Genomic DNA, 57,671 nt, shown 5'->3' with positions numbered 1-57,671 from the left:
CTTGGTTAATATTAGCCCATCTATTATAGAATCTTGTTAAGAAGTAAGGGCAAATAAGTTTAGTGTTATACTTGGTAGTCGCCTGCAGGTTAATGACTTATGGACTGTGCTGATCATAATGGCTATACTTTAAAAGCGATCAGTAGTTTAAAGAGCTCCTGTTGTTAGGTCAACCCCTAAATTATCATAATTTTTATCAATCTTTAAAAGGAAAGTGAGGAACTCTGCATTTCTCTTAAGATTTTTTAATTCAATTATTTCTGAAATAGCTAATTTTTTGGTCAATACGATCATCAACCATACAATTAACTAGTATACAGTCTTAAGCTTAGTTAAATTAGATATAAGAATTAATTATGAAAAAATAGAATTTTGGTAGCTTAGACGATCAGTTATGAATGTAGCGATATAAGGCTATGTGGTTAATAATATAGGTGTGTATTTTTACAGGGACTTTGACCAAGCGAGTACTTGGACTAAAAAATATAACGGCATTATATGACTTTTTTTCTGAGTAACAGAAATATTCAGGTATTAGCTCTGATTGGAGCCTGTTGTGGATGGATTTTACTCTTATTACTGAGTATTAGGGAGCAGTATGCCATATTTACTACCCCTAGCCCGGAAGCCTTACCCCTCTATGTAAAAGGACTAGCTCTGAACCTTTTTATTGGAGGCATATATGCATTTGGGTCTGTTGAGGTTCGAAGGCAGGAACTGGACTTTCAGAAAATGCTCTGGAAGCTTTTTGTGACAGCTTTTGTTTGTGCATTAGTCTCCATCTTGGTTAGTATTATCCTTGAGTATTTCCATGATGACCGTTTTGCACTCCACCCCTATTGGTACTCGACATTTTTCCATTTTGAGTTTGGAGCTCTAATCGTGGTACTTGTCATGGCATTTGTGACTTGGAAGCGTATGATTCTTTATGAAAAAGGGATTTTTGTGCAGCGAGCATGGACCTTATTTGAAGTGTTTCTAGGTCTGGCATTGATGAGTCACTTTTTTAGGATAGGTATTATTGATATATACTTCAATGTCCCTTATGCGCTTTTGGTTATTTGGATGTTGGTGTTAAGTGTCAATGTTAAATGGATTCCATTATTAAACTTCAACCAAAAGATTGCAGGGATTCTTCAAGTTGTATTTATCCTTCTGTGTTTGGCATACTTTGCCAACAGCTTACAATTCTATTTTGAGAAAGACTTCTTTTTAGCTGACGACCTTCTGAAAAACGTTTTTGCGACTGGACTATACACATTCATAGTGATATATGGCGTGATTACGGTTCTTTTCATGCTTTTCAACCTCCCGACATCATCTGTATATGATAAGCGAATAGAGGAAATTGCGGTATTCAGGCAGTTGAGTAGTACCGTAACAGAAAGAAAAAGTGAAAAGGAAATATATAAAGTGCTTTTTGATGCAGCTGTAAGTACAGTAAAAGCAGATGCGGCTTGGCTTGAAATGCATGATGGAAGCATTCTGATGATTGAAGGTATTTTACCAAAAGAGGCAGAGCTGTTAAGAAGAGAAACAGAACAGGCAGGTTTTGATGGGATGCAGCCTAAGAATATCTCATACAATCCATATTTCGGAAAAGGAAGAAGAAAGCAATACCATTCGGTTATGGTGATTCCGGTGCTTTCTGAGGACCGTTTCTTCGGAACTATTTATTTGCTTTGCCATATACATAATGCATTTGATAAGATGATGCTTCAAAGCATTACATCTTATGCTAACCAAGCAAGTATAGCCCTGTACAATTTGGAATTGATGTCGCAGATTGTTGAAGGTGAAGTATGGAAAAAGAATATTGAGATAGCCAAAACTGTACAAGAGAGGTTGATACCTAAAAGATGGGAAAGTGGTGATGAAATGGAAATGATCGTAATATCTGAGTCAGCCATTGAGGTAGGAGGAGATTATTACGATTACCATAAGTCTGAAGAAGGACTCTTTTCCATGATCATTGCAGATGTGGCAGGAAAAGGGATTAAGGCGGCTTTTAATATGGCCCAAATGAAAGGAATATTCCAGACGTTGGTGAGAATGCACTTGTCTCCAAGCGAGTTGATTTTTAGGGCAAATAATGCTTTGTCAGGGTGCTTGGAACGGTCCGCATTTATTACAGCTACTTATTATAATATAGATACACGACAAAAACTGATAAGCTTTGCAAGGGCTGGGCATTGTCCAACACTGTATTACCAGAAAAAAGAAGATAAGGCATTCTATTTTGAGGATAAAGGGCTAGGCCTAGGAATCCTTAGGGATGAAAGCTATAAGCAGTTTATCATGCCACAAGAATGGAGATATGAAGAAGGTGATGTTATGATTCTTTATACAGATGGTATTGTAGAGGCTCAAAGGGAGGACAGTAGGGAGCAGTTTGGATATGATAGACTAAGAGATTTTTTACAGCAAAACAACAGCTTGCCGGTAAAAGAGATATGTGATAAACTATTTGAAGAGATCTTTGATTTTTTAGGAGAAAGAAGACTACAGGATGATTTTACACTAATTGTAATACGATTCTAAAGGCTTATAGTACTGTCTGAGAAGCAGTTTGAAACTAATTTATAGAAACTTACGTAATATGTCACAAATGGAAGTAAATATAAAGGAAGAAGGAAACTATTACATAGTGAGTGTAAAGGGAGAGTTGGATGCAAGTTCTGCATTGATGTTGGATACCACTTTACAAGAGAGTGTTGACAACGGTAAGCACCATATCATAATGGATTGCAGTGAGTTGGATTACATTTCTTCACCAGGTATAGGTGTATTTACTTCCAGACTGGATGAGTTTAAACAGAACAATATCACACTAGTCTTTTTTGGAATGAATGAAAATGTACTAACTGTCTTCAAGATCTTGGGCTTAGACCAACTATTATATATAGTGGACTCTTTGAAAGACGCTAAAAAATTAACTGATGGTGTACAAAAAGACAGTAAACTGTAATACATCTAATTTGGGTATGTTACGGCACTTTGTCTCTGGAGTACTATATGAAAGACAAGTGCCGGCGAACCTTGTCAATATGATTGTCTTGGCGGTGGATGAGGTTTGTGCTAATCGTATGATTCATTCAAATCAGGAGAATCATGAGGAAGCTATTGAGGTTTCCATCAGGCCAGGACGAAATGAGAATGAAGTATTGATCGAGATTAAAGATCAAGGTGATTGTTTTGATATTGCTTCCTACTGTGTTCCGAATATGACAGAAGTTGTAAAGCAACGTAAGACAGGCGGCATGGGCTTAATTCTCGTTAAAAAGATAATTGACCATATTCAGGTTTATAAAGACGGAAATACAAATATCTGTCAACTTTATAAAAAACTTTGAAGGGCTTCAGCAAAATCATGAGAATATATCTCAGTTTGCAGAAGCCTTTGTGCTTCCCTCCTTTTGATAACTCCCCTCACTAAGTTACTTTTGTGCCGATTCAGTTTCTTTCGACATAATTTTCCAATATCATGAATGAAGTACTGCTCAAGGGGATTAAAGTTGTTAGTCCTAACACACCGTTTCATAACAAACAGGTGAATATTTTGATCAAGAATGGGGTCATTGAGCAAATTACTGAGCATGAGGCAGCGGAAGCTGCACATACTATAAATGCTGAAGGACTATCCGTATCTGCTGGTTGGTTTGACTTGAGAGCATCTTTGACGGAACCGGGCTTTGAGTTCAAGGATGACGTCAATTCGCTAAGTAGGTCGGCTGCTTTTGGTGGATTTACAGACCTTGCTGTTTTGCCAAATACTTACCCTGCATTAGAAACCAAAGAGTCTGTTGAGTTTGTAAAAGCAAGAAGCTTTTTCCAACCCGTTAATATGCATGTAATTGCAGCGATGACTAAAAGCTGTAAAGGGGAGGAAATGACAGAAATGACAGACTTGTATCATGCAGGTGCTGTAGCTTTTTCTGATGGTACACACTCATCTTGGAATTTAGGTGTATTGAAACGTGCACTGATGTATGTGCAGGCTTTTGATGGACTTATCATTGATTTGCCAGAAGAGCCTACTATGACAGAAGGTGGGCACATGCATGAAGGAATAACAAGTACCCTAATGGGAACAAGAGGAATTCCTTCAATTGCAGAAGAAATTGCCATTGAAAGGTCAGTTTCAATTCTTCGTTACACAGGTGGCCAAATGCACTTCTCAAATATATCAACAGCAAAAGCTGTGGATATTATCCGAAAAGCTAAAGAAGAAGGTTTGTCTGTTACATGTGATGTAAATGCACACCATTTATATTTTAAAGACACTGATCTGTCTGATTTCGATACAAACCTTAAGGTGAAGCCTCCGTTTAGAGGTGAGTCAGATGTACAAGCTCTTTGGAATGGCATTCAAGATGGGACAATCGATGCAATTACCTCAAGTCACTTGCCACAAGACCAAGAAAGCAAAGACCTGGAGTTTGACTTGTCAGACTTTGGTATGTTAGGGCTTGAAACTGCATTTGCAGCGTTGGTATCCAAAAAGCCAGACAGTGTATCAATTGATGTAATTATTGAAAAACTGACTGAGGGTCCAAGAAAGGTCTTGAAGCTTCAACAACCTGTTATTGAAGAAGGAGCAAAAGCTTGCCTGACAATCTTTGATGAGCATGCGGATTGGACTTTCACAGAAAAAGACATCAAGTCCAAATCAAAAAACACTCCTTTTATTGGTGTAAGCCTAAAAGGAAAAGCATTGGGTATTTTCAATAAGGATCAGGCAGTATTGCAGGATGAACTTAAAAACCGATAAGCAACTGGTTTATCGAAAAATAAAACTATGAATAAACAGCTTTTTACCACTGGTATTGTGGCCGGGATTCTTGCTGCCATAGCCTGTTTTTTATATATACTGGTACTTCACGGATTAGACCTAAATCCTTTTGGTAGGTACAAGTACATGTACTTGGGACTTTATGGTGTATTCTTCGCAGGAGGAATGTGGTATTACCGTGACAGGCAAAATAATTATAAACTGAGGGCACAAGGTGGTATTGTACTGGGTTTTACATTAAATATTGTTGCTTCTGTTGTTTATATGGCATTACTCTATGGTTTAATGCAATATGTTGATTCCAACCATGGGATCATCAGCATTTATAAGCAGGAGGCAATTACTGTAATCAATGATGTAAAGCAGATGATGCAAGAATCCTTAACACCTGAGAAGTTTAAGGAGCAATTTGAAGCATTTGAACAACAGTATAAAGCAGTACAGAATATAACGCCTAGTGAATTGGCACTGGACCAAAGTATGGGAATGTTTATGGCAGGGACATTTCTAACTTTTCTTTTTATGCTGATCATGAAGAAATCTTAATCAAAAAGGGCAACTTGAAACACTCAAGTTGCCCTTTTTGATTTTTCAACTCTCAATAATTTTAGAGTACACCTAAAGATCTCAGATTACTGATAACCTCTGGATGTACCTCCTTATTGGCAATTTTTTTCACTAATGCATCAATCTCAGGCTTTTCATTCAAAAGAGACAGTCCTTGATAAGCCCCTATTCTAGTGTGATAATTAATACTGTTTTCTGCATATTTGATTAATATCTCAGCGGCTCTCATTTGAACATCTTCCGGTTGCTGCATGGCATAAGTACCTAAGTAGTTAAATAGGTAAGCTTTCTCATGGTCACTAATCTTATTAAGCTTATTTCCAAACCACTCTACTTTCTCAGGGATTTTATGGTAAGCATAGTAGTCAGCTAGTACGATAATGATATTGAGGTTGTCAACATCCTCATATTTAGAGTAAAGCTCAGTTGGATTATTTCCACCCAATTCAATGTATTTGTACAAAGCTGTGGCTAGTACAGAATAAGAAGAGTCGCTCAAGGCTTCCTGAACCCTAAGTAAACTATTAGGCTCAATAGATGTATAGGTGTTTAAGGCTGCTACTCTGACCATTGACTTCGGGTCCTTAATTATCATATCCTTGATAGTAGGTCTTACTTTACTCATTAAAGAGCCTGTATACTTTTCAAAACTCTCAGCAGCTAATTCTCTAATAGCCCAACTATTGTCCTTTAGACTTCTATAGAAGATCTCTCCTACTTCCTCGTTTGTACTGATCAGATCAGTGAGGTTATTTAATGCATGAAGCCTGTGGATAATATTTTCAGCATATTTAGCTTGAAAAGCAAGTTCTTCGGTTGTCTTTTCGTGGTGTACAATTCCAGGGATTATACGTTCAGCGTCAAAAAGGACTAATTCAGGTGATTGAGAAACTGGAAATGAAAAGGACTCTTCAGCTTTTGTCAGTGTAATAGTTTCTCTGCGTTTATTTCCCCCTTCCCAAATATCTACAGTCAATGGTATTCTGTATACAGGAGTGTACTCTTGGTTTTGAGTTTGAGCTATCTGTAGGGTTACTTTACCATGATCGTAAGATTGAGAGACCGTGATTGTTGGGTGACCAGATGACATAAACCACTGATTGAAGAACCAGTTTAGGTCTTGACCAGTTACAGCTTCGAAAGAAAGACGGAGGTCATGAATTTCAGCGTCATCAAATTCCTTTTTCTCAAGATAATCGTGAATAGCAGCGAAAAAAGCATCATCCCCTACTGTCTTGCGAAGCATATGCATGATCACCCCTCCTTTTGCATAAGAGTGGCTGTCAAACATATCTTCCCTGTCTTTATAATGGTATCTGATAAGCGGCACTTGTTTGCTTGTGGCCTCATATAAGTACTGCATCAATTCCTGTTCCTTGTGCATTTCAGCTTCATCAGGACCATACTTATGTTCTATCCATAGATATTCGCCGTAATTAGCAAATGATTCATTAAGTGGAAGGTTTGCCCATGATTCACAAGTAACCAAATCGCCGAACCAGTGGTGAATCAGCTCATGAGCAATGATGAAATCCCAGCTTTGATCTAAAAGTGTTCTGTCATCTACTTGAAGACTTTCCATAAAAATAGAAGCTGAGGTATTTTCCATGGCACCTGAAACAAAGTCTCTTACAACAATCTGGTAGTATTTGTCCCAAGCAAAATCATAGTTAAACACTTTAGAGTAGAATGTCATCATCTCAGGTGTATTACCGAAGATATCTTTGGCATATTGCTCAAACTCAGACTCAACAACATAACCGACCTTTTTTCCATTCCAAGTATCTTCAACAATAGCAAATTCTCCTACAGCCATTGCAAATAGGTAAGGAGCGTGTGGTAGTTCTTGCTTCCAGTAATCTGTGCGGGAGCCATCTTTATTTTGCTGTTGACTGATAAGCTTTCCATTTGAAATAGTCTTGAAACGGTCTTCAACAGTGATATAAATTTCCTGCTTGGTTTTGACATTCGGCGCATCAAAAGTTGGGAACCAGCAAGAGCTGGCTTCTGTCTCACCTTGTGTCCAAATCTGTTGAGGTTTTCCTGTTTCCTTACCTAACGGGTTGATAAAGTATAAACCCTTATCAGAAGTGATGGCATCGCTGCCCATACTTTGAAGTTCATTAGGCTTGGCTATATAATCTATAATGATATCAATGGTCTCATTACGATTGTAAGTCTTGTCAAGAGAAATGGTCAACAGTAAACCATCATAATTATATTTCAAAGACTGGTTCCCATTAGAACTTTTCAGTTCAACAGCATTGATATCAAATCCTTTGGCATCCAAGATTATTTTTTCCTGTGGATAAAAATATGGCGCCATAGTTAAGGTAGCTTTTCCTATGACATATTGGTTTTCCCAGTCAAAGCGAATATCAAGTTTAGTGTTTTTTAGATCAAAAAACTTTGTCTGTTCTGGATGATACACCCCTTTTTCCTGAGCCCAAGCGGGTCTAGAAGCTGGTTGTTTCATTAATTCTTCTACAATAGAAGTCGAGTCATCTGTCTCTTCAATAACAATATTAGGTTCTGGAGGTGTGCCTGGTTGAGAAGTTTTACAGCCAAGAAACCCAATTATAATTATCAAGCTAGCGGATAACTGTCGGAATGGAATATTCATGAAAAGAAGGTTATTAAGTTGATCATAGTTCACAGTCTGTCTGAATAGAGACATATTATGAATAGTTACTGACACCTATAAATACAAGTAATGCACCATATTATTTGGTTTTGTAGGATTCTGATACGTGTCAACCTTATGTAATGTTAATAAAACTTTGGAATTAGTAGAGATAGAAAACCTAAATAAAACTTGATAGGGGTTTTAAATCTTCATTTCTTCTACTTAAAGAATGCCTAACGGTCATGATTATCCTAAATAGAAAGTGGATAAGCTGTCATTTTGACATGTAAACAACAAAAGGATTACTAATTGATAAAATGGTATCTAAGAGAATTATCTCAGCATCTAAAGATTTTATTTTCACATAAGAATATAAGCCAATGACAAAATTCAGATCTACAACCGTCTTAGCTGTTGTAAAAGATGGCAAGGTTGCAATAGGTGCCGACGGACAGGCAACATTTGGCAATACAGTAGCCAAAAGTAATGTTCGTAAAGTAAGAAAACTTCAGGATGGAAAAGTAGCTGTTGGTTTTGCGGGTTCTACAGCAGATGCCTTTACGCTTATGGAGCGTTTTGAAGAAAAGCTGAACGGTTATGGAGGCAATATGAAAAGAGCTGCAATCGAATTGGCGAAGGATTGGCGTACGGATAGGTTTCTCCGTAGGTTAGAAGCAATGATGATTGTAGCAAATAAAGAAGAAGTACTGATTATTTCGGGAACTGGAGATGTAATTGAGCCTGATAACCAGATTGCGGCGATCGGTTCTGGTAGTATGTATGCACAGGCGGCTGCATTTGCATTACAAAAACACGCGACTCATCTTTCAGCAGAAGAAATGGTTAGAGAGGGTTTGAATATAGCTGGTGATATCTGTATTTACACCAACCACAACCTTGTGATTGAAGTTTTAGAATAGTAAAGTGAAAGACATACACGAAGGAACTCCTTTGGAGCAGATACACGACCCCGTAATCGAAAGTTACGGGGTTGAGCTTTTTATTAAGCGAGATGACCTGATACATCCTGCAATTTCAGGTAACAAATGGAGAAAACTCAAATACAATATAGAGGAAGCCAAAAGGCAGAAGAAGAGAAAGCTACTTACTTTTGGCGGAGCTTACTCAAACCATATTTATGCAGTAGCGTATGCCGGGAAGCGTTTTGGTTTTGAGACGGTAGGGATCATCAGAGGAGAAGAGCATTTACCTCTAAATGCTACACTTACTTATGCAAAGAGTGTAGGAATGGAATTGCTTTATATGGATCGGGCTACGTTTCGAAAACATGACAATGAAGAAATTATAGAAGAGCTAAAACAACAGCTAGGTGATTTTTACTTGGTTCCGATGGGAGGAACAAACCGCTTTGCCATACCTGGCTGTATGGAAATCGTGAAAGAAGTAAATGCTGTCACAGAGGAGTACGATTATATTTGCAGTGCCTGTGGTACAGGAGGGACTTTAGCGGGAATCATTGTAGGTATGAACAACAACAAGAAAGTGATTGGTTTTCCAGCATTAAAAGGAGCAGACTTTCTTTCTGATGATATCAATACTTTACTGCACGAATCAGAAGTAGATAAGGCATTCAATAATTGGGAACTAAACCTTGATTATCATTTTGGCGGATACGCAAAGAAAAAGCCGGAATTAATGTCATTTATAAAAGGCTTTCAAGAGCGAACGGGTGTTGAGCTTGAGTTTATTTATACAGGCAAGATGATGTTTGGTATTTATGATTTGATTCAAAATGGCTTTTTTAAGAGAGGTGAAAAAGTGATAGCCGTACATACAGGAGGATTGCAAGTCAACCATTGATTGAACTTGTTTGAATATAAAAAAGCCTTGTTTCGAAATCACTTCAAAACAAGGCTAATTTTTTCAAACCCTTTGTGGTTATAGAGCTAACAACTGATCCTCTAATTTTTTCAGGATACGTTGTTTTGTCTTCAGTTTATTCACAAAGTTGTTTCTCTCTTGATACAAAGCGAAATCCTCAGGATTTTTACCTCCACTTGCAGCAAGAGATGATCCGTATTTCATGTTGAACTCATCCAGTTCCTGCTCATCCTGATTAATGGAATCTCTCAACAAGTCCAATTTGATTTTCAGTTGCTCAAAATCAGACTTACTGTACAGGTCTGGGTGAAGGTTTTTCGCCGTTCTTTCTAAGAAGTGGCTTTCGAAGATTTCATTACAGATAATACGGAATCTCAGGTTCAGTTCTTTATCCTCTTGTGAAGGTTGTTTACCTAGAGATTTCCATGAGTTCTGTAGCTGCTTAATATTTGCAATATTATATGGAGCTCCGTTGCTCAGGTAAATTTCAGCAGTTTCAAGTAACTCTTTCTTGACTTCCACGCCTGATTTTCTTCTAGCAGGAGGTGTAAATCTTGTGTTCTGCTTCAGTGAGTTGAAGAACTTGGTAGTTTCACGTTTGAAGTCACCACTGATCTTCATGAACTTGTTTCTTGGAACTTTACCAACGTCTCTCCACTCTTTTTGGATATCTTTTACTTCTTGCGAGAATTCAGCGCCACCACCGATGCGGTTGATTCGTCTGATCTGGTTCAACAAGCTGGTATACTTGGTCAGGCGGATCTTAAGGATGCGAGCTTGTTCTTTGTAGAAGAATGTTCTTCTTTCATAGAATTCCTCAAGTGCTTTATTGAATCTTTCAGAAAGAGTAGGTTCAATTTCTTTGTGTGCACTACCTGTTTTGATCCAGTTCATCTTAAGCTCTTTGAACTTGAATGAAGCTTTTTTCCAATCAGTGCTTCCTTTCCATTCTTCAGCTTCTTTCAGAAGAGCCTTTTTGATATTGTAGTTCTTCTCCCTGTTTTTCTCAATGTACTCGTTGATTTCATCCTCAAGCACATTGATAACCTCGAAAAGTTGGGTAAAATCTCCAAGGCCATTGTATTGAGCCAAATACGTACGCATATGGATCAACTTCATTAGATAAGAACCCTTGTTTTCTGCTTTTGCTACAGCTTCTTTCACATCCATCACCTTTTTGGTGACCATATCGAAGCGGTTCACAAAGTATTTAAGGGATTCTTCATCGCTTTCACGCACAACACCTATTTCACGATCTTTAAAGTGATAGTAGCCTCTTAGGTAAACTTTGCCGTCTTTGATGTAGCCATATTCGGTGATGTCCTTGTACTCTTTAATTGGGGTAGTTGACATTGTTTATCGCCTGTTTGGTTAATAGTTAATTGTCGAATAAATAAAGTTTGATGTAGATATATATGAATTTTGTAAGATCATAAACCTTACAAAATATACTTTTCAAAGTCAGAATTAATATTCAAAAAACTAGAATACTATTGTACTAGAATACGCAAGCTAAATTGTAAAATGCAAATAGCTAGTGAATTTGATCAATCTTCCCTGTGTTTTAACAATATTTTAGCTAATAACATTAAAAAAATGATGTTAGGTTCGCCTTTATATTGGCTTTTTGCAGCCTCCGTACAGTATAACTAATATTCTATTGACTGTTTACATTAACAAACAAAATTTAGAGGTAATCACCTTGTTTTGCAAACAGCTACCGCAATATTCATAAAAATCTTGGGGAAATTTCAACATAATCCCATTTATATTATCTTGCTTTAAGATATGGCTTAGCCGATAAGGTATAATAATAGGCTAAATCAAAGTATTTAAAGCATTTAGAAGCCATCTTCAATTCCATTTTTACAGGTAAAAAAATAAAAGCTTTGCCTGTCCGTCCAAGGTGTTAAATTTGCACCAAAAGGTCTTACCTTACTTTTGATTCGAACTATTTAATAAACTCATCAGATGAGTAACGAAACAATCATCTTTTCAATGGCTGGTGTAAGTAAAACTTACCCACCGAATAAGCAAGTACTTAAGAACATTTACCTGTCATTCTTTTATGGAGCCAAGATCGGTGTCCTAGGTCTGAATGGCTCAGGTAAGTCTTCCCTGCTGAAAATCATTGCAGGTCTTGATAAGAGCTCCAATGGAGAAGTTGTATTCTCCCCTGGCTACTCTGTAGGTTACCTTGAGCAGGAACCTCAGCTTGATCCGGAAAAGACCGTCAAGGAGGTAGTGCAAGAGGGTGTTCAAGAAGTTGTTGATTTGCTTCAGGAGTTTGAAGATATCAACATGAAATTTGCAGACCCTGCGGTATTGGATGATCCTGATGCCATGAACAAGCTGATAGAACGTCAGGGTGAGGTTCAGGAAAAACTAGATCATGTAAATGCGTGGGAACTTGACAGCAAGCTTGATAGGGCGATGGATGCATTGAGATGCCCTCCTGAAGATGCTAAAGTTGAAAACCTATCAGGTGGTGAAAAGCGTCGCGTAGCTCTTTGTCGTTTGTTATTGCAGCAACCAGATGTTCTCTTACTTGACGAACCTACCAACCACTTGGATGCAGAGTCTGTATTTTGGTTGGAGCAGCACTTACAACAATATCAAGGAACTGTTATAGCCGTTACCCACGACCGTTATTTCCTTGATAATGTTGCAGGTTGGATTCTTGAACTTGACAGAGGTGAAGGTATTCCTTGGAAAGGAAACTACTCTTCATGGTTGGAGCAAAAGCAAAAACGCTTGGCTGACGAAGAGAAGCAGGAGTCTAAACGCCAGAAGACACTCGAAAGAGAGCTTGACTGGATTAGAATGACTCCTAAGGGTAGACATGCCAAGCAGAAAGCTCGTCTGAATGCCTATGAGCAAATGCTTTCTGAAGAAGGCAGGGAGAAAGAAGCTAAACTGGAACTATACATCCCACCAGGGCCAAGATTGGGTAGCAAGGTGATTGAAGCCAATGGAGTAATGAAAGCCTTCGGAGACAAAATCCTTTACGAAGACCTGAACTTTACTTTGCCACAAAATGGTATTGTTGGGATTGTTGGTCCAAACGGTGCGGGTAAGACAACCTTATTTAAAATGATCACTGGTAAAGACACGCCAGATAAAGGTACATTTGAAGTAGGGGAAACCGTAGAGATTGCTTATGTGGATCAGGAGCATGATTACCTTGACCCTAACAAGACAGTTTGGGAGACAATTTCTGAAGGGAACGAGCTTATGCAATTGGGTGATCGCGAGATTAACTCAAGAGCTTATGTAAGTAAGTTTAACTTCCCAGGAGCTGACCAACAGAAGAAAGTTGGAGAGCTTTCAGGAGGTATGAGAAACCGAGTACACTTGGCGTTGGCGCTAAAATCACATGCAAACCTATTGTTGCTTGATGAGCCTACCAACGACCTTGATGTTAACACACTTCGTGCTTTGGAAGAAGGTTTAGAGAACTTTGCAGGTTGTGCGGTAGTAATTTCTCACGACCGTTGGTTCCTTGACCGTATTTGTACACACCTTCTGGTATTTGAAGGAGATTCAAGTGTAAGGTACTTTGAGGGGAACTTCTCAGAGTATGAAGAAAAACGCAGACAAGAAGTGGGAGATATTACTCCTAAGCGTTTGAAATACAAGAAACTGATGAAGTAATATCAAGCAGTATCTCAATATAGAAAACCCGTCTAATGACGGGTTTTTTTATGTTATCAGTAAGTCTTTTCAGGCGAGTAATGGAAAAATATTCTGCTGCTTATTTTCTTTATTTATCCCTTATTACTTACATAATAGATGGAAATCAACAAATTGTAAAAGTCAAAGATTGTTACATAATTTTTTTTGACTATAAAACCCATTATTTTTGCCAGTATAACTTACTGTTTTTCTTACGTTCAAAAGGTTTTTAGCGCTTTTGATAGAAAGTGTACCGGTACTTTTATCAAGAAGATATATATGCAAGATGTAATACGTCTCCTTCCTGAGTCATTAGCAAACCAGATAGCAGCTGGCGAAGTAGTACAGCGCCCTGCTTCAGTAGTGAAGGAGTTGCTCGAAAATTCTGTGGATGCTGGTAGCGCCAACATCACCCTGATTGTCAAGGATGCAGGTAAAACCTTGATTCAGGTGATTGATGATGGAAAGGGCATGTCTGAAACAGATGCTCGGATGAGTTTTGAGCGTCATGCGACTTCCAAGATTACTTCTACTGATGATTTGTTTGCTATACATACCTTTGGTTTCAGAGGAGAAGCATTGGCCTCAATTGCTGCGGTCTCACAAGTGGAGATGAAAACCCGCCGTGAGGATGATGAAATGGGAACCCTGATTGAAGTGGAAGGTGGAGAGCGTAAGGAGCAAGAGCCTGTATCAGTACCTGTTGGCACCTCAATAGCGGTAAAAAACCTCTTCTTTAATATTCCAGCCCGAAGAAAATTCCTCAAATCCAATCCAGTCGAGATGAAACACATCATAGATGAGTTTCAGCGTGTGGCGTTGGTGAATCCTGAAATTAGTATGACACTTTATCAGGATGATAATGAGGTGTATAACCTAAGAGCAGGAAAGATGGCCAAAAGGATTATTTCAATCTTTGGTAGGTCGCATCAAGAACAGCTATTTCCATGTCAGGAAGACTTGGAGGTAATGTCTGTCAACGGTTATATCGGTAAGCCAGAAAGTGCTAAGAAGACAAGAGGAGAACAGTTTTTCTTTGTCAATGGAAGATTTATCAAGCACTCATATTTGCATCACGCTGTAATGACGGCTTATGAAGGGTTGTTGCCAGACAGTACCTATCCTTTCTATATGCTGAACATTCAGGTCGATCCAAAAGATGTCGATGTGAATGTGCACCCAACCAAAACAGAAGTTAAGTTTACAGATGAGCGTACACTTTATGCGATTGTAAGTGCTGCTGTAAAGCAGGCATTGGCAAGTTATGGTGTAGCTCCATCCATTGACTTTGGTGTGGATGTAAACTTTGCTAATGAAAACAGTTCTGAAGAAGGAAGTCAGGAAAACAGCATGTTTGCGTCATCAGGAATCAATGTAGATTTCACTGAAGTCCCTATGACTTTCCCATCAAAAGCATCAGGCGGAGATCATTCATTCTCTTCTGATGATATGCCTTTTGACAATGATGATTCATCAAGGTTTGTAACCAAGGTATCTTCCCGTATCAACAACTGGGATGATAAGACATCATTGCCACAGCCTGCTTTCAAGACGGCTTGGCAACAGTATGATCCGATGGAGATGGAGTCTGATAATTTCCCTGACGGGCAACAGGCAATCATTCCTGAAGAAGAGCAAAGTTCTCCTGCTGCTATTACATTCAGTAGTAGAGCAAATGAGTTGGATGAGCATAAGCAGGACGAAGAGGATACAAAACTTGGAGATAAAATAGAGCCTATTCAGCTTAGAAATAGGTATATACTCTATCAGGTAAAGTCGGGAATTATGCTTCTAAACCAAGAAGCAGCACATGAGCGTATTTTGTACGAGCGTTTTCTACATGAAATTGAAAACCATTCGGGAGTGACACAGAAGCTGCTTTTCCCGAACACGCTTTCATTGAACCCTGCTGATTTTGTGCTTTTATCTGAGTTTACGAATGAGATCGCTTCATTAGGTTTCTCAATTCAGATCAAGAGTCAGAATACAGTAGTGGTTAATGGGGTACCTGCTATTATCAAAGATGCTAACGAACAGGATATACTAGAGGGAATTATTGAGCAGATTAAATACAACACATCTCACCTAAGTATATCACATGCGGAAAATATTGCAAGATCGTTGGCAAAACGTACTTGTATCAAGCAGGGACAAGTAATGGAAACGGCAGAAATGAGATCCATTATTGAGCAACTATTTGCTTGTTCAAACCCTAATTATTCTCCTGATGGACGAAAAACAATTGTATTGTTGAGAATGGATGAGATAGAAAAATTATTTCAGTAGAGTAACTGAGTAATAATCATTTTATATGAAAGAGGCGAAGAAAACATGATTTACTTCGCCTTTTTATATGTTAAGCAATTGTAGTATTTAGATGTTCATCAAGTAGTATATCTAAATCCTTATCAATTAATAGGTGTCCTTTATTGAGTTCATAAAGTCGGGCATTCTGTAAGCCATGTTGGAATTTTTTGACACCATCCAATAGTATCACTTCATCTCTGATTCCAAAATACATTTCTACTGGGATATTGTGTTTGTTCAATAAGGTTTGAACATCCTTTAGGTTAATTGTCGTATGCCTAAAAAAGTGAATACAGCTAAAGAAACGTTTTCTCTGCTTTCGTGTAGCCAAATGGTTATTTGTAAAATCGAATAGAAATTTTGAGACAAAGCCGAATCGGTAGGCAAAGTTGACCAATCCAAAGAGTACGGCAGGGATCATCACCAAGAGTTTTGCAGTTCTTACATACCATGTAGGCATTAAGGAGAAATTGTAGATCTTATGTGTTCGGATACCGTCTGACGCACACAAAAATACTTTATCCAGTTGTGTAGCAAAATGCTCCAAGAGGCAAAGCGTTACCCTCCCTCCCATGCTATATCCCATCAAACTAAAGCGATCTGCTCCTGTTTCTTTTTGAATAACTTCTACAATCTCGATAAAATCTCCAACACCAAAGTTACTTTCTTTCCAAGCGGTATTACCATGATAAGGAAGGCTAATAGCATAAACCGTATATCCTTGAGAAAGAGAAGGTGCAATGCTTTTGAATAATTCAGCATTGTCTCCAAAGCCATGAAAGCAAATCAGTAACTTATTTCCATTACCAAACCTGATAAATTCTACTTCTCCCCCCTGAACGCTAAGAAATGAGGATATATAGGTGATTGGGTTTTTGGTTGTCATGTTTTAAAGTGAATAAGTATTCAATTTTATATCCTCAAAGATATTCATTTTTGGGTTGATACGGCAATAAGTGCCAAACTGTCAGGACATGAAATAAGTTATTGCAATAGCAAAGTATCATATGCTATCTTGCATGCTAACGGAAACGAATATAGAAATAGAGAGATATGCTAACAGACCATTGGGTAATAGCCCAACTCCTTTCACAGCTATGTGCAACAATATTACTGTTTGGAGCATCGATATATGCAGTAATGATTATTAAAAATTGGGATGCATCTTCTGGGAGTGAAAAGCAGCTTCATCTTGAAAGGCGTACATACTTGGTATCATCTATTGTTCAGTTTGTCTTGATATTTCAGCTGGTGACACTGGTTACTTTTTTAGTTACGGCAAATAACCATTTACCCTCAGTTATTAAAGGTGCTATGTGTGCGCAAGGAGCACTTGATGTAAATGAGTATGGCTATCCTGTACTTTATATAAAGACTGTGAGTGTCTTCTTGTATATAGCCTATCTCGCTGTCAATTATTTGGATGATGCCGAGCCTGGATATCCACTTACACCGCTGAAATACTGGTTGGTACTTCCTGCGTTACTACTAGTGTCTACAGATTTGGTGTTTATGCTGATGTACTTTGCATCAATTGAACCTGATGTAATTGCAACCTGTTGTAGTGTGGCATTCTTGAGTTTGAGCAATAGCGAGTCCTTCCAGCTCGTAACTCCTCAAAATGTATCCTTTGCAATAGCAGTATTTGTAAGCTCATTTGTTTTGTTACAGCTCACTATTTGGTTTTTAGGAAGGCAACCTTGGTTATCATTGGTAATGGCCTGTATATTTTCGGCTAGTGGTATTATTTCCCTTAAATACTTTTTTGTCAAGTACATCTACGGTTTACCATCCCACTTATGTTTATTTGATATCTTTTTGTCTCAGTATTATGGTATTGGCTATATAATTTTTGGAGCTTATTTTATTATGGGGGCAAGTGTATTAATAAAATGTATTAACTACTATGCAAAAGGTAAATTACAAGTAGCGCATGCTCAGCTAAACAGACAGTTAAATATAGTAGCATCCATTGCTGGTTTTATAGCGTTTTGTATCCCTTTACTCTACTGGTTATTGTGGAATGGGCAATTATAATAATTGGACTTTCTTTATTTTCCTTAACAGATACAAGGAGATAAAACCAATTTTTAAGTATATTGTATAATGAGACCAAGAAAATAAAGGATTTTCGCGGTATTAATATTTGATAATGCAAATTCACACTTATTGGGTCTAGTTTTTAACATTATTAGCAAGAATGTGTATGACTAGGTTAGGGTAAGCACCTATCTTTGTGGTAGATGCAACTGTAATATTGATTGAATAACTTGACCTTGTAAGAAGATGATAACAAAATATTATATGGACTTCAGCTTTACAGATACCTTGTTTGAAGGAGACAAAAAAGGATACACAGAGTTTCTGGAAATCTCTATTGATGAATTTGAAATTGATTTCCCAAAGCTTAAGACTGCTTTAGAAACAAAGGACCCTGAATTGTTTAGTGCTGTCAAACACAAGTTCAGTACACGTCTGAATACTTTTCAGTTGACTTCATTGGAGGATTTTATGCAAGAAATCACCAATAACTATAAAAATGATGTACATAGTGTAGATGCAGCTATGGCAATCGCTGAACTGGAAAGACATCAGAGAGGTATCGTAGAAGCATTGAAAGAGAAATTGACTTCAGTTTCATAAGCATCAAGAAACTGTAGAGAAAAAGGCTTCAGTACATGTGGTACTGAAGCCTTTTTTATTCCAAAAACAACATTTGTTGCTCTTCCTCCAAGACTTTTTGAATGTCATCAGCAAATCGTTGAAACTTTTTCATTTTAGACAACTCTCCTTTTTCTTTATAAATTTCAACTAGGTTTTGACAGGCACCCAAGGCGACACTATTACTTTTAGTAAATAGTAAAGGGGCTATTTTTAAGATCTTTTGGTAATGGTCCAATGCCTTATCTTGACGTCCTTGTGCAAAATATATATTTGCGATAAGTAGATCACTACCTACTGATTTGATATAGTCAGGGTGAAAGTATGTCGTATAATAATCTTTTAACTTCGCAGCATAAGTAAGCGCTGTATCATATTGCTGATGCTCATAATAGACCATGGATAGGTTATTCAGAGCCATTGCTCTCCACCTGCTTTTATCAGCAGATACATGAGTTAAAGCCTTTTGATAGTAAGTTGAAGCCGAATCAAGGTTTCCATCCAGTTGAAATAAAGCTCCTGCATCAATAAGGCTTGCTGCAAATTGACCATTCTTATTAGCCTCCAGACTCTGTTGAATTAGTGTCATCTTTTTGTTGCAAGCCAAGGCTTGCTGAAAATCACCACTTGCTGCAAATATGCCTGAGAGGTCTCCTAAAACCTTTGCTGATTTTAAGTTGTCAGTACCATACAGATGATTATAGATTCCTAAAAGCTGATAATAAAAATCGATGGCAATCTTAAACTCTTTCTTAGTAGCAAATATATGTGCCGTTTGTGCATATAGCTTGGAAAGTTGTTCGATACGTTCAAGTTGCGTTTCAGATTCATGAATTCCATTTAGCAACCTTTGGAACCATTTTGCTGATGTGTCATACTTTGCCCCATCGAAAAAAGCTCTAGCAACCTGTTGTTGAAATAGGTTTGTCTCATTTTTAAGAACGGGGTACTGGAAATAAACTCTTAGGGCTTTTTCTCCATAAACAGATGCACTGTCATATGCGTGTTGTGATAATAATACAGAGGTCAGTTTACTATATGATTTACCAATTTCAAGGCTTTGATCTCCAAAAATCTCTTTGTTGATTCGGATGGCTGACTTGAGATAATTAACAGCAAGTTTATTGGAGCCGGTTTCGTTCAAGCAAGAGGCTATATGAGTATAGATGTCAGCAACATCTGCACGCACTTCAGAGTCTATTTCAGAAATATGTTGAGCAGCCTTTTTGTAATAATTGACGGCTTGTCCATAATTTTTTGCATCTCGATAAGTATTAGCAAAAAGCAGTTCAATGTTAATCATCTCCCGATAATAAGCTTTTCCATCACTTTTTGAGAAAGCCTCCAAAGCTTTTGTATAGTAATCCATAGCAATATCTGGAAGTTCATGATGCTGATAAACCTTTGCAATAAGTGCATTAAAATGTCCAATCAATGAGAAATCAGGAGATGGTTGTGCTTCAAGTAAGGTAAGACCTTTCAGGTAGTAATCAACTCCCTTGGTGGAGTATCCAGCATCAATTAGCATCCTAGCCACACCTTGATACACTTTTGAATTTTGAGGGTTGCCCTGACCATAAATTTCTTCATAATGTACCAATGCTGTATCAAAATGAGTTAGGGCAGAATCATAATAGTTGTTTTGGAGAAGGGAGTCAGCTGCTGATAAGTGCCTGTTGGCAATCCTACCCAATACTATATAGGTAGAGTCAACCCCATCTAAGAAGTGCTCTTGCGCATGGGTTAAGGAAATTGAAAAAAAGAAAAGTGTCAGTAACCAATACTTTCTCATTGCCTTTATAAAAAGTAACAACACAACTAAAAAACAACCTTAAGTACAAAAGGTTCTCAGTGGCAAAATAAGTAATAAATCTTTGGCAACTATTTAAATATACTTACTGACAGTAGTTCGCAGCTTTTCTTCGGACAGAGGTTTGTCAATGACGTCCGTTACGATATTGATTTCTTTGGCCTTTTTAATATGCTCATCAGAAATCCCTGAAGAGAGCATGAAAATTTTTAAAGGCTTTGAAATGGAGAGTTTTTGGTATTGAGTAAGAAATTCCCACCCACTTGTTGGAGGCATGTTTATATCCAAAAAGATCACCTGAGGGAAATCATTTGAGTTGTCCAATGATTGAAGTTGCTTCAAGGCTTCATTTGCATCTGTATAGCAGGTGACATTTTCTGAAAACCCTGACTTTTCAATCATTTTTTTGCAGATCATATTGTTGGTAGGGTCGTCATCTACTATAAAAACGGAGTGTACGTTTTTCATTGTCATATATACTAAAATCAAGTGGTATAAAGTAAGTGTGTTGTAATGTCTAAGTGCATTATGAAGTGAATGTAATAATTTTATCAATAAAAAAAGGTGGGCAATACCCACCTCTTTTTCAACCAATTCAATTATTTAAACTTCCATCGTATAAAATAAGAAGCATCTTTAGAAGACTTTATTATATCAAAGTCTCAATGTTTTTATATAAACAATAGGGCTTTATGCCTATTGGTCTTTACCTAGAATTGTAAATTAGAAGATAACAATCTAATATTACTTAAAATGATTCATTTTGTAAAGTAATTTATTGTGATTTTTGCAAAAACTTCAATTTTTTATTGATAAAATCAAAATTCGTATTCTCAAAATGATATTATTTCATGTCGCAAAGATATTCCTTTTGTGTATTATCTATATCCTTATACGTGATAAGGGGTATGAAAAGATGTTAATAATTGATAAACCAGATTGATGGGCAATTAATGAAAAAGCCTACTGTTGGAATACCTATTAACTCAACGAAAAAGTGAAGAATAAGATATAAATCCAGAGGGCAGTTTTATAGAGAGAAAAGATGACCAAGTTTCTACTGAAGGTTAGACTTTTGGAATGTACTCTATACTTAAATGTTTCACTGCATAAGAAAATACTCGCAGGTACTACCAAAGAAAGTTGTACTAGGTAAAGCCCTGAGAGCAGCATCATATAAATCATAGAAGAGTCCCATGAGTTGCCCATCTCAAATAATTGACGCAGGTAGCCAAAGTGAATGCAGACTGAAGCAATTGAGAGGGCTATACCAGCTCCACTGCTAATTTTAATTGGAAGTATTCGATCCTTTTGGGCAAAGAAATATACAATGGCAATACTTATGGTAAACAGGGCTGTAGTCCATAATGCCCAATGTGCATTCGCAGTGAGCAATTGTATAGATACAGCTGTAAGCTTTTGTTTGATTTGATAGGTTAGGTAAATGAATATGCTAGAACTGAACATGACATAGAGTATAAGCCCCGTCTCATATGTGGTGTTTATACGTTTTTTTTGTAGGATCCGCTGATGGATTCGCTCTCTAGTAAAGTGGTTCATGCCTGGTAAAAGATTAGGGAGTAAAGACTGAAAGAACGTTTGTAAGTACCTTAGGCTACAATATAAATGGAAAAGGTAAAAGAAGAGAGGAGTTGGGTAAAGCCTAAGTACTTAGTGATGGTAACAGGAAAAAGAGATTTAGCTAGTATGTACTACTCTGAGCTGTTTTATCTTTTTAGTGATAACCAAGATTATTATACAAAAAAATGCAGAGAACTCATACAGAGGGTAGTATGAAATAACCAAGGAAATATATAGAAAACTCCCTGTTTCATAGTGACTTATTGAGTCTTAACAGGGAGTTTAAAAAGTTAGATTTATGAATAGTTGCGAGCGCCAAAGATAGAGCTTCCTACACGTATCATGGTACTCCCCTCTTCTACTGCAATTTGATAGTCACCGCTCATTCCCATTGACACTTCTTGTAGGTCAAGGTTGTCTCCATTGTAATCTTTTTTCATTGTATCAAATATTTTGCGAAGACTAGCAAACTCTTTCCTGACTTGTTCATTGTTGTCAGTGTTGGTTGCCATCCCCATAACTCCTTTGATACAAATATTATTCATGGACTTGAACTCATCAGAGGTTAATAAAGCTTGAAGCTCTTGTTCATCCAACCCAAATTTACTTTCCTCCTCAGCGATATGAATTTGTAAAAGACAGTTGATCACGCGGTCATTTTGTGCTGCTCTTTTATCCACTTCCTGAAGTAACCTAATACTGTCAATAGAATGGATCAGGCTAACAAAAGGTGCAATGTATTTTACTTTGTTTCGCTGTAAGTGCCCAATCATATGCCACTCGATATCCTTAGGAAGTGCCTCATATTTAGTGGCCATTTCCTGAACCTTATTTTCTCCGAACACACGAACACCTAAATCATATGCTTCTTGAAGTAATTCAATAGGCTTGGTTTTACTGACAGCAATCAATTTGCAATTAGTGCCGTCTAGTATCTTATCAAAATATTGCAGGTTTTCTTTTAATGAACTCATATGTTACTGCAGTTGTCTTTTTATAATTCAAGAACACTTATGGACAAAGTTATCAAAAAGAAGACTGTGGCGAGAAAGTAAACAGGATAATTTGGTAATAAACTATAAATGAATTTAGAACAAAAAGATACAAGTCTTACATTTATACAAACCTTTGAAGATCATTACACTCATTATATGACAATCAAACAAAATCAAGTGAAACTGATGAGATTATTGACATCCTTTTTTTTTGCACTATTACTGTGTTCTTATGCACAGGCACAGGTCACTTCTAAAGATTCTCTATGGATACATCAAGGGAGTTTTGCGGCAAATTTCTCAAACGTTAGTTTACATAATTGGGCTGCAGGTGGACAGAACTCCTTATCGTTAGGGACTGTCGTGTCATTAAGTAGTTCAAGAGAATCAGAAACTACACTGTGGAATAATAAATTAGACTTTGCTTATGGTTTGATTCGGCAGGGAGAGTCGGCATTCAGAACACGCAAAACAGATGACCAGCTGATTTTGGCAAGTGACTATGGTTATAAAATCAATGATAGATGGAGTGTTCTGGCAGGTACACAGGTAAGAACGCAAATGGATGTAGGATATGAATACTTTAAGGAAGGAACTAGTGATGAAGAGCAAAGACGGAAAATATCTGCTTTTATGGCCCCTGGTTACGTTATGGTAAATCTTACAGCCCAATACAAATACAAGAACCTTCTTTCATTGGCTGTTTCTCCAGTATCTAACAGGATTACATTCGTTCTGGATGACGACTTGGCGGCAGCTGGAGCTTTTGGGGTAACACCAGGCGAAAAGTCACGTTATGAGCTGGGTGTTACTTTAAGAAAAACCTTGGAGTTTAAGGTGATGGAAAATACTACTTTCAAGTCTGATCTGAATATGTTTTCAAGTTATAAAACGTTGGATAAGTGGGTTGTCAATTGGGGAACGCTGCTAATGATGAAAGTTAATAAATACATCACTACTAACTTTGGAACACAATTGATTTATGATCCAGATGTAGATGTTCCTAAAGATGATGGAACTACTGGCAAAGGAGTTCAGTTTAAACATGTATTGAACCTTGGTTTAGCTTTAACATATTGATTTATAATTAAAATTTTGAATGCCGAAGGTCTCACAGCTTTCGGCATTATTGTTTTATCTTGCACCATATTTAGACAAGCAAAAAGAAGAAAAGACATATTCAGTATGAATAATAAGATAATGCCTCCTGTTGCAAAGAAAGTCCCTGTTGAATTGACACAACATGGTGATGTTCGAATTGATAACTATTATTGGATGAGGGATAGGGAGAACCCTGAGGTTATTGCTTATCTGGAAGCTGAGAATGCTTATACAGAACAGGTCATGACTCCTCACAAATCATTGGAGGATGAGTTGTTTGATGAGATTAAGGCAAGAATCAAAGAGGACGATGAGTCTGTGCCTTACAAGCTCAATGGCTATTATTATTATAGCAAACATGAAGAAGGTAAAGGCTATGCTATTCACTGTAGAAAGAAGGGTAGTTTAGATGCTGAGGAGGAGATTTTATTGGATGTCAATCAAGTAGCAGAAGGACATGATTTCTGCTCTGTTGGAGGACTGAAGGTAAGTGAGCAAAATGATATGTTAGCTTACGCTGTGGATAATGTTGGTAGACGTATTTATACCATTTGCTTCAAGAACTTGATATCAGGTGTTGAGATAGAAGAAAAACTGGAGCATACCACTGGAAATATTGCATGGGCAGCAGATAATAAGACCTTGTTCTATACAACTCAGGATGAGGAAACGCTTAGATCTAATAAAGTCTGGAAACACCGCCTTGGTACTTCTCAAGAAGAAGATGAATTAATCTTTGAAGAAACTGACGAGAAGTTTACGGTAGCGGTAATGAGAAGTAAATCGAGGGAATATATTTTTATTAACTCATCTTCTACCCTATCCTCTGAATGGAGATTTGTAGAATCAAATGACCCAGATAGTGGATTTAGACTTGTGCAGTCTCGTGAACACAAGCACGAATATGGTATTGATCATTACCAAGATAAGTTCTATGTCTTGACTAACTGGCAAGCCAAGAATTTCCGATTAATGGAAGCGCCAATTGATACACCTTCAAAGGAGTATTGGACAGAGCTGATACCACACAGGAGTGATGTACTGCTGGAAGGAATCGAAATATTTGCAAAGTTCATGGTGTTGGAAGAGCGCAGCGGAGGGTTGAGCCACCTGAGAGTGATGGAATGGGAAGGTGAAAACGAGCACTATATTGATTTTGGTGAAGAGACATATACAGCATGGACCGGAGCCAACTATGACTTTGATACGCCGATCTTGCGTTATGGATATAATTCACTAACGACACCTGCTTCTGTGTACGATTATAACATGGAAACTAGGGAGAAAATACTTCTAAAACAGCAAGAAGTATTAGGGGCCTTTAATTCTGAGGATTACCATGCTGAGCGTATTTATGCAATTGCACAGGATGGAGTTAAAGTACCAATTTCATTGGTATATAAGAAAGGCTTTGAACGTAATGGGGAAGCGCCACTTTATTTGACAGGTTATGGGGCGTATGGTTTTTCTTATGACCCATATTTCAGTTCTATTAGACTTAGCTTATTGGATAGAGGGTTTGTATTTGCCATCGCACATATTAGAGGTGGTGAAGATATGGGCAGGGCATGGTATGAAGATGGGAAAATGCTTAAGAAGAAAAATACCTTTTCAGATTTTATTGCCTGTGCAGAACACCTAATAGCTGAAAAGTATACGTCTTCTTCTAAGTTAGCAGCCAATGGAGGTAGTGCAGGAGGTCTATTGATGGGTGCTGTGATGAATATGAGACCAGAGCTGTTTAAGGTAATTGTAGCAGAAGTTCCTTTTGTGGATGTTGTCAGTACAATGCTAGACGAATCGATTCCATTAACTGTAGGAGAGTATGATGAGTGGGGCAATCCGAATGATCCTAAATATTATGAATACATTAAGTCGTATTCACCATATGACCAATTGGAAACGAAGGATTATCCACATACACTGGTTACTTCAGGGTTACACGATTCACAGGTACAGTATTGGGAACCAACGAAATGGGTGGCGAAGCTTCGTGAAATGAAAACGGATAACAATATGCTTTTGCTTAAGACAAATATGACGGCAGGGCATGGCGGTGCTTCTGGTAGGTATGAAATGTATAGAGAGGTCGCATTTGAGTATGCTTTTATTTTAAGTATCCTGACAAAGTAACCTTATAGACTAAAACTAAGGAGTGAACTTTGACCTTCACTCCTTTTTTATTAGCTGTTGACACAACGTTTCCATTAAGAAAGTCAAGACTTGAGTAGATCTTTTAAGAGAGGATTTGAATGTGAATAAATCAATAAAAATTTATTGCTGATATTCAGTTAGATGCACGTTAAGGGGTGTTTTTGAACGATTTTTTTTAAACCGAAGTTTGCAGAATAAAGAATCCATCGTACCTTTGCATCGCTTTCGGAATGAAAGAGAGCATTAAGCGAGAGTAGCTCAGCTGGTAGAGCACAACCTTGCCAAGGTTGGGGTCGCGGGTTCGAATCCCGTCTCCCGCTCAAATTGTCTCTAAGGCAAGCCGGGATGGTGGAATTGGTAGACACGCGAGACTTAAAATCTCGTGACCGCAAGGTCGTGCGGGTTCAAGTCCCGCTCCTGGTACAAGTCATATTAAATTAAGCGAGAGTAGCTCAGCTGGTAGAGCACAACCTTGCCAAGGTTGGGGTCGCGGGTTCGAATCCCGTCTCCCGCTCAAGTCGTAAAGCCTGATAGTAATATCAGGCTTTTTTTATACCCACCTTAGTGTTGTGATTCCCTCAATTATTGAATAAATATTGGTTTTATCCCTCAAATGCAGTCTTATTCAATTGTCATTTCCCGATTTATTTTGTGTTTATTTGTGAGTCAATAGTATTAATCATACATTTGTACACTTTGAAAACGACTGTACCTCTGCAATAAGAAGTCATATGTTCTTTTGAACCGAATTTATTTTTCTATTTTGCGGTGGAAATTTGTGAGGTCGCTTATTTATTGCTGTTTTCTAAGCTATAATCATAGTGCCCACAAACCCAACAGTGTTATATTTGAAGACTGGAAGATATAAAGCGGAAACTAACACAATCACAATTTTGTCATGGCAATTATTAATAAGATCAGACAAAAGTCGGGTATAGCTGTCGGCGTTATAGGCGTTGGCTTAGCCCTGTTCTTATTGGGAGGAGACCTGTTGTCACCTAATTCAAGAATCCTAGGAAGAAACAAGCAAGTAGTAGGGGAAATCGCTGGAGAAGAGGTTTCGCTCGAACAATTCAATCAGGCTGTAGAAGCCATCAGAAACAGATATCCAACTCCACCTAGCGAAGATCAGATGAGAAGCGTTAGGCAGTTTGCTTGGAACGAGATGATCTACGACGTTGCCTTTGGCAAGGAGTATGAAAAGCTTGGTCTGATGGTAACTAATGAAGAGCTTCAAGATATGATTAAGGGTAATAATGTAGACCCAAGAATCGCATCTTCATTTACTGACTCGACAGGTACGCTTAACAGAAAAGCACTGAACGATTACCTTTCGCAACTGAAGCAAGCTGGAAGCAACTCTCCTATGTATATGCAATTTGCAGCATTTGAGCAAAGCTTGGCTCCAGAGCGTGAAAGAACAAAATATACAAACCTGCTTACGACAACTTACTTTGCTAACTCATTGGAAGCAAAGAAAGAGTATGAGAAACAGAACACAAAGGCTGAAGTTATTTTCCTGAATGTTCCTTATTACTCTGTTCCTGACTCAGCAGTATCAGTATCAGACTCTGACCTGAACGGCTATTACAGTGAGCATAAGAATGAGTTTGAACGTGATGCAAGTAGAGGAATTGAGTTTGTAAGCTTTAGAGTAGAAGCTTCTGAAGAAGACAAGTACGCATTGGAGCAAGAGATGAAAGAGCTGGTTCAGCCATTCACTCAAACAAATAATGATACTGTTTTTGTTGAAGCTAACACTGAAGGTGCTTCTAACTTCCTGAATGTGAACATGACTGGCCTTCCGGCTGTAATGAATCCATCAGAACTGGAAGAAGGTAAAGTATACGGACCTTACTTTGCTGCAAATGCTTACAGGCTTTATAAAGTGTTGGGAATCTCAGAAGACTCTGTATTCTCAGCAAAAGCTAGTCACATGTTGTTCAAGCCTAAATCTGACAGTAAGGAAGATGAGGCAGCTGCAAAAGACAAAGCACAAGAAATCCTGAAGCAAGTACTGCAAGATCCATCGAAATTCGAGGAATTAGCTAAAACTGAAGGAGATGCAACACCTGCTACTAAATCTAGAGGTGGTGATCTTCAGTGGTTCCAAGAAGGGCGCATGGTGAAAGAGTTCGACAAGGCTGTATTTGGAGCTAAAGGTGCAGGCGTAGTACCTAAAGTTGTAAAAACTGACTTTGGTTACCATGTAATTAAAGTGACAGAGCCTAAGACGAAGAAAATGTTCAACTTGGCTGTTATCGAGAAAAACCTGGGCGCAAGTGATGAAACAATCAACGATGCATACGTAAAAGCAGGTAGATTTGCAGCAGAGAATAAGTCTAAAGATTCATTTGAAAAAGCAGCTGAAGCTGAAGGCCTGTTTATTGAGCAAGCACTTACTCTTCAGAAAGATGCTAATTACATCAACAGTATCACTGGTTCAGGTGTTAGAAACGTAATCAGATGGGCGTTTACTGAAGCTGAAAAAGGACAGGTATCAGAAGTATTTGACCTTGATGATAGATTTGTAGTAGCTGTTCTGTTGACAGAAAGAGCTAAAGGCGTTGCTTCTTTGAATGAAGTAAAAGACGATGTAAGAAGAGCAGTTCTTAAAGAGAAAAAAGCTGACGAAATCATCAAGAAACTTTCTAGCATGAAAGGTTCTTTGGAAGAAATCAAATCAGCTTATGGAAATGGCGCAACTGTTGGCATCGAAGATGACTTGGCACTTTCAGCAGCTTCATTGAGCGGAGTTGGTTTTGCTCCTAAAACTGTTGGTGCAATCTTCGGAATGAAAGCTGGAGAAACATCATCGCCTATTAAAGATGAAAACAGCGTAACTATGGTGAAGGTGAAAAACATCGAAGCACCTATGGAAACTGCTGATTACACGATCTACAAAAAGCAGCTTGAGCAGCGTAAAGGTAGTGGTGCTTCTTATAAAGTACTGCAAGCTATTACAGACTTGGCTGGTGTAGAAGATGAGCGTTATAAATTCTTCTAGTAGGTTAGAAGATATATAATATAGAAGGCATGGAGGTTTTTTACTTCCATGCCTTTTTTTATGCCAATTTATTTTGTTCAACAACACCGAATGAACATTCATTTTATTTTTCTATTTTGTGATGATCATACTTAAACATCAAATCGTATTTAGAAAATCTTGACAGAAATGGATAACAGTAAAAAGACTATTCTTGTGACGGGAGGTAGTGGGTATATCGCTTCTTGGATATTGAAATACCTTCTAGAAGATGGGCATACAGTACACGCAACAGTAAGAAGCCTTTCAGATCCAAAAAAAACTAGGCACTTGGAACAGTTGGCTGAAGAAAGTCCAGGTACCTTAAAGCTTTTTGAGGCAAACTTGTTGCAGGAAGGTTCATTTGAAAAGGCTATGCAAGGGTGTGAAATCGTCATGCATACAGCTTCACCATTCCAGTTGAATGTGAAAGATGCTCAAAAAGACCTTGTGGATCCTGCATTAAGAGGGACTAGAAATGTACTTCTAACTGCAAATGAGACTCCATCAGTAAAAAGAGTAGTACTGACATCCAGTGTTGTAGCCATTTATGGAGATGCTGTTGAAATTGAAGCAACCGATAGTAAGACTTTTACAGAAGCTTATTGGAACTCTACAAGCAGTCTTTCTCATCAGCCTTACTCCTACTCCAAGACATTGGCTGAAAAAGAGGCTTGGAGTATTGCAGACAATCAGTCACAATGGACTTTGACAACTATTAACCCTGCATTTGTTATGGGGCCATCAATCTCTGGCCGTACAGATTCAACAAGTGTAGATTTCATGTTGAATATGTTCAATGGAAAATTGAAAATGGGTGTGCCTGATATGAACTTTGGTTTGGTAGATGTAAGGGATGTGGCAAGTGCACATATTTTAGCAGGACTAAAGCCAGAAGCAAGTGGTAGGCATATACTTTGTGCTGGAAGTTTATCTATGCTGGAAATAGCACAAATACTAAGAAAAAAGTATGGAGAGAAGTTTCCAATCCCTAAAAATAGTTTACCGAATGCGATGCTTTATATGTTCGGTCCTTTTATGGGCTTTTCGTGGAAGTTTCTGAAGTATAACTTGGGATATGCCTTACAGTTTGATAATAGTTATAGCAAGCAAGATCTTGGTTTGAGGTATAGGGCAATTGAGGATACGCTAAATACGTTTGCCGAAAACTTGGTAGAAGAGCACGAATTGATTTAAAATAAAAGAAGCCTAAGTAGATGATATACTTAGGCTTCTTTAGTTGTATTAAAAATTAGCGTTCCAAAAATTACTTACCGAAGAAGTAGCCAACGCCAATTGAGAATACAGAGTTTTTGTATGTGTCATCACTTTCGTTATCCTTAGCTGTATCAGTTAGGCCAAGGTTGTAACGACCTTCAAAGTACAAGCCACTTTCCAGTTCGTAGGCAGCGCCCAGGTTCAAACCAAAGTCGATAGAGTTAACAGAGTCTTTTAGGTCAACATCTACATCAGCACCATCTCCTTCAACTTTAGCTTTAGCAGAAGCTAAGATACCCAATTGAGGTCCTACTTGAAGGTTAAAGCCTTCAGCAAGATAGAATTTAGCCATAACTGGGATGTTGATATAGTTAAAAGCAGTTTTGGCTGTAATATCACCTTCTTTTGTTTTAGCACCTTGAGCTGAGAAAAGTACCTCAGGCTGGATGGCAACTGCATCAGAAAGTTGGAATGAAGCAACACCACCTGCAACAAAACCTATTTTAGTGTCCATCTCTAGGTTAGTAATATTAGAGAAGTTTGCACCAGCTTTAACACCAAATGTAACGTTTTGAGCAAGTGAGATTGAAGTAAGGCCAACAATGGCGATCAGAGTAAAAAATAATTTTTTCATAAAAATGATAAGAGTTTAAAACGATTAAAAAATAGTTGAAAAAATCCCTCCCTCGAAGGTGATGCAAGTATAATAAGCCATGATTTTTTATGCCTAATTTTAATCAATTAATTAACATTCATTTTATAAATCAATTAAAAACGGGCAACTAAATATTTGAATAGTTATATTTTGAAATGTATTTTCACTTGATATAATACAATTATTTGTCGTGTGAGTATAAAAAAAGGACCCCTAATGGAGTCCTTTTCTTTTAAAGGTATAGTTTATCTTAGCTGATACCTAATTTCTTTTTTACGTCTTTTGGTATACCATCTTTATGTACCATGATTGAGACAGATTTCAATCTGATATAAGAAGCAGACATATAAAGGTAGCCTCCAAAATTGTTAGAATCTTCTCCCCAAGAGTTTTTGGTGACATAGTATTTCTTGCCATTTTGATCCGTAACAGTACCGATCACATGCATCAGGTGATCATCACTTGTCGAGTAGTTATCGAATAACGATTGACGTAGATCTACTGATACTTCTTTCTCTTTCTCATAACGGTTGAAAGTACCTTCTTTTTCCTCAAGAGTTTTGTCACTCCAATCTTTTTCTGGTACGATAGCGATACCGTTTTTATGAGAGAAAGATCTCTCGCTTACATCTCCATCCCAAACCAATGAGAAGCCATTATCCAAAGCATAATCCATCACAGATTCAAACTCTTCTAGCGGAAGGTTGTAATAGCTTGCTTGTGCCCAGTTATCTGGTACTTCAAGCATAAACTGAGAGTAATATGGGTGATGTGAGAAAGATGTCAACTCTACATAGTCGTCAGGGTTGAAGCCGACCACTTTTTCAGCATATGTCTTGGGTGTAAACTCCTCTCCTTGAATACTGAACTTTTCAGGAGCTTTACCGAGGTAAGTTTCTAAAACAGCATCAAAAGCATCTTTCCATTTAGGTGTAACACTTTTTGCTTTTACCAGTGTCTTCAGCATGCTTTCTAGAACAGGGAATAGTTCTGAATGGTCATGCATGATATCAGCTTTCTCTTTTCCAGCATAGGCCTTCTGAGGAACAATGCCGTAGTTTCTGATGACATTCAAGACATCATGAGAAAGGCTTCCTTCGCCAAAATTGCTGTTTCCATGATAGCGGACATATTTATCAGCTTTTTCAGGGTAGTTATAGCGAACAAAGAACATCTCAGACAAATCTAACTCACCTTTACCCAGTCGTAAAGCTTCAGATTCAATAAAGGATGTGGTTGAAAAACTCCAGCATGTACCAGTTTTACCTTGATCCTTTACCGAAGTCGTTTTCACCTGCTTTTTTACTGTCAGGTTATAACCGTCATTTCCAATTTTAATGTCTTGTGCCTCTGCTGGGTTCAGTGCTGCAGCACCTGCCAGTACAAAGGATGCAAGCAGAGATTTTATTTTATAGTAATTCATAGATCTATAAGCAAAAAATTTTAGGTCTTGATTGACAGAATAAATATTAAGTGAACAATATAATATATAACGATATAAAGAACAATGTTAGGCTACGTTCAAACACATAAAAAATTATTCAATAATGGGGTTTTTTGTTAATAAAAGACTTCAGAAGAAAAGAAGGCTTAAAAGGGATGAGTTTTAAGTGGGAAAAAGTGTTTGAAAAGTAGGAACATAGAAAGCATAGGTTTAAAACATTGACTTATTGTTAATTAACTCAAGAGTTATGGGACAGGATCATAGCCAGACCCTCCCCAAGGGTGACATCTTCCAATTCTTTTTAACCCTAATTTTGTGCCTTTAAGAGGGCCATGTTTTTTGATGGCTTCAATCATATACTGTGAACATGTAGGGGTATATCTGCATGATTGAGGAAGCCACGGAGAGATCATCAGTTGATAGAACTTGACGAAGAGAATCAATACTTTTGAGATCATTTTATTCTGTATTAAGACCATTAATTTTCACCTTGCCAGATGTGAAATAACGCATTAAAGTTAAGGAATAAGTAGAATACTGAGGCTAAATACTGTGTTTAAGTTTATACCTGTTTCAATACCAATTTTGTAAATAATTAAATCGTATAACCGTTTTAGCAAATATCAAGAAGTCGAATTTTATGTAATAATTGGAAGATTTTTCAGAATATAGTTTAGTAAAAACTAATTTCCTGTTAAATTGGCGGCGCAATGACATTATTTATTTGCTCTAACCAAAAAACGACAACATGAGTGTACTGGTAAATAAAGACTCTAAAGTAATTGTTCAGGGTTTCACTGGTTCGGAAGGATCTTTCCACGCTAGCCAGATGATCGAGTATGGCACGAACGTAGTAGGTGGTGTAACACCAGGTAAAGGTGGACAAACTCATCTTGATAAACCTGTGTTTGACACTGTTCAAGCGGCTGTAGAGGCTACAGGTGCTGATGTGTCCATTATCTTTGTACCGCCTGCATTTGCAGCTGATGCAATCATGGAAGCAGCAAACGCTGGTATCAAGGTGATTATCACAATTACTGAGGGTATCCCTACGAAAGATATGGTGGCTGTGAAAGAGTACCTGAGCGACAAAGACGTAACAATGGTAGGTCCTAACTGTCCAGGTGTAATCACTCCAGAAGAAGCGAAAGTTGGTATCATGCCAGGTTTTGTTTTTGCAAAAGGTAAAATCGGTATCGTATCGAAATCAGGTACTTTGACTTACGAAGCTGCTGACCAAGTAGTAAAAGCAGGTTTAGGTATCACTACAGCGATCGGTATTGGTGGTGACCCAATCATTGGTACTTCAACTAAAGAAGCTGTTGAACTGCTGATGAATGATCCTGAGACTGAAGGTATCATCATGATTGGTGAGATCGGTGGTAGCATGGAAGCTGAAGCAGCTCGTTGGATCAAAGAAAACGGTACAAAACCAGTTGTTGGTTTTATTGCAGGTCAAACTGCTCCTAAAGGCCGTAGAATGGGACACGCTGGTGCGATTATCGGTGGTAAAGACGATACAGCTGAAGCAAAGATGAAGATCATGGGTGAGTGTGGTATTCACGTAGTGAAATCTCCTGCAGACATCGGTGAGACAATGGTTAAAGCATTGGCTGCTGTAAAAGCTTAATCGTAGTCAGAAGTTAACTTACTGACTTGAACATAAAAAAATCCTATCTCTTCTGAAGAGATAGGATTTTTTTATAAATGCTATTTTACCCATTAATTAATGGTCTTAGTCATTATCATATTGTCTGTTTGGGTCAAAGGTGATTCTTACTGTATCAATACGGGCATTTTCTAGTGAGATCACCTCTACCTTGAAATGCGCTTCTTCAATAATGTCCCCTACTTCAGGCAGGTCATGGTTGATGTGAAGGATCAGTCCTCCTAATGTTTCATACTCACCCTCAGGTAGGTCCCAATTATACTCTTCGTTCAGGAAGTCGATCTCATTACGGGCATTTAGTTCATAAGTGAATTGATCTACTTGTGTTACTTTCAATTCACCTTCCTCTTCATCATGTTCATCCTCAATTTCCCCAAAGATTTCTTCCATGATGTCTTCCATCGTTACGATACCTGATGTTCCACCAAACTCATCAACAACCAAAGCCATACTCTTTCGGTCAGCAGTCATCTGAATCATCAGCTCATTGGCAAGCATACTTTCAGGAACAGTAATGATTTCAGTAATGATATCGTCAATTACCTGAGGCTTTTTGAACAGGTGAAATACATGGCAGTACCCAATTATATTATCAATTGTCTTTTTGTAGACAGGGATTTTACTGTGACCACTTTCTTCAAACAGTTTGCGGAGATCTTCAATATCGTCTTCAATACTGATAGCCTCAATCTCTTTTCGAGGTACCATGCACTCCTTTACTTTAATGTGCTTAAAGTCCAGTGCATTGGAAAGAATCTTTTTATCTACAATTTCATCCTCTTCATCATCATCAGTGGCCATATCCATTTCGGTGATATAGTGCCCTAAATCAGTTAGGTTAAACTGTGGCTTACCTTCCTCATACTTCATCTTCATCACTTTCAGGATAGTGAACTTAGAAAGTCTTTCCACTGTCCATGTGATAGGATATGAGAGGTAATAAATGATATTCATTGGGATGGCAGCCCCGTACAGGAACTTGTCAGGATCTGCCAATGAAATGCTTTTAGGGGTAAATTCTGCTGTAAGCAGTACCACAATTGTGGAGACGATTGTTTGAAAGACCAGTACCAGAATATCTAAAGTGGCACGGTCCATAATGCTGAAATTCTCCTGAAGTATATTGAGGATTGGCGTCTCAATCATGGCAGCCATAAAAGAACCGTAAACTACAAGAGCAACAGTATTGCCGATGAGAATAGTGGTGATAAAGAAAGAGGCATTCTCATAAAACTTGGATAGAATGTTACCCACAACATCACCTTTTTTCTTCAGAATGGCGATATGAAGCTTATTTGCGGATACAAAAGCTATTTCTGAAGCTGAAAAAAACGCTGAAAAAATCAACGATATAATTACAATCAATAAATTACTACTGTCCATCGACGGGGTTTGTTTGTTTCAATACTCCAGCTTCTTTAAACTATCTAAATACTATTTCTGGAGTTCACTCACTCAGCAACACTACTACATTAAGATTTCGCTGAAAATACAGACATTTTCTTTAAATACAGGAATTACCCATATCAAGGTTTCGTTTTTGCTGAATTGATCAACTGCAAATATCATAAAACTGTCTCAATTCCCGAACTTTTAGAGTTGCAAGTCAAACTTTTATCAACTATCCGACCAAAGGACCTGATCATAGAACTTAATTTCTATTCAGAAGTGACAGTGAATTAAACATTTATGGGATTATTAATGTTTAAACTTTAAGTGTGTATATTCGTCAAGTTTTTGAATAAGAGGTAGGAAAGGAGAAAACTATGGATAAGGTAAATATATTAGCTATAGGTAGAGATAAAGAAATTTTATCGATTGTTGTTCGGTTGCTGAATAAAGAAGAGGCATGGGTAGCAAAAGGTGTTACTACAGATGAAGAGGCTATTACAATGTTTCAGCAACAGGATTTTGATATTGTATTATTTGGAGGTGGTATTTCAGAAAAGTCTGAGAAGAAGTTGAGGGCATTATTTAGTCACCAATCTCCTGATACAAGTATAGTACAGCATTATGGAGGAGGAAGCGGTTTACTATATACAGAGATCAGGCAGGTTCTTGATCAACGAAAGAGTGCCTATAAGATCAATATTCAGGACAATATTTTCTAGTTTCAAGAATGGATAATATTAAAGTCTATACAGCACCGGACAGTCATAAACCAAAGGTTCCTGTCATTGTCAATGATATGGGAGAAGTCTATCGGAGAAGAAAGGGAAAAGCTGATATTCCACACAGACATGACTTCTATACAATCCTATTGATCAAAAGCGCAACAGGAATGCATATCATTGACTTTAATGTGTATAGACTTGGTACGTATCAGGTGTTTTTTGTAAGTCCTGGGCAAATCCATCAGGTAATAGAGAAAGAGCCTACTGAGGGGTGGGCTATCACCGTGACCAAAGCGTTTCTGGAAGAGCATCATATTGATACAGCTTTTATTTCTGAAATAAACCTCTTCAGAGAATCAGGTGATACTCCTCCCCTGCATGTAGAACCATCTGTGTATGATGAATTGGAAACTATCGTACATCAGATTATGAAATGTGAAGAGCGACATGCAAAATTTTCATGGGATGCTGTAGGGGCTTACCTGAAGCTCTTTTTGATTACAGCCAATAACGTATGCACATTACCTCAAAACCCTCACCAACAGAAATCTTCTGCACAAGTCATTCTTCGAGAATTCAAAGCATTGGTAGAAGCGAATTACACCAAAGAGCATAAAGTCAACTATTATGCAGAGCGATTAGCCATTACGCCAGACCACCTGAATAAGACCATCCATGCACTGGTAGGAAATACAGCGAAGGAATATATACAAAACAGACTTTTACTAGAGGCAAAAAGGTTATTAATCCATTCAGCGCTTACGGCAAAAGAGATTGCTTATGTGGTTGGGTTCAAAGAGCCGTCCCACTTCAGTAACTTCTTTAAAAGAAATACGGGTATGTCGATCAAGGATTTTAAGCAATATGCAATCAAGGAAGGTGGGTGATATTGGACTTTTGTATCTCATTACCTGATTTTTGCATTTACTGACAATGTGTTGTTTCGGATATTTGTAATATCAAGAACAATAAAAGAATCGCTTGTGAATAGAAAGTCTTTTATCAAAAAATCACTGCTTGGTGTAGCTGGAGTACTTTCAGGAAAGCAGTTACTCAAAGCAGGACCTGTGGCTGAAAATGTAAAGACATTATCGCTGACAGACATTGTAGGATTTAATCATTTACCCAATAAAGAGGAGATAACTATGAAAACCGTATTGCATAAAGCAGCAACAAGAGGCGTAGCTAACCATGGATGGTTACATTCAAATCACACATTCAGTTTTGCAAGCTATTACAATCCTGACCGTATCCATTTCGGTATGCTTCGTGTATTGAATGATGATCAGGTAGCTCCAGGAATGGGCTTTGGTACGCACCCTCATGACAATATGGAAATCATTTCTATTCCACTGGAGGGAGATTTAGAGCACAAAGACAGCATGGGTAACACTACGGTGATACGAGAAGGTGATATCCAAGTAATGAGTGCAGGTACAGGTGTACACCATAGCGAGTATAACAAGAACAAAGATAAGGAAGTGAAGTTCTTGCAAATCTGGGTCTTTCCTGACAAGAAGAATGTGGAGCCTCGTTATGACCAAATCAAATTGGACAAGGAGAAAATGAGCAATGAGTTTGCTCAGGTGCTATCCCCTAACCCTGATGATGAGGGCGTGTGGATTCACCAAAATGCTTGGTTCAACATCGGTAACTTGGATCAGGGAACAGAAACTTCTTATAAACTGCATGGACAGGGACAAGGTGTATATGCTTTTGTTTTAGAAGGTGATGTGACCATTGAAGGGCAGCAGTTGAACAAACGTGATGGTTTTGGTATTTGGGACGCAGCGGAAATCAAAATAAAAGCTGATAGTAATGCAAGAGTATTGCTGATGGAAGTACCAATGAATTAAGAAGAAGTTAAGAGCTGAGTAATATAAGCCCCTGTGTCTTTATTGATACAGGGGCTTTTTTGGTTTAAGACTCGTTCTGGATTTTATGCATTTTCATCTTGAATGTGAAGGCAAAAAGAGAACTTTGATACACGGTTTCAACTAGATATCTATTTATAGGTGGTGTTTTTACACTTAATGGTTTTTTAATTGAAACATTGAATGTTTAATAATATTTAAAGTGCAGTAAATCAGTAATTTGTATTGTTTTTAAAAAGCAAAAATCTCACCCTTAAAACCACCTCTTATAGTCTGTTATAAGTGTAGATGATAAACTTTTTTGTGGAGTTTTTTGACCTGAATACTAGGTTTGGTTCCATAATCAACAGCACAGGTTGGTCTCGCCTTCCTAAAGTCTGATCACCTTCAGGAATGGCAAAAATAATGGACAATCATTTTTCATTGATTTCAACACTGTGAGTTCATTATAAGGTTCGGTTAAATGCACTTGACTGAAAAACCAGAGGCTTATTTACACACAATCACTATAATATTTTAAGGTATGAGGACATTCTACCATTCATTAAAGAGAAAGAGCGGAATGCTACTCTCTTTACTCTTGCTTGCATGTCTTTGGTCCGGAGTGGCAAAGGCACAATCTATTACAGTTAGAGGTACAGTACAAGATCAGGCTAGTGAGCCAATCATAGGAGCAAACATTGTCATTAAGGGAAGTACACAAGGAACGATTACAAACTTTGATGGAAATTTCAGTTTGCAAATTCCTAGTGGAACTGAAACACTGATGGTTTCTTATATTGGTTATTTGTCTCAAGAAGTTGAGGTTAACAACCAGACACAGTTCAACATTATCCTTGAAGAGGATATGGAGCAACTGGAAGAAGTTGTAGTAGTAGGATATGGAACTGCAAAGGAAAAAGACCTGACATCGCCAATTGCAACTGTTAACGCAGATGATATTACAGCGATGAGTTCTACTTCACCGATGCAGTCAATTCAGGGTAAAGTTCCAGGTGTAACGATTACCAACTCGGGTGCTCCAGGTGAAGGGCCAACAGTGCGTATCCGTGGTGTAGGCTCCCTGCAAAACTCTGACCCTCTATATGTGGTAGACGGTATGTTTGTAGACGATATCAACTTCCTGAACCCGAATGATATTGAGTCAATGTCCATTCTGAAAGATGCTTCAGCTGCAGCTATTTACGGTGTACGTGCTGCAAATGGTGTTGTACTGATTACGACTAAAGGAGGTAAGAAAGGCACAAAGATGCGTGTATCCTATGATGGTTACTACGGTGTTCAGAAAGTGACACAGCGATTGAAGATGGCTAATTCTGAGCAGTACGCTAATGTGATGAATGCTTCCAACAATGCTGATTATGCTGCAGTGATCCAGAAGTCAATCGATATGTATGGTGGAGAAAATGGTATTCCTGCTGTTTCAACTGATTGGTATGATGTGTTGTTGAGAGACAGTGCCCCTATCCAAAGTCATAATATTGGCTTGAATGGTGGAACAGAAAAAGCGACTTACTCATTTGGTGTTAGCTACTTTGACCAAGAAGGTATGATGGATGCTACAGGCATGTACAAGAGACTTGGACTTCGTGGTAAAGCGGACTTTGATGTTTCGGACAACCTGAAAATCGGAATGAGTATGAACCTAACCAATGAGCAACGTCAGGTTGATGATGGTAATGCATGGTTCAACGCATATACAAACAGCCCAATTTATCCTGTCATGGATAACTCACTTTCAGATGATAGAGCTTATCCTGTAAAATTTGCGAACCCACATGACTTAGGCTTCAGTACTTACTATACGAACCCTGCAGCAGTAGCATATTACCGTGGTGATGATATCTCAAAAGCAACACGTTTCCTTCCAACTATTTACGCAGAGCTACGTCCATTCAGTGCAAAAGACATCGTATTCCGTTCGGCAATGAATATGGACTTCCGTTTCAACCGCAGTCGTAAATATACACCTGAATACATTGCTGGAGACAATATACAGCAGATTAACCTGCTAGATAAATCACATACATGGAATAGCAATTACGTTTGGGACAACACTGTTACATGGTACAATACATTAGGTGAGCACAACTTGAATGTAATGGCGGGCTTCTCTGCAAGACAGCAACAATGGTATACACTTAGAGGTACTGCACAAGGCACGACATTACCTGATTATATTGATGGAGCTGATGCTGCAACCACTACAGCTTATGATGATGGAGAGCGTTTCCATGGTTTGTCGGCTTTTACACGTGTATCTTATGATTATAAGGAGCGTTACTTGCTGTCATTGACAATGCGTGCAGATGGTTCTTCAAAATATCAGCAAACTTGGGGTTACTTCCCTTCAATTGGTGCAGGTTGGATCATTTCGGATGAACCATTTATGGCAGATGTAGCAGACAAAGGAGTTAGTTTCCTGAAACTGCGTGCTTCATGGGGTCGATTGGGTAATGACCATGTAACACATAATGATGGTTTTGCAACAGTATCAAGTGGTGGTTTGGATGACTCAGGTATCTTCGGAGATGCAATATTGGTTCCTGGTATGATTAACCAAACAAACTACACGGACCTTAAATGGGAAGTGGTGGAAGAACTAAACTTTGGTTTGGATTCTAGGTTCCTAAATGATCGCTTGTCATTTGAAGCAGATTACTTTATTCGAGACACTAAAAACCTAGTAATTCGTACTACTCTGCCAAATGGTAATGGAACACTTCTTCAAAACACTGGTTCAGTAAGAAACTCAGGACTTGAGCTGGTTATGAACTGGAGTGACCAGATAGGTACTGATTTTAGTTACTCAGTTGGTGGTAACTTTACAAAATTGCATAATGAAGTAACTTCTTTGGCTGACCAACCTTATATCATGACAGGCTCTGCTGAATTCCCTCAACGTTCTGAAGTTGGTTCACCAATTTACTCATTCTATGGTTGGAAAACAGATGGTGTTTATCAAAACCAAGCAGAGATTGATGCAGATCCAATTGCAGTTGCTAATGGTTTGAAGCCAGGTGATTTCCGTTATGTTGATACCAATGGCGATGGTGTCTTGGACAATGATGACCGTCAACTATTGGGTGATTATCAACCTGATTTCACATATGGTTTGAATATGAACCTTCAATATAAAGGTTGGAGTTTAGCAGCAGCATTTCAGGGTGTAGGTGGCGTAACGATCTTTAACAGACGTCGTGCTGATATCAATAAACATGGCTTGAATAACCTAGATGCCAACCTTGCTGAAAACCTTTGGAGTGGCGAGGGATCTACAAATGCCTACCCTTCAGCAGAAGGCTTATTCAATACTTGGAACAATGGCAAGTTTAATGACTTCTTCTTGGAAGATGCTTCATACTTCCGTATCCAGAATGTACGCTTGGCTTACAGCCTTCCAAAAAGTGCTTTGGATAAGCTGAGAATGAGTGCAGCACAGATCTATGTCAATGCTGACCGTCCTTATACCTTCTTTAATACCAACGGATTTACGCCAGAGGTAATAGATGGAGTTGACCAGTCAGTTTACCCAATCCCTGCAGTATTCTCATTGGGTGCAAACTTGACATTTTAAGAGATTAAAGGGACCAAAAATTTAGAAACCATGAAAATCAGATATATCGTTGCAGCCGGATTAATGGCGCTAATGTCTATGTCATCATGTACTGATGAGTTTCTGGGTATTACTCAGGAAAATACAGCTCCAACTGAAGAGCTAAACTATGCAGATAAAAGTCAGATGTATGGCCCCGTATCAGGAGTATATGGAACTACTCGTCGCCGTATGTCACAATGGGAAATCTGGCCATTGCTGAATGTACGTGGTGATGAGGTGACAAAAGGGGGCGGGTCAGACAATGACCAGTTTGATTACCTAAATGTTGAGCGGTTCAACTATGGTGCAATCAAGGGTTTTTGGGCATTAAATAACTCATGGAATGCACTGTACAATATTGTCTATACGACATATAACAATGAGGCGCTATTAAATCGTTTTCGTGAGCACCTTACTGATGAGGCTGACATTGAGTTGGGGAATCAGTATGAGGCAGAGATTCGTTTCCATAGAGCATTAGCTTACTTCTTTATCTCTAACCTTTGGGGAGATGTGCCATTGGTGGATTTTGAAAACTTGATGCGTCTGGACTTGCCTAAAGTGAAGCAAGCAGGAGTTCGTGAATTTATTCACAGTGAGTTGGATTACTGTATTGAGCACTTGCCGGCAGGGAGACCTGATCAGCAATCTCACCAAGGGGCAGTAACAAAATACACAGCAATGGCACTGAAGGCTAAAGTTGCTTTGTATGAAGAAGACTATGCCACAGTGAAAAACCTGACAGATAAGATTATCAGTGAAGGAGGTTTCTCTTTGTACTCAGATTACTATAACCTGTTCAAGATTCCAGGTAAACTAGCACCTGAGTCATTGTATGAGCTACAGTTTACTGATTTTGGAAATGGTGATGGCGATCAGGTATATGGTGGAGCATGGTTCCAGCACCAAGGCCCTCGTGGAAATGCAGCGCCTGTTAACGGGTGGGGCTTTATGATTTTGGAAGGAGGTTTCTTGGACTTCCTGAACGAAAGAAATGACTCTACTCGTTGGGATGTAGCGGTATTGGAGTCAGGAGCAACAACACCTGCAGGTGATGAAATTGCAGAGTTTGTGCCTAGCTACTTGGATGGGTTAAAAGCTCATTACAATGGAAAAGCTTACACACCTAAAAACCAACTGACAGAAGGCCGTAATAACTATGGAGCAAACAATAACATCCGTGTGTTACGCTATGCTGACGTATTGTTGATGAATGCAGAAGCAAATCTGAAAGTTGGTGGAGATGCTGCAACACCACTTAATGAAGTAAGGGTGCGTGCAGGATTAGAGCCAATTGGATCTCCAACGCTTGACGATATTATCAATGAGCGTCGTGCCGAATTCTCATGTGAGTGGGGTGACCGCTTTATGGATTTGGTGAGAACAGGAAAGGCACAATCGGTACTACCAGGCTTCATACCTGGTGAGTCAGAGTTCCTGCCTATTCCATTGGCACAGGAAGACTTGAATCCTCTTTTGAGAGAACCAGCTATTTAATATAGATCAATAGTTTTCATTTACTAAGATTATCCTAAACCCAGAGTATGCCTTGCTGCTCTGGGTTTATTCATTTGAAAGTTGAGTATGGAGCGCTTAAAAAGTTAAATTAGTTACAAGATTTTTTCTAGGCTTTCATTATTAAACCTCAATCCAGAAAACCTATTTATGAAATACAATACAATGACAATGTGTAAGGGAGTGCTGATACTGATTCAGGCTATTTTATGGAGTACGGCATTAGGGCAGGGCAGGCATTCAGAAACCATCAATACAGGGTGGCAATTTCACAAAGGAGATTTCAGGCAAGACACTAAAGTGGAGGAGTCAGACTGGCAGACAGTAAATATTCCCCATACATGGAACCAGAAAGATGCTTTTGAGGGCAATGGCAAATATTACCGTGGCGTAGGTTGGTACCGTAAGGCTGTCATAATTCCTGAAGATTGGAAGGGCAGAAAGATTTACCTTCACTTTGAAGCAGCAAATCAGGAAACACAAGTGTTTTTGAACCATGAACCAATTGGTCATCACAGAGGAGGTTATAATGCTTTCCGATATGATATCACAGACATAGTTCAATATGGGAAAACCAACCAACTTCGAGTAAAACTAGATAACCGTCATAACTGGAATATACCTCCATTGGATGCCGACTTTACATTCTATGGAGGTATCTATCGAGATGTTCATTTGATCACAGTGTCCCCTACTCACTTTGAGATGGATAATTATGCATCTGATGGAGTATTTGTAAAGGCGGAAGATTTATCCGAAGCATCAGGGAAACTGAAAGTTTGGGGCAAGGTCAAAAATGAGGAAGCATTGACAAAACGGTTGTTGGTAAAATCAGTGTTGAAAGATGCTGATGGACATACTGTAATGGAAACGAGTCAAAAGCTGAAGTTAGCTCAAGGTACTACTACTGACTTTATGTTAATGAGTAAAGCGATTACTCAACCACACCTATGGTCACCAGAAGATCCTTACTTGTATACAGTAGAGACGAAGCTGATTGAACAGAAAACTGGAAAGGTACTGGATGAAGTAGAGACATCATTTGGTTTTCGTTGGTTTAGTATAGATGCAGACAAAGGCTTTTTCCTTAATGGCAAGCACCTCAAATTAGTTGGTGCAAATCGTCATCAGGACTATAAGGGTTTAGGGAATGCATTGCCAAATGCGATTCACCGGAAGGACATGAAGTTATTGAAGGAGATGGGAGCCAACTTTATCCGAATCGCCCATTACCCGCATGATCCTGAGGTGTACAAGGCTTGTGATGAGTTAGGGTTGTTGTCATGGTCAGAGATTCCTGTAATCAATGATGTAACAGATACAGAAGAGTATTTCAAGGTATGTACTGATATGCAACTGGAGCACATCCGTCAAAATTATAACCACCCATCTATCGTGATGTGGGGGTATATGAATGAGATCTTTATCCGTATGGTTTTTAACCGAAAAATGACCAAAGAAGATAAGGATGCGAAGATCGATGCGACATTGAGACTGGCACGTAAGTTAGAAGATATAACCAGAACCGAAGATGCTGAGCGCATTACAGTCATGGCACTTCACGGAGATCAGGTATATAATGAAACGGGAATCGCAGACATTCCACAACTAATAGGTTGGAACTTGTATTATGGATGGTATGTGGATGATATCTATGGGTTAGGAAAGTTCTTGGATGAAGAGCATAGAAACCATCCAGAAAGACCTTTGTTTCTTTCAGAGTATGGTCCGGGGGCTGATACACGTATCAATACATTTACGCCCAAGATCTATGACTTTTCGGCAGACTATCAGCGCTTGTATCACAGTGGCTACCTAACACAAATACTTGAAAGAGATTATATGGCCGGAATGACGGCATGGAACTTTGCCGACTTTGGGTCAGCAGGAAGACATGATACAAGACCGTTTATCAACCAAAAAGGTTTGATGAATTATGACCGTCAGCCAAAGGATGTGTACTACCTCTACCAATCATATTTACTGAAGGAACCTGTATTGAAAATTACAGGAGGTGCTTTTGCTAAAAGACAGGCAATGGAAGGTGAAAGTGGTAAAGGTGTTTGCAATCAGGATGTTATCATATTTACGAATCAGCCTTCCGTTGAACTTTTTCATAATGGAAAATCATTGGGAATAAAGAATGCTTTAGAAAAACAGGTGGTTTTCTCTGTTCCTTTTAAGTCTGGAGATAACACGTTGAAAGCGATAGCTGGAAAAACAGAAGATCAATTGATTATTTCCTTCGACGTTGTGCCACAGGAATTGTCAGCATACAACTTTGGAGAAATCAATGTCAATGCAGGAGCAGGCTACTGGTTCAATGATGAAACTACAGGAGAGGTTTGGATGCCGGACAGAAAGTATCAGAAAGGCCAATGGGGATATATTGAAGGGGAGCCTTACCGAAAAGACAACCGAACTTGGCAAGGAGTACCAAGAAATATCGAAGGGACAGACAATGACCCACTTTTCCAAAATATGCGAGTTAACCCTAAAGGTTATACCTTTGACGTGACTGATGGCAATTATGAGGTAACACTGTATTTTGTAGAACCAAATGCCAAGGTCGCTAATGAATCAGCCATTTATGAATTGTCAGCTTCCAAACAACAGAATGAGACACCACGTCAAGATGTGAGAATATTCAATGTCAAGATGAATGGTAAGACTGTTTTGGAAGGTTTTAATATAGGAAAAGAGTTTGGTGCTTTCTATGGAGTTGAAAAGACTTACTCAGTGAAAGCTGAAAATGGTGAAGGTATTCAAATTGTATTTGAGTCCCTTCATGGGCAGCCATTGGTTAGTGCTTTGAAAGTCAGAAAGCAATAGTGAAGTGATACTAACAAATTTAATCTCGTGATGAGAAAATGGTATAAAGCAATAAGCTTCCTGCTGTTTTTGGTTTGTGCAGGACTGGTAAGCTGTAACAGAGCAGCTACAAAAGGAAATGAGGAGGAAAGTATTCAAAAAATGGCAAGCTTGCCTGAAGAAGCTTTATTGGATACGGTGCAGCACCAGACCTTTAGGTATTTCTATGATTTTGCCCATGCAAAAAGTGGTATGGCAAGAGAGCGAAGTGAACCAGCCAAAAGAGGCTCGGCAGGAGTACCAAACCTTGAGAATATAGTCACAACAAGGGGTACCGGTTTTGGTGTTATGGCATTTCCTGTAGCAGTGGAGCGTGGTTGGATTACAAGGGACAAGGCTGTAAATCATCTGAGTAAGATTGTCAGTTTTCTAGAAAGCTGTAAACGCTTTCATGGAATGTGGGCACACTGGTATGATGGCAATACCGGAAAAGTCTCAACCCTTTCTAAATATGATAATGGTGGTGATCTGGTAGAGTCAGCATTTCTTTTGCAAGGTTTATTGACGGTCAGAGAATACTTTGACAGCAATTCTGATAAAGAGGTAAACTTAAGAAGTACAATTACCAGACTTTGGGAAGAGGCTGAATGGGATTGGTATACCAACGGGAAACCTTGGCTTTATTGGCATTGGTCTCCTGATTATGGTTTCAAAATCAATATGCCAATTATGGGATTTGATGAGAGCATGATCGCTTATGTATTGGCGGTGGCATCCCCTACCCATCCGATCAAACCAAGTTTATATCAAACAGGCTGGGCTATAGACCATAATGACCGTTTCAAGGAAAAGGGCGATTATGTTCAAAGGCTTCAGATTGGAGAGAACAACAACAGTGGAGGGCCGCTATTTTTTACTCATTATTCGTTTCTGGGATTAACTCCTTATATCACGGATAAATATGTACAAGAGGCAGGATATGCAGACTATGCTACGCACAATAAGGCAATGGTGGATTATTGTTATGATTGGTGTTTGAAGCATGGTTATCCTAAAAACTGTTGGGGATTAACATCAAGTGACGACCCTGAGAAAGGCTATAGAGTACATGCCGCTGAAGTTGGGAGAAGAGGTGATAACGGCACGATATCCCCTACTGCGGCGATTTCTTCCATTGTCTATACTCCCGAAAAGTCATTGGCTTTTATACGGTATCTCCTGCACGAACATGGAGGGAATATGTGGAAGGAATATGGTTTCAAGGATGCATTTAACTTGAAATATGATTGGTATGCACCTGCTTACCTAGCTCTGGATCAAGGACCAATGATCATCATGATTGAAAACTATAGAACAGGGTTACTCTGGAAAAACTTCATGAAAAATCCTGAGATTCCAAAGGCTTTGGAAAAGCTGGGACTCAAACAGACCAAGCAGGTTTTATAATACAGCAAAAAGGACTTCAGGTGCTACACCCGAAGTCCTTTTATCTTTTATAACTAATAGTTCTGATGTGTTACTTATTTCATTTCCTCAGGCATAAAGCTAGGCAGCAGGATACCTGATTTTGGATTGCTAGCTTCTTCTGCCTTCTTCTTGAAGCTCCAAACAGTATTTCGTCTCATATCAAGCATATCTGCAAGCTGCTGAAGTGTGTACTTCTTAGGATAGTGCTCGAAGATATAACACAGGTAGAATGCTTTGACAATGTCAAACTTGATTCCTTGAAATACTGAACCTGTGGTGATAGATTCATTGTAGCCACATTTGGTACAGCGGCGAGAGAACTTCTTAGTCCCCTCAAAATACTTGTCATTGTTGCATTTACGGCATGAATACCCATCTTTCCATTTGCGGTCCTGAATATAACGGAAGCAACTTAACCTGTCAGGAAATAGCTCGGAGAACTCCTCAAAGCTGATCAACTTGTTGACAAACCTGTTCTCCCGCTCTTTCAGTACCTTGGTTTTTAACTTATAGTTATCGACGTCCAATACATGGTTCAGTTTGTTGAGCTTTCCGTTGGCAATAGATAGCGCCTCATTGGCAACTCTCAATTCTTCTTCACTGTGTTGGAGTGCTTTTGTGCGTTCCCTGACTTTGATTTCAAGTTCCTCATTGATTTTCTCTTTAAGCTCCATACGCTTGTGTTGCTCCTCAATAATTTTCTGCTGAGCAATCTTCTTTTCCTGTTGTTCCTCAATAATCTGTTGTTGGGCTTTTTGTTCACGTTCCTTGAGGAGTTTTAACCTATCTGATAGCGCAAATGACAGGAAGAGCATTTCTAACCCGAAACCAATACGAAGACTGTAGTGTGTAATGATAGAAAAAGGGATAATGCCAACAGCCACCATACCCTTGATTGATGCACCAGTTAGCAGGCAGATACAAGCAAGCATCAGGAACCTTGCAGACTTATACTGCTGCTTCAAGGCAATACCACTTACTAGTACCATCGCCAGAATGGTAGTAGTACTTAAAAGGTAAGAGTCGTAAAGCTGATGCCCGAAGAATAATGATCCCACAAACAGGATGCTGTGAATTATGGCAATTCCCTGTAGTGCCCTATTAATAATTGGGAAGGCATTGGAAGTGTCCAAGAAGTCTCTAATAAAGACAATGGCACTGATAACTACAGCAAAAGTAGACAGGTGTTCAGCATAGACATTGATGGCTGGTTCGTGGAACCACAGGTAATGAAATCCTAGTCCATCCTCACTTAGGTTAAAGAAACCTATAGCAAGTATGTGCAGGATATAGTATGGGTATTTTTTTTCTCGAATGGCAATCCATGTAAGCAGGTTGTAAACAGCCATAATGATAATGGCACCATACAATAGCCCTAACAGCAGATACTCGGTAACAGCATAGCTAATCAGTCGGTTGGTACTTCTGAATGCTAAGTGGAGGTCAGCTACTTTATTGGACTTGACCTGAAAGTAGAATGGCTTTTCATAGTCAATCTGTTGGTCAAGAGGAATGATAAAGTTTTTATGGTGTACATCCCTATGGGTAAAATCGAAGGAATCCCCTAAGGTTATTTCCTTGTACTCGCCCGACTTCTGGGGAATGAAGGCATGAATGTAATCAATGCTTTGGTCGTAAAACTCAATTAGCCATTGTCGCTTGGAGTCTTCAGCAATGTGTAATTGAATTTTGAGCCAAAGTGCACTATTGATATCAAAGTTGTCTTTGTTGTACTTGGGAGCGAGCAGAAACTCAGGCTGCTGCTTTAGGATATCCTGAAAAGTCATCAACTGGGTAGTGTCTTTCCAGTGCATGATATGGGAAAGATTCAGAATCTGCTCTTCAAGTCCATCTCTCAAGTAGATTGTTTCAATCGAGTGGTTTGGTTTACCAAATGTTTGTGCCAGACCAACCACCATAAGCAAGGCAATTAGCCCATTTCGCAAAAGCCAAGTGGAATTGCTTAATAGACCTGTGTGTTTATGACACTTCATAAGTCAAATGCTTTCATTGATTCTTTAGGATGAATGCAAAATTGGCGTAAAAAAAACATATTTCAGAATATTTCTTGTTGATATCTGTCAATATTTCAGGATTTCTTATAAAACAACGCATTGCAAATAGGATTTTATTGTAAATCTCTTTTGACTGTTTTCCTGATAATTGAAATGTTTGGTATTAATGCGGTATAGTTGGTGTTTTTGTGCTTTTATGTATCTGTTTATCTGTATGTTGTATTGTTTTTAACCTTGTAAAAAGAGCTATTGAAAACATTGAAAATGCGTTGGTTTTAATATCACTTTTTACACTTTTTATTTGAATCTGCTTGTCTCCACTATACGTTTGTTCTGTTCTCTTATTAGAGATTGCTTTCTAGTAGGAACACGCTTTATCACCAGCTATTGATTATAAAATGGAAAGTTCAGGGAGCGTGGAAAAACGTTTCCTGAATATTTCCAATGCAATCAAAAAGATATTACAAACAAACATAATCAGTTCAGTCACATGAATATGAATAAGACTCTGACCATGTTGGCACTTGCGGGTGTCATGGTGGGGTGCTCCCCAAACAAATCGGCAGATAAAAGTAACACAGCCGTTTCTACAATGATCTGGAAAGATAACAAAGCCGAAATGGACAAGTTTATCGATGACTTGATGGGCAATATGACCATTGAGGAAAAGATCGGACAGATGACCCAGTTGACAAGTGGGTGGGATGTTACAGGACCTACTATTAATGAGAACTTCGAGCAGCTTGTAAAGAGCGGTCGTGTAGGTTCGTTCCTGAATGCATTCTCTGCAGCATATACTAAAAAGCTTCAGAAAATGGCAGTGGAAGAGACACGTTTGGGTATTCCACTGATCTTTGGTCATGATGTTATTCACGGACACCAGACAATCTTCCCAATTTCATTGGGTGAGTCTGCCTCATGGGACTTGGATGCCATCAAGACATCAGCAAGAGTAGCAGCAACAGAAGCATCGGCACAAGGTATTCACTGGACATTTGCTCCGATGGTGGATATCGCACGTGACCCTCGTTGGGGACGTATCTCTGAAGGTGCAGGCGAAGACGTGTACCTCGGTAGCCGAATTGCTGAGGCTAGGGTAAAAGGTTTTCAAGGTGACAACCTGAAAGACCTGAATACAATTGTGGCTTGTGCCAAACACTTTGCCGCTTATGGACAGGCGCAGGCAGGTCGTGACTATCACACCACCAACATGTCTGACCGTGAGTTGAGAGATGTGTATCTTCCTCCTTTCAAGGCTGCAATTGATGCAGGCGTAGGTACTTTCATGACAGCTTTCAATGAGCTGAATGGTGTACCTGCAACAGGTAACGAATACCTGTTTGATGAAATCCTTAGAAAAGAATGGGGATTTGAAGGTTTTGTAGTAACAGACTATACAGCAATCAATGAACTGGTACCTCACGGTTATGCAAAGGACGAGAAGCAAGCAGGTGAGTTGGCGCTGAATGCTGGTGTAGATATGGATATGGTAGGTCGAGTATATGACCAGAACTTGAAAACATCACTGGAAGAAGGTAAGGTAAACGAGCAGCAGATCGATTTGGCGGTGAGAAGAATCTTGGAGATGAAATATCGTCTGGGACTTTTCGAAGATCCATACCGCTACAGTGATGAAGAAAGAGAGAAAAAGACAATCCTGAGCAAGGAACATAGAGATGCGGCGCGTGACGTAGCACGTAAGTCAATGGTACTGCTGAAGAATGAAAGCGAAACACTTCCATTGAAGAAAACAGGTTCAATTGCATTGATTGGGCCATTGGCAGATAGCCGTCCTGATATGCATGGTTCATGGGCATCAGCAGGTGGCGGATGGAAAAACCGTACGACAGTACCTGTCAGCTTGAAAGAAGGTATTGAGAATGTAGCGGGTAATGTGAAAATCAATTATGCAAAAGGCTGTGGTTACGGACTTGGAGAGACGGATAAGTCAGGGTTTGCAGCAGCAATCAAGGCAGCTAAGCAATCAGATGTGATTGTATTGGCAATGGGTGAAGCACAGGAACAAACCGGTGAAGCAACAAGCCGTACGGAAATCACGCTTCCTGGTGTACAGTCTGAATTGCTGCTTGAGCTGAAGAAGCTGAACAAGCCAATGGTACTGGTACTGATGAACGGTCGTCCGTTGGAGATGGAGAAAGAAAATGAGGCAGTAGATGCCGTGTTGGAAACTTGGTTTGCAGGTACAGAAGGTGGTAATGCCATTGCTGACGTATTGTTCGGTGATCACAATCCTTCAGGTAAGTTGCCAGTTACTTTCCCTCGCAAACTGGGACAAGTGCCAATCTACTACAATATGAAGAATACAGGGCGTCCGCTTGGCTTGCAGGGACATAATGATCCAGCGAACAAGTACCGCTCAAAATATATGGACGCACCAAATACACCACTTTATGCATTTGGTCATGGCTTAAGCTACACCACATTTGAATACAGTGATGTTCGTCTTGACAAGACAACATTGGGTATGAATGATAAAATCACGGTTTCAGTAGAGGTAACCAACTCAGGTAAATACGACGGAGCCGAAGTAGTTCAGTTGTATGTTCGTGACTTGGTAGGCTCAGTGACAAGACCAGTGAAAGAACTGAAAGGCTTTGAGAAAATCTTCCTGAAAAAAGGAGAAACCAAAACCGTTACGTTCGAGATCAAGACAGAAGATTTGGCATTCCACCGCAAGGATATGTCTTACGGTGTTGAAGAAGGCGACTTCCAAGTGTTTGTGGGGACAAGCTCAGACAATGTGAAGGAGTCTAGCTTTAAGCTGACACAGTCTGGCGCTATAGCAAGAAGGTAGTTTCAATTTCATATACGCACATCATGAAAAGCGCTGGACCCGTTTGGGTCCAGTCTTTTTCTTACCACCCACTTCTATCAAACCAATCTGTAACATGTACAAGAAAATACTCTTTGGGTTAATGTTTTGTCTGTTCCTTATTGTGTTGAACACATTTGGTCAGGCTGTCAACAACCCAACTGCAAACCCTGAAGCAGTAATTACAGATGGCAACGTCCGGTTTACCGTCCTGACGGCAAGGCTGATCCGGATGGAATATTCAGAAAACACACATTTTGAGGATAAGGCTTCTTTGGCATTTATCAACAGAAACCTTCCTGTTCCCCCCTTCAAAACCAAGAAATCTGGCAAATGGCTTGAGGTGAAAACTGATTCACTGACATTGCGCTATTTGCGAGACTCCGGTCCTTTCGAAAAGAAAAACCTTCAAATTACTTTTCTGCTAAATGACAAAAAGCAGGTTTGGTATCCTGATATGGTGGATACTGCAAACCTGAAAGGTACTACCCGAACAGTGGATGGTTTTGAAGGCACAACCCGCTATTGGGATGGCAAGAAACTGGAACTGGAGCAAGGACTTATCTCCAAAGATGGCTGGAGTCTAGTTGATGATTCTGATCGGTTACTTTTTGATGGAAATCAGGATTGGGATTGGGTGACAGAACGGAATACCGGTAACAATCAGGACTGGTATTTCTTTGGATATGGTCATGCTTACAAGGATGCCCTGGCAGACTTTACCAAAGTGGCAGGGAAAATTCCATTGCCTCCTCGATACGCATTTGGGTACTGGTGGTCCCGCTACTGGATATACGCTGATCGGGAGATGAAAGAGTTGGTCAGCACATTGCGTAGTTATGATATTCCTGTAGATGTCATGATCATGGATATGGATTGGCATGAAACCTACGGACTTACTTCCAATAATCCCGAAAAGACCCCTTTCAATGGAATGTTGGGTTGGACAGGTTATACATGGAACAAAAACCTTTTTCCTCAACCTGATAAATTCCTGAATTGGACAGCATCCGAAAAGCTGAAGACAGCGCTGAACCTTCACCCTGCTGACGGTATTGCGCCGATGGAAGACAATTATCAACCGATGGTAGAGGCACTTGATGGAGACACAACAAAAGAAGGTTGGATCGAATACCAGTTATCAGACAAGAGATGGGCAAAAGCCTATTTTGAATATATGCTGCGCCCTAAGGAAAAGCTGGGTAATGACTTCTGGTGGATTGACTGGCAGCAGTGGCAGGAAAGCAAACACATGAAGGGATTAAGCAATACCTTCTGGTTGAACTATGTATTTTTCACGGACATGGAAAAGCAATATCCTGAAAAGAGACCGCTGTTGTTCCACCGTTGGGGTGGCTTGGGTAACCACCGCTATCAGGTTGGGTTTTCCGGTGATGCGGTGATCTCATGGGAGTCATTGGCTTTTCAGCCCTACTTTACTGCAACGGCATCCAATGTGGGTTACGGTTACTGGAGTCATGATATCGGTGGCCATATTGATAAGGATAAGGAACTGGCAAAAGATGGTGAACTGTATCTGCGCTGGATCCAGTTTGGAACGCTTAGCCCGATTTTCAGAACGCATGCTTCCAAAAGTGATGTAGCAGAGCGACGTTTTTGGAAATACCCTGAGTATTTCCCGATGATGCGGGATGCGGTTCAGTTCCGCTATGCATTGGTTCCTTATCTCTATACAGCAGCCCGTCTGGCTTATGATACAGGCATCTCTATTTGCCGCCCGATGTACTATGATTATCCCGATAGTGAAAAAGCATATTCATCAGATCAGCAATATATGCTGGGTGATAAGCTGTTGGTTGCGCCAATAGTCAGTGCAGCAGATAAGCAAACCAGATTAGCGACCCAAACTGTTTGGCTTCCAGAAGGACAATGGTATGAGTGGTCAACAGGGGCCTTACTGGAAGGTGGTCAGGAAATCCGCAGACGCTTTTCTTTTGAAGAAATACCTCTTTATGTCAAGGTAGGCAGCATTATTCCGATGTACCCCAAAGTAAGCAACTTGCAGGATCAGCCTAATGAGATAGTTTTCTCCTTGGTGCCGGGCGGAACGGATGATATCCGCTTTTATGAAGACAATGGTGATGGACAGGGGTATAAGAAGTCAGCATTTGCTTGGACAAGGGTGAAATCTGAAAAGACTGCTTCGGGTATCAGGCTGACTATTTTCCCGACAGAAGGAGTCTATCAGGATAAACCGGAAAAGCGTGCTTACACTTTGAACCTGTTGAATAGTTTGCCAGTCGAAAAAGTATTGGTCAACGGACAAAGCTTATCTGATGATGCTTTTCCATATAATGCTATGAGGCTGACACAGGTGATCCATACGGGTAATTTCTCATTGGATGAAAAGGTAATAATTGAAGTGGAATACCAAACTGGAATGCTTGAGCAACAGGAATGGGTTAATGGCAAGGCAGGTTTATTCAGAAGACTTGAACAATTGGGTGAGCAGTTAAGGTTAGCGTCAGCTAAAAATGATTGGGGAGCAACCATTCCTAACCCAATCTTGAATCTGATTAGTACCCCGACCTATATGGAGTACAATCCTGAAAAAGCGATAAGCCTTTTGAAGGAGATGGATAATGGATTACCTCAGTTACAGCAATGGCTTACTACAATGCCTCAAATCAGTGAGGAAAAAGCTATTGAGTTAGTGAACTACTTACAGTTTGATGCTGTCATAACTGAAAAAGAAGAACAGACACTTCAAAAAGATATACGGTAAAATCAATTGACAATACTATTAATAAAATGAGACGATATTTATTTCCGGTGATGTTGCTGTTGCTAGCGCTGACTTCTTGTAAGAAAGAAGAGCAAACTAGTGAAGTGGCACAAACTCCTCCGAATATTCTTTACATCATGTGTGATGATCATACGACACAAGCAATCAGTGCCTATGAGCATCCGCTTTCGGAAGTGGTCGAAACTCCGAATATTGATAGATTGGCTAATGAGGGGATACAGTTTGACAGGGCGTTCTGTACCAATGCACTTTGTGGGCCAAGCCGAGCAGTATTGCTGACAGGTAAGTACAGCCATAAAAATGGCTTCCGCCATAATGCTGATAAGTTTGATGCAAGCCAACCTACTTTTATCAATGCCTTGGATAGTGCAGGCTACGAAACGGCTGTTATCGGGAAATGGCACCTGAAAAGTACACCACAAGGATTTGACCACTGGGAAATATTGCCAGACCAAGGAAAGTATTACAATCCAGACTTCATTACAAAGGATGGTACCCACAGAGAGGAAGGTTATTCTACTGATATCATCACGGACAAGACGATTGCGTGGATGGATAAGCAGCGTGACAAAAATAAGCCGTTCTGTCTGCTGATGCACCACAAGGCACCACACCGTAACTGGATGGCAGCAATGCGCCACCTCAATAAGTATGACAGTGTAAAATTCCCTGTTCCTGAAAACTATCTGGATCGTTGGGATGGCAGAAAGGCATTACAAGAACAGGAAATGACAGTCTGGAAAGATATGTATGAAGGTCACGACTTGAAGCTGACTAAAACAGCTGATACAGATGAGCTGCGCTTCAATCCGTGGACGGATGATTTTGATCGCCTTACACCTGAGCAGAAAGCCAAGTGGAATGAGGTTTATCGCAAGAAAAACCAGTCATTCTTTGACGAAAATATCGAGCAAGACCCAACGAAGTTTGCCCTGTGGAAATACCAGCGCTATATGGAAGAGTATTTGGCTACTTGTGAGTCAGTGGATGAAAGTGTCGGAAGGGTACTGGATTATTTGGATAAGGCAGGGCTTGCTGAGAATACCATTGTAGTTTTCACTTCCGATCAGGGGTTCTTTTTGGGTGAGCATGGACTCTTTGATAAGCGATTTATGTATGAGGAAACACTCCGTATTCCCCTGCTGATTCGTTACCCGAATGGTATCAAGGCGGGAACGCACAGTGATGCAATGGTGATGAACCTTGATTTTGCGCCCACTTTCTTGGATTATGCAGGCTTAAATATACCGGAAGAAATGCAGGGCAAATCCATGAAACCAGTAATGAGTAGAGATAGCGCACCAAAAGACTGGAGAGATGCAGTTTATTATCATTACTATGAATATCCAGGCTTCCATTCTGCCAAACGTCAATATGGAATCCGTACAGATCGCTATAAACTGATCCATTTCTACAATGACATTGATGAGTGGGAGCTTTATGACTTGGAGAAAGACCCACACGAGATGAACAATGTCATTGATGAGGTAGCATATGCAGATGTGAAAAAAGATATGATGGCAAAGCTGGAACAGCAAATGAAACAGTATGATGAACCTCCATACGAGGAGTTCAAGGATACCAAATTGCCACTGATCAATATGCCACGTGACCCTAAATACAAAGGGTTTACATTGGAGAGATAAGAAACAGGAGTTACCTTAAGGCATTTCGTCAGATATAAGACGGGATGCCTTTTGTTATTTTTTAAAACGGAGTCAAGATGAAGAAATACTTACTTTTTGTATTGGTTTGGATGCCTTTGATAGCATTTTCTCAGGTGCGCTATCAGGATGAGCTTTTTGAGAAGGTCAACAGGACGACTGAGGTGTATATGCAAAAAAATGGGCAGGACTATGCCTTGGATATTTACCAGCCTGAAGGGGATACCGTAAAAAACCGTCCCATGATTATAATGGTACATGGAGGCGGCTTTTCAGGAGGGGTTCGTGATGAGCCACGTTATATTAACTTTCTGGAGACCTTTGCTCGTCTTGGTTACGTAGGAGTATCTATTTCTTATGAGTTAAGGGCAAAAGATATAAAGGGTGGCGTAGGTTGCGAGATGTCTCGTCATGAGAAGGTGGAGATTTTCAAGCATACGGTACATGACTTGCGTAAAGCAACGGCTTATCTGCTTGATAAATCATCGGAAGTAGGTTTTGATGCTTCTCAAATTATTCTGGCAGGTAGTAGTGCCGGAGCAGAGTGTATTCTTCATGCGGCTTATTGGCCAAGTGATTATATGAACATTGGGGAGCAGATTTTGCCTGATGATTTCCGTTATGCAGGAGCAGTGAGTCTGGCTGGGGCAATCCTGAGCCTTGATTGGATTACAAAAGAGAATGCGATTCCCACAATGCTATTCCACGGAACGTGTGACAACCTTGTTCCATATGCAGATGCTCCGCATCATTACTGCGAAATTGACAAGCCGGGTTACATGGTGTTGCATGGAGGGTATTCTATTGCGATGAAGCTACAATCAGTTGGAGAAAGCTATTTTCTTTATACCGACTGTGGTGGGCATCATGGTTTGTGTTGTGAGCCTTTAT

40 protein-coding genes and 3 tRNA genes (1 of these 43 running past the window's edge) are annotated in these 57,671 nt (G+C 39.2%); 30 read left to right on the top strand and 13 right to left on the bottom strand.

Going from position 1 to position 57,671, the window contains the following annotated elements:
- Positions 1-147 precede the first annotated feature (147 nt).
- Positions 148-294, bottom strand: coding sequence for a hypothetical protein (locus V6R21_RS28700; RefSeq protein ID WP_334246936.1), 147 nt, complete (start codon positions 292-294; stop codon positions 148-150).
- Positions 295-498: 204 nt separating this feature from the next.
- Here V6R21_RS28700 and V6R21_RS28695 point away from each other — a divergent pair, with 204 nt between their 5' ends.
- The 5 genes from V6R21_RS28695 (at position 499) to V6R21_RS28675 (ending at position 5,338) form a co-directional block, all read left to right on the top strand.
- Complete coding sequence (locus V6R21_RS28695) at positions 499-2,541, top strand: GAF domain-containing SpoIIE family protein phosphatase (RefSeq protein ID WP_334246935.1); 2,043 nt, start codon at positions 499-501, stop codon at positions 2,539-2,541.
- A 67-nt stretch (positions 2,542-2,608) separates the two neighbouring features.
- Positions 2,609-2,968: an STAS domain-containing protein gene (locus tag V6R21_RS28690; RefSeq protein ID WP_334246934.1), complete on the top strand. Its 360-nt coding sequence runs from the start codon at positions 2,609-2,611 to the stop codon at positions 2,966-2,968.
- Positions 2,940-3,353, top strand: coding sequence for an ATP-binding protein (locus V6R21_RS28685; protein WP_334246933.1), 414 nt, complete (start codon positions 2,940-2,942; stop codon positions 3,351-3,353). Before V6R21_RS28690 ends, V6R21_RS28685 begins: the two co-directional genes overlap by 29 nt.
- A gap of 131 nt (positions 3,354-3,484) precedes the next feature.
- Positions 3,485-4,771, top strand: a complete 1,287-nt coding sequence (locus V6R21_RS28680) for a dihydroorotase (RefSeq protein WP_334246932.1) — start codon at positions 3,485-3,487, stop codon at positions 4,769-4,771.
- Between the two features lie 27 nt (positions 4,772-4,798).
- Positions 4,799-5,338, top strand: coding sequence for a DUF4199 domain-containing protein (locus V6R21_RS28675; protein WP_334246931.1), 540 nt, complete (start codon positions 4,799-4,801; stop codon positions 5,336-5,338).
- A gap of 61 nt (positions 5,339-5,399) precedes the next feature.
- Here V6R21_RS28675 and V6R21_RS28670 read toward each other — a convergent pair whose 3' ends face one another.
- Positions 5,400-7,982, bottom strand: a complete 2,583-nt coding sequence (locus tag V6R21_RS28670; protein ID WP_334246930.1) for a M1 family metallopeptidase — start codon at positions 7,980-7,982, stop codon at positions 5,400-5,402.
- Positions 7,983-8,365: 383 nt separating this feature from the next.
- On the opposite strand from V6R21_RS28670, the gene hslV reads away from it, so the two are divergent.
- Both hslV and V6R21_RS28660 read left to right on the top strand, forming a co-directional pair.
- Positions 8,366-8,905 (top strand): ATP-dependent protease subunit HslV, encoded by a 540-nt coding sequence (gene hslV / locus V6R21_RS28665; RefSeq protein ID WP_334246929.1) that lies wholly within the window; start codon positions 8,366-8,368, stop codon positions 8,903-8,905.
- Between the two features lie 4 nt (positions 8,906-8,909).
- Positions 8,910-9,806, top strand: a complete 897-nt coding sequence (locus V6R21_RS28660) for a 1-aminocyclopropane-1-carboxylate deaminase/D-cysteine desulfhydrase (protein ID WP_334246928.1) — start codon at positions 8,910-8,912, stop codon at positions 9,804-9,806.
- A 78-nt stretch (positions 9,807-9,884) separates the two neighbouring features.
- On the opposite strand, the gene V6R21_RS28655 is transcribed toward V6R21_RS28660, so the two are convergent.
- Complete coding sequence (locus V6R21_RS28655) at positions 9,885-11,180, bottom strand: DUF349 domain-containing protein (protein ID WP_334246927.1); 1,296 nt, start codon at positions 11,178-11,180, stop codon at positions 9,885-9,887.
- 618 nt (positions 11,181-11,798) lie between these two features.
- Between V6R21_RS28655 and ettA the strand changes: the two genes are divergently transcribed.
- Together ettA and mutL are read left to right on the top strand one after the other, a co-directional pair.
- Positions 11,799-13,481, top strand: coding sequence for an energy-dependent translational throttle protein EttA (ettA, locus tag V6R21_RS28650; protein ID WP_334246926.1), 1,683 nt, complete (start codon positions 11,799-11,801; stop codon positions 13,479-13,481).
- Between the two features lie 300 nt (positions 13,482-13,781).
- On the top strand, positions 13,782-15,788 hold the full coding sequence (gene mutL, locus V6R21_RS28645; protein ID WP_334246925.1) for a DNA mismatch repair endonuclease MutL: 2,007 nt from the start codon (positions 13,782-13,784) through the stop codon (positions 15,786-15,788).
- Positions 15,789-15,858: 70 nt separating this feature from the next.
- Here the strand turns inward: mutL and V6R21_RS28640 are convergent, their stop codons facing one another.
- Entirely contained in the window at positions 15,859-16,695 is an 837-nt protein-coding gene (locus V6R21_RS28640; protein ID WP_334246924.1) for an alpha/beta fold hydrolase, read from the bottom strand.
- Positions 16,696-16,862: 167 nt separating this feature from the next.
- Between V6R21_RS28640 and V6R21_RS28635 the strand changes: the two genes are divergently transcribed.
- Positions 16,863-17,846 (top strand): hypothetical protein, encoded by a 984-nt coding sequence (locus V6R21_RS28635; protein ID WP_334246923.1) that lies wholly within the window; start codon positions 16,863-16,865, stop codon positions 17,844-17,846.
- Between the two features lie 249 nt (positions 17,847-18,095).
- Positions 18,096-18,452: a hypothetical protein gene (locus V6R21_RS28630; protein ID WP_334246922.1), complete on the top strand. Its 357-nt coding sequence runs from the start codon at positions 18,096-18,098 to the stop codon at positions 18,450-18,452.
- 55 nt (positions 18,453-18,507) lie between these two features.
- Here V6R21_RS28630 and V6R21_RS28625 read toward each other — a convergent pair whose 3' ends face one another.
- The 4 genes from V6R21_RS28625 to V6R21_RS28610 all read right to left on the bottom strand — a co-directional run bounded on the left by V6R21_RS28625 (position 18,508) and on the right by V6R21_RS28610 (position 22,835).
- Positions 18,508-20,262, bottom strand: a complete 1,755-nt coding sequence (locus tag V6R21_RS28625; protein WP_334246921.1) for a tetratricopeptide repeat protein — start codon at positions 20,260-20,262, stop codon at positions 18,508-18,510.
- Positions 20,263-20,355: 93 nt separating this feature from the next.
- On the bottom strand, positions 20,356-20,748 hold the full coding sequence (locus V6R21_RS28620; protein ID WP_334246920.1) for a response regulator: 393 nt from the start codon (positions 20,746-20,748) through the stop codon (positions 20,356-20,358).
- 513 nt (positions 20,749-21,261) lie between these two features.
- Positions 21,262-21,840, bottom strand: coding sequence for a hypothetical protein (locus tag V6R21_RS28615; protein WP_334246919.1), 579 nt, complete (start codon positions 21,838-21,840; stop codon positions 21,262-21,264).
- A gap of 317 nt (positions 21,841-22,157) precedes the next feature.
- The gene (locus V6R21_RS28610; RefSeq protein ID WP_334246918.1) at positions 22,158-22,835 is read right to left on the bottom strand and encodes a YggS family pyridoxal phosphate-dependent enzyme; all 678 of its coding nucleotides are present in this window, start codon (positions 22,833-22,835) and stop codon (positions 22,158-22,160) included.
- Positions 22,836-23,042: 207 nt separating this feature from the next.
- On the opposite strand from V6R21_RS28610, the gene V6R21_RS28605 reads away from it, so the two are divergent.
- The 7 genes from V6R21_RS28605 (at position 23,043) to V6R21_RS28575 (ending at position 30,333) form a co-directional block, all read left to right on the top strand.
- On the top strand, positions 23,043-23,936 hold the full coding sequence (locus V6R21_RS28605) for a DUF3078 domain-containing protein (protein WP_334246917.1): 894 nt from the start codon (positions 23,043-23,045) through the stop codon (positions 23,934-23,936).
- 105 nt (positions 23,937-24,041) lie between these two features.
- A complete protein-coding gene (locus V6R21_RS28600) occupies positions 24,042-26,090 on the top strand; it encodes a S9 family peptidase (RefSeq protein ID WP_334246916.1) in 2,049 nt (682 codons plus the stop codon).
- Positions 26,091-26,358: 268 nt separating this feature from the next.
- A tRNA-Gly gene (locus V6R21_RS28595) sits at positions 26,359-26,431 on the top strand.
- 19 nt (positions 26,432-26,450) lie between these two features.
- Positions 26,451-26,534 (top strand) — tRNA-Leu (locus tag V6R21_RS28590).
- 18 nt (positions 26,535-26,552) lie between these two features.
- A tRNA-Gly gene (locus tag V6R21_RS28585) sits at positions 26,553-26,625 on the top strand.
- Between the two features lie 384 nt (positions 26,626-27,009).
- Positions 27,010-29,118 carry a peptidylprolyl isomerase gene (locus V6R21_RS28580; RefSeq protein ID WP_334246915.1) on the top strand — a complete coding sequence of 703 codons (2,109 nt, stop codon included), beginning with the start codon at positions 27,010-27,012 and terminating at the stop codon, positions 29,116-29,118.
- A gap of 168 nt (positions 29,119-29,286) precedes the next feature.
- Positions 29,287-30,333, top strand: a complete 1,047-nt coding sequence (locus V6R21_RS28575; protein ID WP_334246914.1) for an SDR family oxidoreductase — start codon at positions 29,287-29,289, stop codon at positions 30,331-30,333.
- Between the two features lie 70 nt (positions 30,334-30,403).
- Here the strand turns inward: V6R21_RS28575 and V6R21_RS28570 are convergent, their stop codons facing one another.
- The 3 genes from V6R21_RS28570 to yidD all read right to left on the bottom strand — a co-directional run bounded on the left by V6R21_RS28570 (position 30,404) and on the right by yidD (position 32,911).
- The gene (locus V6R21_RS28570) at positions 30,404-30,988 is read right to left on the bottom strand and encodes a porin family protein (protein WP_334246913.1); all 585 of its coding nucleotides are present in this window, start codon (positions 30,986-30,988) and stop codon (positions 30,404-30,406) included.
- A 271-nt stretch (positions 30,989-31,259) separates the two neighbouring features.
- Positions 31,260-32,432 carry a C1 family peptidase gene (locus V6R21_RS28565; RefSeq protein WP_334246912.1) on the bottom strand — a complete coding sequence of 391 codons (1,173 nt, stop codon included), beginning with the start codon at positions 32,430-32,432 and terminating at the stop codon, positions 31,260-31,262.
- 266 nt (positions 32,433-32,698) lie between these two features.
- Positions 32,699-32,911: a membrane protein insertion efficiency factor YidD gene (yidD, locus tag V6R21_RS28560; protein WP_408613105.1), complete on the bottom strand. Its 213-nt coding sequence runs from the start codon at positions 32,909-32,911 to the stop codon at positions 32,699-32,701.
- Between the two features lie 290 nt (positions 32,912-33,201).
- Here yidD and sucD point away from each other — a divergent pair, with 290 nt between their 5' ends.
- Positions 33,202-34,083 carry a succinate--CoA ligase subunit alpha gene (sucD, locus tag V6R21_RS28555; protein ID WP_334246911.1) on the top strand — a complete coding sequence of 294 codons (882 nt, stop codon included), beginning with the start codon at positions 33,202-33,204 and terminating at the stop codon, positions 34,081-34,083.
- 105 nt (positions 34,084-34,188) lie between these two features.
- On the opposite strand, the gene V6R21_RS28550 is transcribed toward sucD, so the two are convergent.
- Positions 34,189-35,505: a hemolysin family protein gene (locus V6R21_RS28550; RefSeq protein WP_334246910.1), complete on the bottom strand. Its 1,317-nt coding sequence runs from the start codon at positions 35,503-35,505 to the stop codon at positions 34,189-34,191.
- 383 nt (positions 35,506-35,888) lie between these two features.
- Between V6R21_RS28550 and V6R21_RS28545 the strand changes: the two genes are divergently transcribed.
- The 7 genes from V6R21_RS28545 (at position 35,889) to V6R21_RS28515 (ending at position 47,480) form a co-directional block, all read left to right on the top strand.
- Positions 35,889-36,233 (top strand): response regulator receiver protein, encoded by a 345-nt coding sequence (locus tag V6R21_RS28545; protein ID WP_334246909.1) that lies wholly within the window; start codon positions 35,889-35,891, stop codon positions 36,231-36,233.
- Between the two features lie 8 nt (positions 36,234-36,241).
- Complete coding sequence (locus V6R21_RS28540) at positions 36,242-37,123, top strand: helix-turn-helix domain-containing protein (RefSeq protein WP_334246908.1); 882 nt, start codon at positions 36,242-36,244, stop codon at positions 37,121-37,123.
- A gap of 258 nt (positions 37,124-37,381) precedes the next feature.
- Entirely contained in the window at positions 37,382-38,092 is a 711-nt protein-coding gene (locus V6R21_RS28535) for a pirin family protein (RefSeq protein WP_334247610.1), read from the top strand.
- A gap of 541 nt (positions 38,093-38,633) precedes the next feature.
- Complete coding sequence (locus V6R21_RS28530; RefSeq protein ID WP_334246907.1) at positions 38,634-41,687, top strand: SusC/RagA family TonB-linked outer membrane protein; 3,054 nt, start codon at positions 38,634-38,636, stop codon at positions 41,685-41,687.
- Between the two features lie 30 nt (positions 41,688-41,717).
- Positions 41,718-43,205, top strand: coding sequence for a RagB/SusD family nutrient uptake outer membrane protein (locus V6R21_RS28525; protein WP_334246906.1), 1,488 nt, complete (start codon positions 41,718-41,720; stop codon positions 43,203-43,205).
- A 168-nt stretch (positions 43,206-43,373) separates the two neighbouring features.
- Positions 43,374-46,055, top strand: coding sequence for a glycoside hydrolase family 2 TIM barrel-domain containing protein (locus V6R21_RS28520; RefSeq protein ID WP_334246905.1), 2,682 nt, complete (start codon positions 43,374-43,376; stop codon positions 46,053-46,055).
- A gap of 30 nt (positions 46,056-46,085) precedes the next feature.
- Positions 46,086-47,480 (top strand): glucoamylase family protein, encoded by a 1,395-nt coding sequence (locus tag V6R21_RS28515; RefSeq protein ID WP_334246904.1) that lies wholly within the window; start codon positions 46,086-46,088, stop codon positions 47,478-47,480.
- A 74-nt stretch (positions 47,481-47,554) separates the two neighbouring features.
- On the opposite strand, the gene V6R21_RS28510 is transcribed toward V6R21_RS28515, so the two are convergent.
- On the bottom strand, positions 47,555-49,495 hold the full coding sequence (locus V6R21_RS28510) for a 7TM diverse intracellular signaling domain-containing protein (RefSeq protein ID WP_334246903.1): 1,941 nt from the start codon (positions 49,493-49,495) through the stop codon (positions 47,555-47,557).
- A 517-nt stretch (positions 49,496-50,012) separates the two neighbouring features.
- On the opposite strand from V6R21_RS28510, the gene V6R21_RS28505 reads away from it, so the two are divergent.
- The 4 genes from V6R21_RS28505 to V6R21_RS28490 form a co-directional block, all read left to right on the top strand.
- Complete coding sequence (locus V6R21_RS28505; RefSeq protein ID WP_334246902.1) at positions 50,013-52,331, top strand: glycoside hydrolase family 3 N-terminal domain-containing protein; 2,319 nt, start codon at positions 50,013-50,015, stop codon at positions 52,329-52,331.
- Positions 52,332-52,425: 94 nt separating this feature from the next.
- The gene (locus V6R21_RS28500) at positions 52,426-55,095 is read left to right on the top strand and encodes a glycoside hydrolase family 31 protein (protein WP_334246901.1); all 2,670 of its coding nucleotides are present in this window, start codon (positions 52,426-52,428) and stop codon (positions 55,093-55,095) included.
- Positions 55,096-55,121: 26 nt separating this feature from the next.
- Positions 55,122-56,762 (top strand): sulfatase family protein, encoded by a 1,641-nt coding sequence (locus V6R21_RS28495; protein WP_334246900.1) that lies wholly within the window; start codon positions 55,122-55,124, stop codon positions 56,760-56,762.
- Between the two features lie 77 nt (positions 56,763-56,839).
- Positions 56,840-57,671, top strand: partial view of an alpha/beta hydrolase gene (locus V6R21_RS28490; RefSeq protein WP_334246899.1) — the 5' portion only. The gene runs 137 nt beyond the window's last position; only the first 832 of its 969 coding nucleotides appear in the window; its start codon is at positions 56,840-56,842; its stop codon lies beyond the right edge, outside the window.

Origin of the sequence: Limibacter armeniacum, assembly GCF_036880985.1 — a bacterium.
Taxonomy (GTDB): domain Bacteria; phylum Bacteroidota; class Bacteroidia; order Cytophagales; family Flammeovirgaceae; genus Limibacter; species Limibacter armeniacum.
The sequence above is the reverse complement of the archived record's forward strand: the minus strand, read 5'-3'. Positions and strand labels throughout refer to the sequence as shown.

Coding starts and splice junctions, on each gene's coding strand:
- V6R21_RS28700 (WP_334246936.1), bottom strand. CDS start 294: ATGATCGTATTGACCAAAAAATTAGCTATTTCAGAAATAATTGAATTA.
- V6R21_RS28695 (WP_334246935.1), top strand. CDS start 499: ATGACTTTTTTTCTGAGTAACAGAAATATTCAGGTATTAGCTCTGATT.
- V6R21_RS28690 (WP_334246934.1), top strand. CDS start 2,609: ATGGAAGTAAATATAAAGGAAGAAGGAAACTATTACATAGTGAGTGTA.
- V6R21_RS28685 (WP_334246933.1), top strand. CDS start 2,940: ATGGTGTACAAAAAGACAGTAAACTGTAATACATCTAATTTGGGTATG.
- V6R21_RS28680 (WP_334246932.1), top strand. CDS start 3,485: ATGAATGAAGTACTGCTCAAGGGGATTAAAGTTGTTAGTCCTAACACA.
- V6R21_RS28675 (WP_334246931.1), top strand. CDS start 4,799: ATGAATAAACAGCTTTTTACCACTGGTATTGTGGCCGGGATTCTTGCT.
- V6R21_RS28670 (WP_334246930.1), bottom strand. CDS start 7,982: ATGAATATTCCATTCCGACAGTTATCCGCTAGCTTGATAATTATAATT.
- hslV (WP_334246929.1), top strand. CDS start 8,366: ATGACAAAATTCAGATCTACAACCGTCTTAGCTGTTGTAAAAGATGGC.
- V6R21_RS28655 (WP_334246927.1), bottom strand. CDS start 11,180: ATGTCAACTACCCCAATTAAAGAGTACAAGGACATCACCGAATATGGC.
- ettA (WP_334246926.1), top strand. CDS start 11,799: ATGAGTAACGAAACAATCATCTTTTCAATGGCTGGTGTAAGTAAAACT.
- mutL (WP_334246925.1), top strand. CDS start 13,782: ATGCAAGATGTAATACGTCTCCTTCCTGAGTCATTAGCAAACCAGATA.
- V6R21_RS28640 (WP_334246924.1), bottom strand. CDS start 16,695: ATGACAACCAAAAACCCAATCACCTATATATCCTCATTTCTTAGCGTT.
- V6R21_RS28635 (WP_334246923.1), top strand. CDS start 16,863: ATGCTAACAGACCATTGGGTAATAGCCCAACTCCTTTCACAGCTATGT.
- V6R21_RS28630 (WP_334246922.1), top strand. CDS start 18,096: ATGATAACAAAATATTATATGGACTTCAGCTTTACAGATACCTTGTTT.
- V6R21_RS28625 (WP_334246921.1), bottom strand. CDS start 20,262: ATGAGAAAGTATTGGTTACTGACACTTTTCTTTTTTTCAATTTCCTTA.
- V6R21_RS28620 (WP_334246920.1), bottom strand. CDS start 20,748: ATGAAAAACGTACACTCCGTTTTTATAGTAGATGACGACCCTACCAAC.
- V6R21_RS28615 (WP_334246919.1), bottom strand. CDS start 21,840: ATGAACCACTTTACTAGAGAGCGAATCCATCAGCGGATCCTACAAAAA.
- V6R21_RS28610 (WP_334246918.1), bottom strand. CDS start 22,835: ATGAGTTCATTAAAAGAAAACCTGCAATATTTTGATAAGATACTAGAC.
- V6R21_RS28605 (WP_334246917.1), top strand. CDS start 23,043: ATGAGATTATTGACATCCTTTTTTTTTGCACTATTACTGTGTTCTTAT.
- V6R21_RS28600 (WP_334246916.1), top strand. CDS start 24,042: ATGAATAATAAGATAATGCCTCCTGTTGCAAAGAAAGTCCCTGTTGAA.
- V6R21_RS28580 (WP_334246915.1), top strand. CDS start 27,010: ATGGCAATTATTAATAAGATCAGACAAAAGTCGGGTATAGCTGTCGGC.
- V6R21_RS28575 (WP_334246914.1), top strand. CDS start 29,287: ATGGATAACAGTAAAAAGACTATTCTTGTGACGGGAGGTAGTGGGTAT.
- V6R21_RS28570 (WP_334246913.1), bottom strand. CDS start 30,988: ATGAAAAAATTATTTTTTACTCTGATCGCCATTGTTGGCCTTACTTCA.
- V6R21_RS28565 (WP_334246912.1), bottom strand. CDS start 32,432: ATGAATTACTATAAAATAAAATCTCTGCTTGCATCCTTTGTACTGGCA.
- yidD (WP_408613105.1), bottom strand. CDS start 32,911: ATGATCTCAAAAGTATTGATTCTCTTCGTCAAGTTCTATCAACTGATG.
- sucD (WP_334246911.1), top strand. CDS start 33,202: ATGAGTGTACTGGTAAATAAAGACTCTAAAGTAATTGTTCAGGGTTTC.
- V6R21_RS28550 (WP_334246910.1), bottom strand. CDS start 35,505: ATGGACAGTAGTAATTTATTGATTGTAATTATATCGTTGATTTTTTCA.
- V6R21_RS28545 (WP_334246909.1), top strand. CDS start 35,889: ATGGATAAGGTAAATATATTAGCTATAGGTAGAGATAAAGAAATTTTA.
- V6R21_RS28540 (WP_334246908.1), top strand. CDS start 36,242: ATGGATAATATTAAAGTCTATACAGCACCGGACAGTCATAAACCAAAG.
- V6R21_RS28535 (WP_334247610.1), top strand. CDS start 37,382: ATGAAAACCGTATTGCATAAAGCAGCAACAAGAGGCGTAGCTAACCAT.
- V6R21_RS28530 (WP_334246907.1), top strand. CDS start 38,634: ATGAGGACATTCTACCATTCATTAAAGAGAAAGAGCGGAATGCTACTC.
- V6R21_RS28525 (WP_334246906.1), top strand. CDS start 41,718: ATGAAAATCAGATATATCGTTGCAGCCGGATTAATGGCGCTAATGTCT.
- V6R21_RS28520 (WP_334246905.1), top strand. CDS start 43,374: ATGAAATACAATACAATGACAATGTGTAAGGGAGTGCTGATACTGATT.
- V6R21_RS28515 (WP_334246904.1), top strand. CDS start 46,086: ATGAGAAAATGGTATAAAGCAATAAGCTTCCTGCTGTTTTTGGTTTGT.
- V6R21_RS28510 (WP_334246903.1), bottom strand. CDS start 49,495: ATGAAGTGTCATAAACACACAGGTCTATTAAGCAATTCCACTTGGCTT.
- V6R21_RS28505 (WP_334246902.1), top strand. CDS start 50,013: ATGAATAAGACTCTGACCATGTTGGCACTTGCGGGTGTCATGGTGGGG.
- V6R21_RS28500 (WP_334246901.1), top strand. CDS start 52,426: ATGTACAAGAAAATACTCTTTGGGTTAATGTTTTGTCTGTTCCTTATT.
- V6R21_RS28495 (WP_334246900.1), top strand. CDS start 55,122: ATGAGACGATATTTATTTCCGGTGATGTTGCTGTTGCTAGCGCTGACT.